This window comes from Pseudomonas putida (genome assembly GCF_001976065.1).
Lineage (GTDB): Bacteria > Pseudomonadota > Gammaproteobacteria > Pseudomonadales > Pseudomonadaceae > Aquipseudomonas > Aquipseudomonas serbica.
This window is the reverse complement of sequence record NZ_MNAH01000001.1, coordinates 400,999-457,088: the sequence shown is the minus strand read 5'-3', so window position 1 is coordinate 457,088 and position 56,090 is coordinate 400,999. Positions and strand designations below refer to the sequence as shown.

52 protein-coding genes and 1 pseudogene (2 of these 53 only partly in view) are annotated in these 56,090 nt (G+C 61.1%); 31 read left to right on the top strand and 22 right to left on the bottom strand.

Annotated features, from left to right (window positions below; genetic code table 11):
- The 3 genes in view from tssK to tssB are tightly spaced (at most 34 nt apart) and all read right to left on the bottom strand, a layout consistent with a single transcriptional unit that may run on beyond the window.
- Window positions 1-676: the 5' portion of a type VI secretion system baseplate subunit TssK gene (tssK, locus tag BKX96_RS02130; protein WP_046817244.1), read on the bottom strand. 680 nt of this gene lie to the left of the window's left edge; the window shows 676 of its 1,356 coding nt (coding positions 1-676); the start codon lies at window positions 674-676; its stop codon lies off the left edge, out of view.
- On the bottom strand, window positions 673-2,238 hold the full coding sequence (gene tssC / locus BKX96_RS02125; protein ID WP_077182538.1) for a type VI secretion system contractile sheath large subunit: 1,566 nt from the start codon (window positions 2,236-2,238) through the stop codon (window positions 673-675). Before tssC ends, tssK begins: the two co-directional genes overlap by 4 nt.
- A gap of 34 nt (window positions 2,239-2,272) precedes the next feature.
- Entirely contained in the window at window positions 2,273-2,776 is a 504-nt protein-coding gene (tssB, locus tag BKX96_RS02120) for a type VI secretion system contractile sheath small subunit (RefSeq protein WP_046817242.1), read from the bottom strand.
- A gap of 481 nt (window positions 2,777-3,257) precedes the next feature.
- Here tssB and BKX96_RS02115 point away from each other — a divergent pair, with 481 nt between their 5' ends.
- From BKX96_RS02115 to argE, 4 genes are read left to right on the top strand one after another with little or no spacing between them, the layout of a single operon-like run.
- Window positions 3,258-4,568: a flavin-containing monooxygenase gene (locus BKX96_RS02115; protein ID WP_077182537.1), complete on the top strand. Its 1,311-nt coding sequence runs from the start codon at window positions 3,258-3,260 to the stop codon at window positions 4,566-4,568.
- A gap of 51 nt (window positions 4,569-4,619) precedes the next feature.
- On the top strand, window positions 4,620-5,036 hold the full coding sequence (locus BKX96_RS02110) for a RidA family protein (protein ID WP_008058648.1): 417 nt from the start codon (window positions 4,620-4,622) through the stop codon (window positions 5,034-5,036).
- Between the two features lie 11 nt (window positions 5,037-5,047).
- Complete coding sequence (locus BKX96_RS02105; RefSeq protein ID WP_077182536.1) at window positions 5,048-5,725, top strand: DUF1028 domain-containing protein; 678 nt, start codon at window positions 5,048-5,050, stop codon at window positions 5,723-5,725.
- Entirely contained in the window at window positions 5,722-6,873 is a 1,152-nt protein-coding gene (argE, locus tag BKX96_RS02100; protein ID WP_077182535.1) for an acetylornithine deacetylase, read from the top strand. The genes BKX96_RS02105 and argE overlap by 4 nt, the downstream gene beginning before the upstream one ends.
- A gap of 13 nt (window positions 6,874-6,886) precedes the next feature.
- Here the strand turns inward: argE and BKX96_RS02095 are convergent, their stop codons facing one another.
- A complete protein-coding gene (locus BKX96_RS02095) occupies window positions 6,887-7,798 on the bottom strand; it encodes a LysR family transcriptional regulator (RefSeq protein ID WP_046817238.1) in 912 nt (303 codons plus the stop codon).
- 256 nt (window positions 7,799-8,054) lie between these two features.
- On the opposite strand from BKX96_RS02095, the gene BKX96_RS02090 reads away from it, so the two are divergent.
- Complete coding sequence (locus tag BKX96_RS02090; protein WP_046817237.1) at window positions 8,055-9,470, top strand: purine-cytosine permease family protein; 1,416 nt, start codon at window positions 8,055-8,057, stop codon at window positions 9,468-9,470.
- A gap of 237 nt (window positions 9,471-9,707) precedes the next feature.
- On the top strand, window positions 9,708-10,445 hold the full coding sequence (locus BKX96_RS02085) for a hypothetical protein (protein ID WP_046817236.1): 738 nt from the start codon (window positions 9,708-9,710) through the stop codon (window positions 10,443-10,445).
- A gap of 36 nt (window positions 10,446-10,481) precedes the next feature.
- Here the strand turns inward: BKX96_RS02085 and BKX96_RS02080 are convergent, their stop codons facing one another.
- Entirely contained in the window at window positions 10,482-11,285 is an 804-nt protein-coding gene (locus tag BKX96_RS02080) for a hypothetical protein (protein WP_077182534.1), read from the bottom strand.
- A 378-nt stretch (window positions 11,286-11,663) separates the two neighbouring features.
- Here BKX96_RS02080 and BKX96_RS02075 point away from each other — a divergent pair, with 378 nt between their 5' ends.
- Both BKX96_RS02075 and BKX96_RS02070 read left to right on the top strand, forming a co-directional pair.
- Window positions 11,664-11,882, top strand: coding sequence for a PLD nuclease N-terminal domain-containing protein (locus BKX96_RS02075; protein WP_046817234.1), 219 nt, complete (start codon window positions 11,664-11,666; stop codon window positions 11,880-11,882).
- Window positions 11,883-12,010: 128 nt separating this feature from the next.
- Window positions 12,011-12,436: a hypothetical protein gene (locus BKX96_RS02070; RefSeq protein ID WP_046817233.1), complete on the top strand. Its 426-nt coding sequence runs from the start codon at window positions 12,011-12,013 to the stop codon at window positions 12,434-12,436.
- Window positions 12,437-12,522: 86 nt separating this feature from the next.
- Here BKX96_RS02070 and BKX96_RS02065 read toward each other — a convergent pair whose 3' ends face one another.
- From BKX96_RS02065 to BKX96_RS02050, 4 genes are all read right to left on the bottom strand, one after another.
- Window positions 12,523-13,071, bottom strand: a complete 549-nt coding sequence (locus tag BKX96_RS02065) for a cupin domain-containing protein (protein WP_007946335.1) — start codon at window positions 13,069-13,071, stop codon at window positions 12,523-12,525.
- A 338-nt stretch (window positions 13,072-13,409) separates the two neighbouring features.
- Entirely contained in the window at window positions 13,410-14,693 is a 1,284-nt protein-coding gene (locus tag BKX96_RS02060) for an NAD(P)/FAD-dependent oxidoreductase (protein ID WP_046817232.1), read from the bottom strand.
- 52 nt (window positions 14,694-14,745) lie between these two features.
- Complete coding sequence (locus tag BKX96_RS02055; RefSeq protein WP_077182533.1) at window positions 14,746-16,236, bottom strand: aldehyde dehydrogenase; 1,491 nt, start codon at window positions 16,234-16,236, stop codon at window positions 14,746-14,748.
- A gap of 187 nt (window positions 16,237-16,423) precedes the next feature.
- A complete protein-coding gene (locus BKX96_RS02050; RefSeq protein WP_046817230.1) occupies window positions 16,424-17,800 on the bottom strand; it encodes a glutamine synthetase family protein in 1,377 nt (458 codons plus the stop codon).
- 283 nt (window positions 17,801-18,083) lie between these two features.
- Between BKX96_RS02050 and BKX96_RS02045 the strand changes: the two genes are divergently transcribed.
- From BKX96_RS02045 to BKX96_RS02025, 5 genes are all read left to right on the top strand, one after another.
- A complete protein-coding gene (locus BKX96_RS02045; protein WP_077182532.1) occupies window positions 18,084-18,845 on the top strand; it encodes a gamma-glutamyl-gamma-aminobutyrate hydrolase family protein in 762 nt (253 codons plus the stop codon).
- Between the two features lie 326 nt (window positions 18,846-19,171).
- Window positions 19,172-20,314 (top strand): polyamine ABC transporter ATP-binding protein, encoded by a 1,143-nt coding sequence (potA, locus tag BKX96_RS02040; RefSeq protein ID WP_046817228.1) that lies wholly within the window; start codon window positions 19,172-19,174, stop codon window positions 20,312-20,314.
- Window positions 20,315-20,343: 29 nt separating this feature from the next.
- Window positions 20,344-21,225: an ABC transporter permease subunit gene (locus BKX96_RS02035; protein ID WP_162837833.1), complete on the top strand. Its 882-nt coding sequence runs from the start codon at window positions 20,344-20,346 to the stop codon at window positions 21,223-21,225.
- Window positions 21,222-22,106 carry an ABC transporter permease subunit gene (locus BKX96_RS02030; protein WP_077182531.1) on the top strand — a complete coding sequence of 295 codons (885 nt, stop codon included), beginning with the start codon at window positions 21,222-21,224 and terminating at the stop codon, window positions 22,104-22,106. Before BKX96_RS02035 ends, BKX96_RS02030 begins: the two co-directional genes overlap by 4 nt.
- A 54-nt stretch (window positions 22,107-22,160) precedes the next feature.
- A complete protein-coding gene (locus BKX96_RS02025) occupies window positions 22,161-23,258 on the top strand; it encodes a polyamine ABC transporter substrate-binding protein (RefSeq protein WP_077182530.1) in 1,098 nt (365 codons plus the stop codon).
- A gap of 234 nt (window positions 23,259-23,492) precedes the next feature.
- Here BKX96_RS02025 and thpR read toward each other — a convergent pair whose 3' ends face one another.
- The gene (gene thpR, locus BKX96_RS02020; protein ID WP_077182529.1) at window positions 23,493-24,032 is read right to left on the bottom strand and encodes an RNA 2',3'-cyclic phosphodiesterase; all 540 of its coding nucleotides are present in this window, start codon (window positions 24,030-24,032) and stop codon (window positions 23,493-23,495) included.
- 74 nt (window positions 24,033-24,106) lie between these two features.
- On the opposite strand from thpR, the gene BKX96_RS02015 reads away from it, so the two are divergent.
- The gene (locus BKX96_RS02015) at window positions 24,107-24,301 is read left to right on the top strand and encodes a hypothetical protein (protein WP_046817223.1); all 195 of its coding nucleotides are present in this window, start codon (window positions 24,107-24,109) and stop codon (window positions 24,299-24,301) included.
- A 15-nt stretch (window positions 24,302-24,316) separates the two neighbouring features.
- On the opposite strand, the gene BKX96_RS02010 is transcribed toward BKX96_RS02015, so the two are convergent.
- Together BKX96_RS02010 and BKX96_RS02005 are read right to left on the bottom strand one after the other, a co-directional pair.
- On the bottom strand, window positions 24,317-24,670 hold the full coding sequence (locus tag BKX96_RS02010) for a DUF1428 domain-containing protein (RefSeq protein ID WP_046817222.1): 354 nt from the start codon (window positions 24,668-24,670) through the stop codon (window positions 24,317-24,319).
- Between the two features lie 16 nt (window positions 24,671-24,686).
- On the bottom strand, window positions 24,687-25,751 hold the full coding sequence (locus BKX96_RS02005) for a hypothetical protein (protein ID WP_046817221.1): 1,065 nt from the start codon (window positions 25,749-25,751) through the stop codon (window positions 24,687-24,689).
- Window positions 25,752-26,156: 405 nt separating this feature from the next.
- On the opposite strand from BKX96_RS02005, the gene BKX96_RS02000 reads away from it, so the two are divergent.
- Window positions 26,157-26,417 (top strand): hypothetical protein, encoded by a 261-nt coding sequence (locus tag BKX96_RS02000; protein ID WP_077182528.1) that lies wholly within the window; start codon window positions 26,157-26,159, stop codon window positions 26,415-26,417.
- Here BKX96_RS02000 and BKX96_RS01995 read toward each other — a convergent pair.
- The 5 genes from BKX96_RS01995 to BKX96_RS01975 are packed head-to-tail and all read right to left on the bottom strand — an operon-like array spanning window position 26,389 to window position 31,742.
- Complete coding sequence (locus BKX96_RS01995; protein ID WP_046817250.1) at window positions 26,389-27,336, bottom strand: NAD-dependent epimerase/dehydratase family protein; 948 nt, start codon at window positions 27,334-27,336, stop codon at window positions 26,389-26,391. The genes BKX96_RS02000 and BKX96_RS01995 overlap by 29 nt on opposite strands.
- Before the next feature lie 2 nt (window positions 27,337-27,338).
- Window positions 27,339-28,463 carry an HlyD family secretion protein gene (locus BKX96_RS01990; RefSeq protein WP_046817219.1) on the bottom strand — a complete coding sequence of 375 codons (1,125 nt, stop codon included), beginning with the start codon at window positions 28,461-28,463 and terminating at the stop codon, window positions 27,339-27,341.
- Window positions 28,464-28,469: 6 nt separating this feature from the next.
- Window positions 28,470-29,312, bottom strand: a complete 843-nt coding sequence (locus BKX96_RS01985; RefSeq protein WP_077182527.1) for a hypothetical protein — start codon at window positions 29,310-29,312, stop codon at window positions 28,470-28,472.
- 1 nt (window position 29,313) lies between these two features.
- Complete coding sequence (locus BKX96_RS01980; RefSeq protein ID WP_077182526.1) at window positions 29,314-30,642, bottom strand: glycosyltransferase family 2 protein; 1,329 nt, start codon at window positions 30,640-30,642, stop codon at window positions 29,314-29,316.
- The gene (locus tag BKX96_RS01975) at window positions 30,639-31,742 is read right to left on the bottom strand and encodes a TackOD1 domain-containing metal-binding protein (protein WP_316252125.1); all 1,104 of its coding nucleotides are present in this window, start codon (window positions 31,740-31,742) and stop codon (window positions 30,639-30,641) included. The genes BKX96_RS01980 and BKX96_RS01975 overlap by 4 nt, the downstream gene beginning before the upstream one ends.
- Between BKX96_RS01975 and BKX96_RS33395 the strand changes: the two genes are divergently transcribed.
- Window positions 31,710-32,027, top strand: coding sequence for a hypothetical protein (locus BKX96_RS33395; protein WP_316252124.1), 318 nt, complete (start codon window positions 31,710-31,712; stop codon window positions 32,025-32,027). The genes BKX96_RS01975 and BKX96_RS33395 overlap by 33 nt on opposite strands.
- A gap of 502 nt (window positions 32,028-32,529) precedes the next feature.
- On the opposite strand, the gene BKX96_RS01970 is transcribed toward BKX96_RS33395, so the two are convergent.
- Window positions 32,530-33,423 carry a LysR family transcriptional regulator gene (locus BKX96_RS01970; RefSeq protein WP_046817215.1) on the bottom strand — a complete coding sequence of 298 codons (894 nt, stop codon included), beginning with the start codon at window positions 33,421-33,423 and terminating at the stop codon, window positions 32,530-32,532.
- A gap of 133 nt (window positions 33,424-33,556) precedes the next feature.
- Between BKX96_RS01970 and BKX96_RS01965 the strand changes: the two genes are divergently transcribed.
- On the top strand, window positions 33,557-34,819 hold the full coding sequence (locus tag BKX96_RS01965; protein ID WP_077182525.1) for an MFS transporter: 1,263 nt from the start codon (window positions 33,557-33,559) through the stop codon (window positions 34,817-34,819).
- A 6-nt stretch (window positions 34,820-34,825) separates the two neighbouring features.
- On the opposite strand, the gene BKX96_RS01960 is transcribed toward BKX96_RS01965, so the two are convergent.
- Window positions 34,826-35,275 carry a cupin domain-containing protein gene (locus BKX96_RS01960; RefSeq protein WP_046817213.1) on the bottom strand — a complete coding sequence of 150 codons (450 nt, stop codon included), beginning with the start codon at window positions 35,273-35,275 and terminating at the stop codon, window positions 34,826-34,828.
- 377 nt (window positions 35,276-35,652) lie between these two features.
- On the opposite strand from BKX96_RS01960, the gene BKX96_RS01955 reads away from it, so the two are divergent.
- The 13 genes and pseudogenes from BKX96_RS01955 to BKX96_RS01895 all read left to right on the top strand — a co-directional run bounded on the left by BKX96_RS01955 (window position 35,653) and on the right by BKX96_RS01895 (window position 51,255).
- A complete protein-coding gene (locus tag BKX96_RS01955) occupies window positions 35,653-36,504 on the top strand; it encodes a putative selenate ABC transporter substrate-binding protein (RefSeq protein ID WP_046817212.1) in 852 nt (283 codons plus the stop codon).
- Window positions 36,501-37,298, top strand: coding sequence for a phosphonate ABC transporter ATP-binding protein (locus tag BKX96_RS01950; RefSeq protein WP_046817211.1), 798 nt, complete (start codon window positions 36,501-36,503; stop codon window positions 37,296-37,298). Before BKX96_RS01955 ends, BKX96_RS01950 begins: the two co-directional genes overlap by 4 nt.
- Entirely contained in the window at window positions 37,292-38,119 is an 828-nt protein-coding gene (gene phnE, locus BKX96_RS01945) for a phosphonate ABC transporter, permease protein PhnE (RefSeq protein ID WP_077182524.1), read from the top strand. The genes BKX96_RS01950 and phnE (BKX96_RS01945) overlap by 7 nt, the downstream gene beginning before the upstream one ends.
- Window positions 38,116-38,883, top strand: a complete 768-nt coding sequence (gene phnE / locus BKX96_RS01940; protein ID WP_046817209.1) for a phosphonate ABC transporter, permease protein PhnE — start codon at window positions 38,116-38,118, stop codon at window positions 38,881-38,883. The genes phnE (BKX96_RS01945) and phnE (BKX96_RS01940) overlap by 4 nt, the downstream gene beginning before the upstream one ends.
- Window positions 38,884-39,527: 644 nt before the next feature.
- Entirely contained in the window at window positions 39,528-40,658 is a 1,131-nt protein-coding gene (locus tag BKX96_RS01935) for a PAS domain-containing protein (protein WP_077182523.1), read from the top strand.
- Entirely contained in the window at window positions 40,655-42,082 is a 1,428-nt protein-coding gene (locus BKX96_RS01930) for a sigma-54 interaction domain-containing protein (RefSeq protein WP_046817207.1), read from the top strand. The genes BKX96_RS01935 and BKX96_RS01930 overlap by 4 nt, the downstream gene beginning before the upstream one ends.
- 229 nt (window positions 42,083-42,311) lie before the next feature.
- A pseudogene (locus BKX96_RS33045) lies at window positions 42,312-42,389 on the top strand (outer membrane lipoprotein carrier protein LolA); the annotation flags it as partial.
- 597 nt (window positions 42,390-42,986) lie between these two features.
- Complete coding sequence (locus BKX96_RS01920; protein ID WP_077182522.1) at window positions 42,987-43,589, top strand: dimethylamine monooxygenase subunit DmmA family protein; 603 nt, start codon at window positions 42,987-42,989, stop codon at window positions 43,587-43,589.
- A complete protein-coding gene (locus BKX96_RS01915; RefSeq protein ID WP_046817205.1) occupies window positions 43,586-44,554 on the top strand; it encodes a PDR/VanB family oxidoreductase in 969 nt (322 codons plus the stop codon). The genes BKX96_RS01920 and BKX96_RS01915 overlap by 4 nt, the downstream gene beginning before the upstream one ends.
- Before the next feature lie 18 nt (window positions 44,555-44,572).
- A complete protein-coding gene (locus tag BKX96_RS01910; protein ID WP_077182521.1) occupies window positions 44,573-45,595 on the top strand; it encodes a heme-dependent oxidative N-demethylase family protein in 1,023 nt (340 codons plus the stop codon).
- A gap of 121 nt (window positions 45,596-45,716) precedes the next feature.
- Complete coding sequence (locus BKX96_RS01905; protein ID WP_077182520.1) at window positions 45,717-47,252, top strand: APC family permease; 1,536 nt, start codon at window positions 45,717-45,719, stop codon at window positions 47,250-47,252.
- An 888-nt stretch (window positions 47,253-48,140) separates the two neighbouring features.
- Complete coding sequence (locus tag BKX96_RS01900; protein WP_077182519.1) at window positions 48,141-49,565, top strand: gamma-aminobutyraldehyde dehydrogenase; 1,425 nt, start codon at window positions 48,141-48,143, stop codon at window positions 49,563-49,565.
- A 205-nt stretch (window positions 49,566-49,770) separates the two neighbouring features.
- Window positions 49,771-51,255, top strand: coding sequence for an APC family permease (locus BKX96_RS01895; RefSeq protein ID WP_077182518.1), 1,485 nt, complete (start codon window positions 49,771-49,773; stop codon window positions 51,253-51,255).
- A 195-nt stretch (window positions 51,256-51,450) separates the two neighbouring features.
- On the opposite strand, the gene BKX96_RS01890 is transcribed toward BKX96_RS01895, so the two are convergent.
- On the bottom strand, window positions 51,451-51,636 hold the full coding sequence (locus BKX96_RS01890; protein WP_008057830.1) for a hypothetical protein: 186 nt from the start codon (window positions 51,634-51,636) through the stop codon (window positions 51,451-51,453).
- A 414-nt stretch (window positions 51,637-52,050) separates the two neighbouring features.
- On the opposite strand from BKX96_RS01890, the gene BKX96_RS01885 reads away from it, so the two are divergent.
- Complete coding sequence (locus BKX96_RS01885) at window positions 52,051-53,676, top strand: glucan biosynthesis protein D (RefSeq protein ID WP_046820348.1); 1,626 nt, start codon at window positions 52,051-52,053, stop codon at window positions 53,674-53,676.
- Window positions 53,677-53,727: 51 nt separating this feature from the next.
- On the opposite strand, the gene BKX96_RS01880 is transcribed toward BKX96_RS01885, so the two are convergent.
- Together BKX96_RS01880 and recJ are read right to left on the bottom strand one after the other, a co-directional pair.
- Window positions 53,728-54,834: an NADH:flavin oxidoreductase/NADH oxidase gene (locus BKX96_RS01880; protein WP_046820349.1), complete on the bottom strand. Its 1,107-nt coding sequence runs from the start codon at window positions 54,832-54,834 to the stop codon at window positions 53,728-53,730.
- 267 nt (window positions 54,835-55,101) lie between these two features.
- Window positions 55,102-56,090 carry the 3' portion of a single-stranded-DNA-specific exonuclease RecJ gene (recJ, locus tag BKX96_RS01875; RefSeq protein WP_077182517.1) on the bottom strand. Its footprint extends 721 nt past the window's final position, so the window shows 989 of its 1,710 coding nt (coding positions 722-1,710); its start codon lies beyond the right edge, outside the window; its stop codon occupies window positions 55,102-55,104.

The window sequence follows — 56,090 nt, the reverse complement described above, 5'->3', positions numbered from 1 at the left end:
TACTTTCACGACGCATGCCCATCAGCCGTTGACGCTTGGCGGCCAACTGGATCAGCAAATTATCCAGCTGCGCCAGCAACCCCGGGTGTGCCGCGAAGTCGAGCAGCGGTGGCACATAAGCGCCATCCAGCCCCCATGCACCCTGCCCGTCCCGTATCAGGCGCACGATCGGACAGGTCAGGTAATCGGCGTTATCGTCGTGGGCAAAACGCAGGCTCAGCACGTGTTCCAGCACGCCGATCTGCTGCACCTCGCTTTCGTACACGTCCTGCACTTTGCGCCAGTCCTGGCGATAGCGCGTGGGTCGCTCGACCTTGCCGTCATCGAGCAGGCAGTTGTTGCCATTGGCCTGCTCCAGCGGCAAGGCCAATACCACCGTGGCATCCTGCACGTCACTGGAAAGCAGCTCGGTCAATTCCAGGGCCGAGGGCAGACGATCCACCTCATCAGTATCGATCAAGGTGCCATCGGGCATGCGCAGGCACAACCTTGTGGCCTTGAGCTTGCCCAGGCGCAGGGTCTCCTGGTCAAACGCCACTGCCCCTACACCCCAGGGATGCACCAGTGACAAATGAGCCAGGCGTTCGTTGGTCCAGGCTTCCCATCGCGCCTGTTGCTGGAACTGCTGGGGGCACAGGAGTGCCCCCGCAGACCATACGGGACGGTCGATTTTCAAGACCTGGATTCCCCGCGAGCGCCATCGGCCTTGCGCTTGGGCATCTGCGACACCAGCGAAAGATTGACGTCCATGCCTTCGACCTGGAAGTGCGGCACGGCATACAGCTTGACGCGGAAGAAGCCCGGGTTGTCCTCTATGTCTTCCACGGTCACCTTGGCATCACGCAGCGGATGCGAGGCCTGCAGGTCGTCGCCCGGGTCGGTCATTTCGGTGACCAGTCCGCCGATCCACTTGTTCAGCTCAAGTTCCAGCAAGCGCCGGTCCTTGGTGGTGCCGATGTTTTCGCGCTGGATCAGCTTGAGGTAATGGGCAATGCGCGATAGCAGGAAAATGTAGGGCAGGCGCGAATTGATCCGGCTGTTGGCGGTCGCATCGGCAGTGTCATAGAGGGCCGCTTTCTGAGTCGAGTTGGCCGAAAAGAAGCATGCGTAGTCGCGGTTCTTGTAATACGACAGCGGGATGAAACCGAGGTCGGCGAACTCGAATTCGCGGGTTTCAGGGATCATGACTTCCGAAGGAATCTTCACCTGGTTGCCGGTGCCCAGGTCGTACAGGTGGATAGGTAATTCAGTGACTGCACCGCCCGACTGCGGCCCGCGGATCTGCACGCACCAGCCATTGGCAATGAAACTCTTGACCATGTTGGCGGCAAAGGCGAACGAGGCGCTGGTCCACAGGTACTTGTCGTGGTCGGGGCCCTTGACGCTCTCGATGTAGTTGAAGCTGCGCACCGGGACGGTGTCTGGGCCATAGGGCAGGCGTCCGAGGACACGGGGCATGACCAGGCCGATGTAACGGGCGTCGTCACTGTCGCGGAACGCCTTCCATTTCAGGTATTCGGCGCGGTCAAAATAGTTGCCGATGTCCTTGATCGCGGCCACTTCTTCCATCGACTGCTTGCCGAAGAAGGCCGGGCCGACGGTGCCGATAAATGGCATGTGCGCAGCTGCGGCGACTTTGGAAATGTTGCGCAACAGGGCGATGTCCTGAGGACTGCGACCGAACTCGTAGTTGGAGATAGCCGCGGCAATCGGCTCGCCGCCCGGCGTGTCATACTCCTGGGTATAGGTATGCACGTAGAGGCCGCTTTGAGCTATTTCCGGTGCATCGTCGAAATCCTGGACCAGATGATCCTTGCTGATATCCAGCAATTCGATGCGCACGTTCTGGCGGAAATCGGTCTGGTCGATCAGCGATTTGACCCCGCGCCAGGTTGACTCGACGCGCTGGAAATCCGGGTGGTGCATTACGGCATCAAGTTGCCGACTGATTTGCGCATCCAGTGAGGCAATGTGATCATCGAGCAGGACTTTATCCAGGCGCTCAACCTTCTGTGAAGACTGTCCGAGCAGTTTGAGAAAAACACTGACTGCCGCAGTCACTCGCTCATCAGCAGACACTTCGGACAGCGCCTCGGTATTCTGAAACACTTCGATACTACTTAGTATGGAGACCGGACTGAGATTGATCTTTCCGAACAGCGCGCCATATACACCTTTACTTTCTTCGGACAACACTGTAGCGCCGCGCGATTGCACGTTAGAACTTTCGATGGACATGAAGGTAACTTCCCTTTAAACGAACCGAAGTGGATTAACGATTTTCTGGCGGCGCCAATGCGGCCAACTCAGCGCGCAGTTCGTCACTCAGCGCATCGTCCTTGAGAATGCGTTCCAGTTCATGACGAAAGGTGGCATTGTCCAGCAGGTTAGACTTGAGGTCGCGCAACAGGTTGCGCATGGCCAATAGTGCACGCAGATGCGGGATTTGCCGTGCTACCTGCTCCGGCTCGAAGTCCTTCATGCGCTGGAAATTCAGCTCGACCGAGGTGTCGCCGCCATCATCGACCAAGGTATTTTCCACGGCCACTTTCAAGAGAGGAGAAAACTCCGCCAATACGCTATCGAAGTTGTTTTTGTTGATCGAGACTTTGCTTCGGGCTGATAAGGGACGCTGCTCCTGGCCATTGCTGTAGTCCCCCATCACCATCAGCTTCAGTGGTAGTTCGACTTTTTTCTGCGCACCGCCGGTATGCAGGTCGAGCTTGATATTGACCCGCGCCTTCGGCACTTCGTTTTGAAAACTGCTTGAAGACATAACACCTCCCGATTATTTTGCGACGGCCACTGCCATCGCTAAAACCTGTAGCGACAGGAACTCGAAACTCTAGCCAACAGAGTAGAAAGTTCCTCCACTACAGCCTGTGAATTCCATGTCTAAATAAGTACAACAATATACGCACGGGAACTATGTCTGTTCTCCTACAACAACAATGAAGTATCTCACTCTCACATTCCACCCCTGTCCTTAACTTTGGGAAATTTCGTACTTATTTACGGAAACGCCCTACAAGAAACCCGTGGAAATGGACATTTTGTCGGGCGCCAGTCTTCGTTTTTCTGCTCCGACCGGACTGCACCCTCCCCTCCGATCCACCCGGTCAAAACCCACTGCATCAATTATTTATACTCAAATGCCAGCTTAATAATATTTTACCGACATCAGGCTGATCCCTAGTCTTGAGCCCAGGAAATGGCAGGTCGACACCGACCGTTAACCAACTTCGAAGGGCAAGCAGATGACCATTGAAAAAACAATAATAGATACCTTGATTGTCGGCGCCGGCCAGGCCGGCGTAGCCATGAGTGAACACCTGAGCAAGCTCGGCGTGCCGCATCTGGTGCTGGAGCGCAATCGTATTGCCGAGCGCTGGCGCACCGGCCGCTGGGATTCGCTGGTGGCTAATGGTCCGGCCTGGCACGACCGTTTTCCCGGCCTGGAATTCGACGACATCAGCCCCGATGGTTTTGCCCCCAAGGAGCGCGTGGCCGATTACTTCGAAGCCTACGCCCGCAAGTTCAAGGCGCCGATCCGCACCGGGGTGGAAGTGAAGAAGGTCGAGCGCAACGTCGGTCGCCCAGGCTTCACCGTCGAGACCTCCCAGGGCGTGATCGAGGCCAGCCGAGTGGTGGCTGCCACGGGTCCGTTCCAGCGTCCGGTGATCCCGCCGATCGCCCCCAAGGATGCACAGTTGCTGCAGATCCATTCCGCCGACTACCGCAATCCCGGGCAATTGCCCGAGGGTGCCGTGCTGGTGGTGGGCGCAGGTTCCTCGGGCGTGCAGATCGCCGATGAATTGCAGCGCTCCGGCAAGCAGGTTTACCTGTCGGTGGGCGCCCACGATCGTCCGCCCCGCGCCTATCGCAACCGTGATTTCTGCTGGTGGCTGGGGGTGCTGGGCGAGTGGGACCAGGCCGCGATGAAACCCGGCCGCGAACACGTGACCATCGCCGTCAGTGGCGCCCAGGGTGGCCGCACCGTGGACTTCCGTGGCCTGGCCCATGCCGGCATGGTGCTGGTGGGCCTGACCCAGTCGTTCAACGGCAGCGTGGCGACTTTCCAGGCGAACCTGGCGGAGAACCTGGCCCGGGGCGATGAAAACTACCTGGCCCTGCTCGACGCCGCCGATGCCTACATCGAACGCAATGGCCTGGACCTGCCGGAAGAACCCGAAGCGCGCCATACCTTCCCGGAGCCGGACTGCGTCACCCATCCGATCCTTGAGCTCGACCTGGCCAAGGCCGGTGTGACGTCGATCATCTGGGCTACCGGCTTTGCCGTGGACTACAGCTGGCTGAAGGTTGACGCCTTCGACGACAACGGCAAGCCCCGGCATCAGCGCGGGGTGTCCAGCGAGGCTGGCGTGTATTTCCTCGGCCTGCCGTGGCAGTCCCGTCGTGGTTCGTCGTTCATCTGGGGCGTGTGGCACGACGCCAAGTACGTGGCCGATCACATTGCCATCCAGCGGACCTACCTTGAGTACCGCGACGCCGCCCAACGCGAGGCCGATAGCAACCCGGCCGATCACAAGACCACTGTCAGCGCTTGATAACCGCTCGGCGCGTGAACCGCGCCGCCCCCCATATTCCAGGAGTTTCAAATGACTACGCCTACCCACACTCGCATCCGCATGTTCAACACCAAGGAAACCTACCCGAACCAGAGCCTGGACAACGACCTGTGCCAGGCCGTCCGCGCCGGCAACACCGTGTATGTGCGCGGCCAGGTCGGCACCGATTTCGAGGGCAACCTGGTCGGCCTGGGCGATCCGCGGGCGCAGACCGAGCAGGCCATGCGCAACGTCAAGCAACTGTTGGAAGAAGCCGGCAGCGACCTGAGCCACATCGTCAAGACCACCACCTACCTGATCGACCCGCGTTACCGCGAACCGGTGTACCAGGAAGTGGGCAAGTGGCTCAAAGGCGTGTTCCCGATTTCCACCGGGCTGGTGGTGACGGCATTGGGTCAGCCGCAGTGGCTGATGGAGATTGATGTGATTGCGGTAATTCCCGAATAAGGAGCAGGCCCATGACCTTTTCCATCGCCGCCCGCTGCCCCGACACCGGTCAGTTCGGCATCGCCATCAGCTCCTCGAGCATTGCCGTGGGCGCCCGCTGCCCCTGGTTATTGCCCGGTGTGGGTGCCGTCTCGACGCAAAACATCACCCTGCCCTCCCTGGGCCCGGAAACCTTGGCCCTGATGGAGCAAGGCCTTACACCTGCCGAGGCCCTGGACAAGGTGCTGACCCGCAATGGCTACAGCCAGTACCGGCAGATCACCGCCATCGACCACCTCGGTCGCACCGCGCATTTCAGCGGTGCGCAAACCCTGGGCAACCATAACGCGGTGTCCGGCGAGCAATGCGTGGCGGCCGGCAACATGCTCGCAAGCCCTGTGGTGATCGAGACCATGGTCCGCGCCTTCGAACAGGCCGAAGGCCAACTGGCCGACCGTTTGCTGGCGGCGATGCAAGGTGGCGTGGCGGCCGGTGGCGAAGCCGGGCCGGTGCATTCGGCCGCAGTAATGGTGGTCGGCGAGTTGACCTGGCCGATCGTCAACCTGCGGGTCGACTGGGCCGATGAGGACCCGATTGGCCAGCTGCAAAAACTTTGGCAGGCCTACCGTCCGCAGGTCCAGGACTACATCGACCGCGCCCTGGCGCCCGACCGGTCCCCTGGCTACGGCGTCGCCGGAGACGATCGATGAGCGCCAGCCGCGATTTGCTCGCAACGCTGGTGGCGTTCGACACCACCAGCCGCGAATCCAACCTGCAACTGATCGAGTGTGTCCGCGACTACCTCGCAGGCTTCGATGTGCCGTGCCAGCTGGTCTACAACCCGGAGCGCAGCAAAGCCAACCTGTTCGCCACGATCGGCCCGGCGGACCGGCCGGGCATCGTGCTCTCGGGGCACACCGACGTGGTGCCTGTCGACGGTCAGGCGTGGACCGTCGTGCCGTTCCAGCTCACCGAGCGCGAAGGGAAGCTGTACGGTCGCGGCACGGCGGACATGAAGGGCTACATCGCCTGCGTGCTCGCCCTGGTGCCCGCGCTGGTGCAGGCGTCGTTGCGCCTGCCGGTGCATATCGCCCTGTCTTACGATGAGGAAGTCGGCTGCCTGGGCGTGCGCTCGCTGCTCAAGGCCCTTGAGCAACGACCGGTCAAACCGCTGCTGTGCATCATTGGCGAACCCACCGAACTCAAACCGGTGCTGGGCCACAAGGGCAAGCTGGCGATGCGCTGTGACATCCAGGGGCACGCCTGCCATTCGGCCTATGCTCCGCTCGGGGTCAATGCCATCGAATACGCGGCCGAGCTGATCGCTGAACTGGGGCGCATCGGCCAACGGCTCAAGGCACCGGAGCAGCATGACGCGCGTTTCGATCCGCCGTTCTCCACCGTGCAGACCGGGGTGATTGGCGGCGGCAAGGCTTTGAATATCGTCCCGGCCGACTGCCGCTTCGACTTCGAGGTTCGCGCCCTGCCCTCCCACGACCCGCAACGGGTTGCACAGGAACTGCAGGCCTATGCCGAACAGCATCTGTTGCCACGCATGCGCGCCGTGAGTGAGCACAGCGACATTCGTTTCAGTGAATTGTCGGCGTACCCCGGCCTGGCCACCGATGCCCGCAGCGAAGCGGCGGAGTTGATCGCTGCGTTTTCCGGCTCCCGGGACTTCGGCACGGTGGCGTTCGGTACCGAGGGCGGCCTGTTCGATGCAGCGGGAATTCCAACGGTGGTATGCGGCCCGGGCAGCATGGAGCAAGGCCATAAACCCGATGAGTTCGTCAGCCTGGAACAACTGCACGGTTGCGACGCCATGCTGCAACGGATGCTGCTGGCCATCAGCAACTGATCCCTGGCCCGACTCAGGTATAGAGTCGGGCCAGTTCTTCCTGGCAGTAATCGACGAACAGCTGCACCGGCTTGGTCAGCTGTGCCCTACGCAACCACGCCGCGGACAACCCGGAGCCGGTGACGTTTTCGGCCAGCGGCACGCACACGACTTTTTGCCCGTCATAGGTGTATTCGGAGAACGGTTTGGTCACCAGGATCGAAAAGCCGAAACCCCGCCCGACCATCCCGCGCACCATCTCGATCGAAGGCGAGCTGAACACGATGTTCGGCGTCAACCCGCGCTCTTCGAAAATGCTCACGAAGTAGGTCCGGCTGGGCACCACGTCGAGCAAAATCATCGGCTCCAGCACCAGGTCATGCAGCGAGACTTTCGCCTGCTGGGCGAAGCGATGGTCGGCGGGCAGCAAGGCGTAGGGTTGCTGGGCCGGCATCAGCGCCACGGTCTCGATGGTGCTGTCCAGGTCATGTTCGTAAACCATGGCCATGTCGATGCTGCCGGCGGTCAGCGCCTGCACCAGCTCCTGCTGCTCGCCATCGCGAATGCGGATTTCCACCCCGGGCCAGCGCAGCTTGAACCCGGCGATCAGGCGTGGCAGGTACAGCGGTGCCACGGTTTCAAAACAGCCGATGTCGATCTGTCCCGCCACCACGTCATTGTCCGCCAGGGCATTCTGCTCGAACTCATGGGCGACCCGCAGCAGCTCCTGGGCCTTGCGGTAGAACCGCGAACCGCTCGGCGTCAGCGACACCCCCTGGGCGTGATGGCGGATGAACAGTTGCACGCCAAAACTCTCTTCCAGGTGCTTGATTGCCGTCGACACCGAGGGCTGCGCGATGTAGAGCTTGCGCGAGGCCTCCGCCACGCTGCCGCAGTCGGCCGTGGTGACGAAATACCTGAGCTGGCGCAGGTTGTAGGCGGCCATGGGAACCTCCGGGAAACAGAACATCAGGGTCAAGGGATCGGCAGTGCACACAAGGGTTTGGTGCAGGCCTGCGGTCAAGGCTGAACATACCGGAGGCGACCGCCGGCGCGGCATATATTTTTTAAGGTTTGAAGCAACAAACTTACTAATTTATCTATCCCGATCCATTGCACATGATCGCTCCAACAAGAAAAGCGTCGTTCGCGCGACGCTCACCGAAGTACGTCCACGTACTCACTTTGCCTTGGAGTTCGTCATGGTAACCACTGCAACAACGAGCGCCCCGCTCATCGAGAAACACACGATCGGCTACGTGCCGCCGCAAGATCGTCATGGCAAGACCCGCGACCTGTTCACCCTGTGGTTCGGTGGCAACATCGCGCCCTTGCCCATCGTCACCGGCGCCCTCGGCGTGCAGATGTTTCACCTGAACCTGGTCTGGGGCATCGTCGCCATCCTCGTTGGCCATCTGGTCGGCGGCGTGCTGATGGCGCTGCACTCGGCCCAGGGCCCGCAGATGGGCATCCCCCAGATGATCCAGAGCCGAGCCCAGTTCGGCTCCCTCGGTGCACTGCTGGTGGTGCTGATCGCCGGCGTGATGTACATCGGTTTCTTCGCCTCCAACATCGTGCTGGCGGGCAAATCCCTGCACGGCGTGGTCGACAGCGTGCCGGTGCCCGTGGGCATCGTCATCGGTGCCCTGGGTTCGGGCATCATCGGCATCATCGGCTATCGCTTCATCCACGTGCTCAACCGTATTGGCACCTGGGTGCTGGGCATCGGCATCGTGCTGGGTTTCGCCTACATCCTGACCCACGTGCAGACCGGCGACTTCCTCACCCGCGGCAGCTTCAACATCTCCGGCTGGCTGGCGACAGTGTCCCTGGCCGCGCTCTGGCAAATCGCCTTCGCGCCCTACGTGTCCGACTATTCGCGCTACCTGCCGGCCGACGTGCCCGTGGCGGCGACCTTCTGGACCACCTACCTGGGCACCGTGCTCGGTTCCAGCCTGTCGTTCATCTTCGGCGCCGTCGCCGTACTGGCCACGCCTGTCGGCATGGACACCATGGAAGCGGTCAAGCTCGCCACCGGTTCCATTGGCCCGCTGATGCTGGTGCTGTTCCTGCTCAGCGTCATCAGCCACAACGCCCTCAACCTCTACGGCGCCGTGTTGTCGCTGATCACCCTGGTGCAGACCTTCGCCTACCGCTGGATCCCCACCGCCAAGAGCCGCGCCGTGCTCTCGGTGATCGTGCTCGGTGCCTGCTGCTTTGCCGCCGTCGGTGCCTCCGCTGACTTCATCGGCCACTTCGTCGACATGGTGCTGGTCCTGCTGGTGGTCCTGGTGCCGTGGACGGCGATCAACCTGATCGACTTCTACGCCATCCACAAGGGCAAGTACGACATCGACTCGATCTTCCACGTCGATGGCGGCATCTACGGGCGCTACAACCCGCAGGCGCTGCTGGCCTACGCGATCGGCATCGTGGTGCAGATTCCGTTCATGAACACACCGCTGTACGTCGGACCGATTTCCGAGCACATCAATGGCGCGGACCTGTCCTGGTTGGTGGGCCTGGTGATCACGTCACCGTTGTACTGGTGGCTGGCCAACCGCGACAGTGCCTACAAGCGTCGGTTGTCGGGTGGGAAACTCGCCGCCAGCCTGTAGTCACGATCCTGGACGTTTGCTCGCGACAAGGCCCTGACGTCGAACGTCAGGCCTTTCGCGAGCGACCCCCCCGCCTGAACCGAACCGCGCTTGATACCCCCCCGTTACCCGCCTGTAACGCCAAGACACTTAGCCAGTGCACCGCCTGAACCTAGAGTGAAGCTCTCGATGGATGGCCCCGGTTGACTGCCTGCCAGCCATCGATTGCCCAACACACCACCAAGGAAGAGGGACGCCATGAGCCAATCAAACGCTGTCAGCCAACAACGCCAGCAGCTGCACGATGAGGTGCAAGAAGCCGTCAAGTCGATCATGGGTGCAACGCAACTGAAGTCGGCGGATTACGGCAGGGTATTGAGGTCCGCCCTGGCGGCGGCGCAGAAAACCGTCACCATCGAAATCGCCCCCGGCGACCTGACCCTGCTCAAGAAGTCTGGCTACAAGCTGTGCTTTGCCAAGAAAGTCGGCACCGCCGACTACAACGTGGTCTGGCAGTCCTATGTCGCTTACCTGAGCAATAACGAATTCAGCTGGACGCCGTTGTACCAGATGTTCGCTTCCAACGTGTTCAAGGAAAACATCCAGGTCAAAGTCTCGACCAACATCGTCAATATCGGTCTTGGGCAAACCTCGACACTCGATGAACACGGCCTGCTGAGCCCGGCGATCACGGGCGGCCCGGACGTTTCCATGACCTTTGTGAACGAGTACGCGCCGATCCATCCGGGGATCAACCAGCTGTCCACCGGCATCGATGGCAATCAGGTCAGCACGCCGATCTATGTGGCGGTGGATCAGGTAGTCACCGGTAAAACCGTACTGACCCCCGTCGAAACCATCCTCGTATGGTTCGAACAGAATGTGCAGACCAGTACCATGTTCAGTACCTCACGCTCCAAGGCGATCGAAATCGACCTGACGTTCGAAAACACCGCCGGTCGCCTTTATGAAGGCGGTCAATGGAAAACCGTGTAACCCCTGCGCACCGGGGCAACCCCAGGGTTGCCCCTTTCATTCGTCAATGGTGCCTTTGGCAAAGTAGCCCGTCAGGGACAGGCAGATCGATTGCGCCAGGTCCTCCTGGGTGGCGATGCCATAAGGCTGGGTGCGATCGAACTGCGCCGACCAGCGAATCCGCCCCTGCGCCACATCCACCAGGCGCAACGACGCCCGCACCCGCGCAGGCTCGACCCGCACGCTGCCCTCCAGGCAATAGCTGTAGCGCCCGACGCGTCCGCCATCGGCTGTCTTGACGCTGCTGCGCGGCACCTTCATCAACACATGATTAGCCCCGGTCTGCGCCTGCTCGAACGACTCGAACAAGCGACAACTCAGCTCCTCGCACAAGCCCCGGGCGAAGTCATCGCCGTCACGGGTAATGCAGGTGAACGGCTGGATCTGCAAAACCGGATGGCGGGTGACGATGGCCTTGGGCTGCAATCGCTGATAAGCAAGGCGATAACAGCCGGCCGGTATGCTCAGGCGCACCGGGTCGTGCTGACCGTTGCTGGCGTAGTGCGCCGCAAGCTTGCGCCGTAGCCGCCCCACCTGCACCCGCACCACCGGGTCATCGCCGGTGCAGTACACCGCCGGATCACGCCGGAACACCGCGATGCCGATGGCGTGTTCGGTGAGGGGGGTATTGGAGGGTTGCAAGTCGTGCTCGGCCAGAAAGCGCAACAGACTGCCCATGCGCCGGGACTTGGCGAACAAGGGACTTGCCAGCAGCAATGCCAGTACTCGCTCCATCTCTTCAGGATCGAGCGGCACGGGAACCCGCGCCGCGCTCGAATCCACCATGCGCTTGAACACCATCGCCTGCCTCCGTGCAGATTGCCGACAGGAATAGAGGTGGAACTCCGTGGTTGCGAACGCAACGTGAGCCCAGGGCAGGCTCGGGTGCTGCAACGACGAAGCTTAGCAGCCGTGATGGAACGGGCAGGCAAAAGCGCTGATAGCCAGCTGACATCCGACGAACGTTAGATTCTGATCTGCAAAACCTGCAGGACATTTCCCTTTATGGTGAGGCCGCTAACCACCGACGCACTGCGAAGTGGCGGTAGTCCCGCCAGGCTCAGTCCTCCTGATCGACAAGTCGAGGGGGGGGTGAGGTGCCTGTTTCGTCAACCGCAAATTAAATGAACCCTGCGCACAACTGCCCACCTAACTGAAAGACTATCAGGAGGTGACTACATGCAGATCGAAACGACGTGGATTGTATTGGCAGCCGTTCTTCTGTTGATCGAGTTGTGGGCCATCAACCGGGTGCGCAAAAGCGCAGGCAAAGCGAGCAGCAAAGGCGTGTGGATGGTGGTGATCGTGTTTGTGCCGCTGATCGGATTGATCCTGTGGGCGCTGGCAGGGCCCAAGCACATCACCCACCACCCGGATCCAGCACAGGCCAGACAATAAGGCCGGGGCTACGCGTTAACGCTGCATAAACGAGCCAAATGCATGGAACCACGGGCCACATCGGGGTTTCGAAACTCTATCAGCGCTGATCCTGGTTCAAACAAGGCGCCATTGGAGAGGAAATCCCGATGAACAGTAGACTGCTGCTTTTGCTCGCTGGCCTCTGCCCTGCCCTGGCATTCGCCGAAGGTTGCGACGTGCTGACCCGATCCCAAAGCGCTTCCGTCCCCGTGGTCGAAAGTCATAGTTGTTATGAATACGAAGGCATGCCAGTCAATTCCATCGACTGGTCATGCAGCAACGAAAGCAAGGACATGCTGACCAGCACCAAGAAGAAAGTCGAACATTGTGCAGATCATTATCAAGCCACCTGCACCGCCACGCTGACCCAGGAATCCCTGGCCAATCCTCATTCCACCAGCAAGGACAAGAACAGTCAGTCGGTCAACATCCCCGACAATGCCCAGGTCACGACGTATTACTACGGCGCCGAGCACATCGCTCAGGCCAGGATTGATTGTGAGTCTGGCGGTGGGCACTGGAAGGCCAAATAAAAAAACCGATGCCTGTGCGGGCATCGGTTTTTTTCAAGCACCACGGTTGTTGCGCCGACGTAACGCCGGATCACGCCACGCTGTTATCAGAAGTTCGCCGGCGTGTTCGCGCTGATGATTTCCGCCTCATCCTGGCCGATATTGCGAAACTTGTGCGGTAAGGTCGTCGGAAAGTAATAGCCGTCCCCGGCATTGAGCACGCTGATCTGCCCATCCACCGTCAGCTCGACGGTGCCACGGGTGACCAGACCGCACTCCTCGCCTTCCGAATGCACGATCGGCTCCTCTCCGGAGCTGGCACCTGGCGCGTACTGTTCGCGCAACAGACGCATCTGCCGGCTTGGCACGGAGGCGCCGATCAGCAACAGGCGCAGGCCGTGGCGGCCGAGGTCGGGCTGCTCGTTGGCGCGGAAGACGTATTGATGCTCACGCGGCGGCTGGTCGAAGGTGAAGAAGTCGGCCAGGGACATGGGGATGCCTTCGAGCAGCTTTTTCAGCGAGCTGACGGAAGGACTGACGCGATTCTGTTCGATCAGGGAAATGGTGGCATTGGTGACGCCGCTACGCCGGGCCAGCTCGCGCTGGGACAGCTTGTAGCTTTCGCGTACTAATTTGAGTCGTGAGCCCGTGTCCATGACAGCCTTATGTGCTTGGTACGCAAGGGTAATGGGGGTGGAGAGCAGGCGTGGATCGCGCCGTTTTCCGGTCCCGGAAACGTGAAAGGCGGCTATTAAATCACGTTTGTGGGTGTTGCTCAGCAGGTTCGATAAACGGTGGAAAAAAACAGCCGTCTGCCATGACGCCGTACCCCCTGTGGGAGCGGGCTTGCTCGCGAAAGCGGTGAGTCAGGTAACATCATCGGTGACTGATACGCCGCTTTCGCGAGCAAGCCCGCTCCCACGGGGGACAGGGGTTTTTCTGAATACAAAAGGCCGGCAGCACCTGATCGGGATGGCTGCCGGTGAGGTAAATCTTAGATCCCGAAACGATCACGCAGCGAGTAGTACACCGCGCCCAAGGCAGTCAACGGCGCCGAGAAGGTGCGCCCGCCGATCATCGGCATGTGCGGCAGCGAGGCGAAGGCGTCGAAGCGCTCGGCATCGCCGCGGATCATTTCCGAGATCAGCTTGCCCGCCAGGTGCGAGCAGGTGACGCCGTGGCCGCTGTAGCCTTGCATGTAGTAGGCGTTCTTCTCGATACGGCCGAACTGCGGCATGCGCGACATGGTCAGCAGGAAGTTGCCGGTCCAGCGGTAGTCGATCTTCACGTCCTTCAACTGCGGGAAGGTCTTGAGGATTTTCGGGCGGATCAGTTGTTCGATGTCGTCCGGCTCGCGCGCGCCGTAGACCACGCCGCCACCGTAGAGCAGGCGGTTGTCGGCGGTCAGGCGGTAGTAGTCGAGCAGGTAGTTGCAGTCTTCGACGCAGTAGTTGTTCTTGATCAGGCTGCGCGCCTGCTTCTCCGACAACGGCTCGGTGACGACGATCTGCGAACCGCAGGGCATGCTCTTGCTGGTCACGCGGTTGTCCAGGCCCTGCGGCAGGTAGGCGTTACCGGCGATCAGCAGGTACTTGGCCTTGACCACGCCTTTGGCGGTGCGCACGGTGATCGGTTCGCCGTAGGTGATTTCCACCGCCGCCGATTGCTCGTAGATCTTGCCGCCCAGGCCGATGATCGCCGAAGCCTCGCCCAATGCCAGGTTCAGCGGGTGAATGTGCCCGCCTTGCATGTCCAGCAGGCCGCCAACGTAAGCCTCGGAACCGACTTCGCGCCTGATGTCATCCTTGCCGAGCATCGTCAGGTTCTTGTTGCCGTAGCGCTCCCAGCCCTTCTTCTGTTCGGCCAGGCCCTTGAGCTGCTTCTTGTTCATCGCGGCGAAGATGCCGCCCGGACGGTAGTCGCACTGGATATCGTAGTGCTGTATGCGCTGACGAATGATGTCGGCGCCTTCGAAGATCATGCTGCCAAGGACTTCGGCGGTCTTGTCGCCATAACGCTCTTCGATGACGTCGACGTCACGGCTGTAGGAATTGACCAGTTGGCCACCGTTGCGACCGCTGGCGCCGAAGCCGACTTTGGCCGCTTCGAGCACAGTGACGCTGTAGCCCGCTTCGGCGAGGAACAGTGCAGAGGACAGGCCGGTATAGCCGGCGCCGATCACGCAGACGTCGCAATCCACCGCGCCTTCCAGCACCGGGAAATCGCCGGTGAAGTTGCGGGTGGCCGCGTAGTAGCTGTTTACATGTGCTTGTTTCATAGACTTCTCCGATGGCCGCCGCACAACGCCGGCGACCGCCGCTTTATTGTTATTAGAGCTTGATCCAGGTCGCTTTGAGCTCGGTGTACTTGTCGAACGCGTGCAGCGATTTGTCCCGGCCATTGCCCGACTGCTTGAAGCCGCCAAACGGCGCGGTCATGTCGCCGCCGTCATACTGGTTGACCCAGATACTGCCGGCACGCAAGCCACGGGCGAAGGTGTGGGCCTTGCTCAGGTTGCTGGTCCACACGCCGGCGGCCAGGCCGTAGATGCTGTCGTTGGCAATCGCCAAGGCTTCTTCAGTGCTGTCAAAGGTGATCACCGACAGCACCGGGCCGAAGATTTCTTCCTGGGCGATGGTCATGGCGTTGGTTACGCCGTCGAAAATCGCCGGCTCCACATACAGGCCGCCGGTGTCCTCGAGAGTGCGGCTGCCGCCGGCGATCAACCGGGCGCCCTGCTCCTTGCCGATGTCGATGTAGCGCAGCACGTTGTCCAGTTGACGCAGGTCCACGACCGCGCCGACGGTGGTCGCCGGATCGAGCGCGTGCCCCGGCTTCCAGCCTTGCAGGGCCTCGACCAGCAGCGGGATGAACTGGTCGCGGATCGAACGTTCCACCAGCAAACGCGAGCCGGCGGTGCAGACTTCGCCCTGGTTGAAGGCAATGGCGCCGGCGGCGGCCTGTGCGGCGGCGCGCAAGTCCGGGGCATCAGCGAACACCACGTTGGCGCTCTTGCCACCGGCTTCAGCCCAGACGCGTTTCATGTTGCTTTGCCCGGCGTAGATCATCAGTTGCTTGGCAATCGCCGTGGAACCGGTGAAGGCCAGCACGTCGACGTCCATGTGCAGCGCCAGCGCCTTGCCCACGGTGTGGCCGAAGCCCGGCAGTACGTTGAACACGCCTTTGGGTATGCCCGCATCCAGCGCCAGTTGCGCGATACGAATAGCCGTCAGTGGCGACTTTTCCGAAGGCTTGAGGATGAACGAGTTGCCCATCGCCAGGGCCGGGGCGAATTTCCAGCTGGCCATGATCAGCGGGAAGTTCCACGGCACGATGGCCGCGACCACGCCGGCCGCTTCGCGGGTCACCAGACCCAGTTGATCGTGGGGCGTGGCGGCGACTTCATCGTAGATCTTGTCGATGGCTTCGGCGGTCCAGCGGATCGCGTTGGCGGTCGCCGGGATGTCGATGGCCAGGGAATCGCCGATCGGCTTGCCCATGTCGAGGGTTTCGAGCAGCGCCAGTTCTTCCTGGTTGGCCAGGATCAGGTCGGCGAAGCGGATCAGGATGCGCTTGCGCTCGGCCGGGGCCAGCCCGGACCAGACGCCGGATTCGAAGGCGCGTCGCGCCACCGCGACTGCTGCATTGGCATCGGCTTCGTCGGTGCTGGCGACGTTCGCCAGGAAACGACCGTCCACCGGGCTGATGCATTCGAACGTCGCACCGCTGGCGGCTGCGCAGTATTGGCCGTCAATGAATGCGCGACCTTCGAGGGTGAGGGACTGGAAGCGTTGCTCCCAGTCGCTGCGAGTAATTGTCATGGTTGTGACTCGACGCAGGAAATTGAGTGATCGTCGGACCGACGCCCGCCAATTCAAATTTGCAATACGATCCCTGTGGGAGCGGGCTTGCTCGCGAAAGCGCCGGCACATCCAATATTGATGTCACCTGACACTCCGCTTTCGCGAGCAAGCCCGCTCCCACATTTGATTGTGTTGAACCGACTAATCAGACGGTATGCAAGTACCAGTTGTATTCAAGGTCGGAGATGGAGTTCTCGAACTCGGCCAGCTCGCTTTCCTTGCACGCCACGAACACGTCGATGTACATCGGGTCGATGTAGCGCGCCATGACTTCGCTGTCGTCCAGCTCGCGCAGGGCATCGCGCAGGTTGTTCGGCAGGCTCTGCTCGTTCTGCTCGTAGCTGTTGCCTTCCACCGGGGCGCCTGGCTCGACCTGGTTGGTCAGGCCGTGGTGCACACCGGCCAATACCGAGGCCATCAACAGGTACGGGTTGGCATCGGCACCGGCCACGCGGTGTTCGATGCGCACGGCATCCGGTGAACCGGTTGGCACGCGGACCGCCACGGTACGGTTGTCGATGCCCCAGCTCGGCGAGTTCGGCACGTAGAACTGCGCGCCAAAACGACGGTAGGAGTTGACGTTCGGGCAGAGGAACGCCATCTGCGCCGGCAGGGTCTCGAGCACACCGCCGATCGCGTGTCGCAACGCGGCGTTCTGCTCGGGATCCTCGCTGGCAAAGATGTTGTTGCCTTCTTTGTCGAGAATCGAAATGTGCACGTGCAGACCGTTACCCGCCTGGCCCGGATACGGCTTGGCCATGAAGGTGGTGTCCATCTCGTGGTCGTAGGCGATGTTCTTCACCAGGCGCTTGAGCAGGACGGCGTAGTCGCAGGCCTTTATAGGGTCGGCCACGTGATGCAGGTTGACTTCGAATTGCGCCGGGGCGCTTTCCTTGACGATGGCGTCAGCCGGGATGCCCTGCTCTTTCGCGCCTTCGAGGATGTCCTGCAGGCAGTCAACGTACTCGTCGAGGTCGTCGATCAGGTACACCTGGGTCGACATCGGACGCTTGCCGGACACCGGCGAACGCGGCGACTGCGGACGACCGTTCACGTTGTCCTGGTCGATCAAGTAGAACTCCAGTTCGAACGCGGCGCAGATGGTCAGGCCCATGTCGTCGAACTTGCGCACCACATTGGCCAGCACTTCCCGCGGGTCGGCGAAGAACGGCTGGCCTTCGAGTTCGTGCATGGTCATCAGCAATTGCGCGGTTGGGCGCTTCTGCCAGGGCTCGATGCTCAGGGTGCCGGGGATCGGGTAGCAGATCCGGTCGGAGTCGCCGATGTCCAGACCCAGGCCGGTGCTTTCCACCGTGGAGCCATTGATGTCGAGGGCAAACAGGGACGCCGGCAGGTTGATGCCTTTCTCGTAAACCTTATGAAGACTGGTGCGTTCGATGCGCTTACCGCGCACCACACCGTTCATATCCGCAATCAGAAGGTCGACGTACAAAACCTCAGGATATTTCTTAAGGAATGCGTTTGCTTCGTTGAGTTGAACGGTACGCAGAGGGACCGACATGATGCACCTATTTTTTACTGTTAATTATTATGTTCACCGCCCTTTCACGTAGCCAGTCAATCCGAAAGGCAAAGTGAAGTCAATAGCGAACACTTGGCCTTTCAACGTTTATTTTCGGGCCTCTCAGAGGCACGAGAGTGCCAGATCATCCCGGGAACACGCATAAATCCTCAGCTTCAGACGTGTGGCGTTTAGAATTTTTTACATGAGAGTTGTTAATTAAAATCAACAAGGCTAAGCTCCGGAAAAGCTCGTTCAAGTGTGAAACTTCGAGGTGATAAAAATGGCATTCAAGCCATTGATCGGCGTTACTGCATGCGTCAAACAGATTGGCCTGCACCCCTACCATGTCAGCGGCGACAAGTATCTGCGTGCTGTCAGCGTTGCGGCATTGGGGCTACCTGTTGTCATTCCTTCCCTGGGCGAACTGACCGAAATCGAGGACCTGCTGCCGCAGCTCGATGGTCTGTTGCTGACCGGCTCGCCATCGAATGTGGAGCCCTTCCACTATCAAGGCCCCGACAGCGCTCCCGGCACGGAACACGATCCCCAGCGGGATCGCACCACCCTTCCCCTGATTCGCGCGGCCATCGCCGCGGGCGTTCCGGTGCTCGGCATCTGCCGCGGCTTCCAGGAGATGAACGTGGCGTTCGGTGGCAGCCTGCATCAGAAGGTCCATGAACTCCCCGGCTTCCTCGATCATCGCGAGGCCAACCATCCGGACCTGGCGGTGCAATACGCACCGGCACATGCCGTCGATGTGCAGCCAGGCGGTGTGTTCCAGGCGCTGGATCTGCCGCCGGTGTTCCAAGTCAATTCGATTCACAGCCAGGGCATCGACCGCCTCGCTCCCGGCCTGCGCGCCGAAGCGCTCGCGCCCGATGGCTTGATCGAAGCGGTCTCGGTGGAGAACAGCCAGGCGTTTGCCCTCGGCGTGCAATGGCACCCGGAATGGCAGGTGCTGGACAACCCGCCGTACCTGAAGATTTTCCAGGCGTTTGGCGATGCGTGCCGGCAACGGGCGGCGCTGCGTAATCCGCGCTGACGTCATGAACGATCAAACCATTTACTGCCCCCGTGGGTCTGGCGGGTGCGTTTGCGCGCATCCGTGACCCGCGACAACAACACACTGCAATAACAACAAGCACTACCAGGCAGCCAGGACGGCGGCGCCGAATAAGCCCGAGTGGAGTGCCCGTCAGGCACGCGCAATACCTTGTAGGAGCTGGCTTGCCAGCGAAGAGGCCCTTCGCTGGCAAGCCCGCTCCTACAGAGACCGCGTCCTGATTGGCGCCTTACTGCAAGGGTTTGCAATCAACTATTAAGTCAGGCCGCGTTGGCCCGACGACTGAAACCTGTTGGGAGTTTCACATGGCAAACGCCTCCAGCATCTACAGGAAGGCTCTTGAAGGTCACCAGGCACCGAAAAAGGTGTTGGTGAAAGTCGACCGCGTCACCAAGAAGTTCGACGAGACCACCGCAGTGGACGATGTGTCACTGGAGATCCACCAGGGCGAAATCTTTGCCCTGCTCGGTGGTTCCGGTTCCGGCAAATCGACGCTGCTGCGCATGCTCGCCGGCTTCGAACGCCCGACCGAAGGCCGGATTTTGCTCGACGGCGTCGACATCACCGACATGCCGCCCTACGAGCGGCCGATCAACATGATGTTCCAGTCCTACGCGCTGTTCCCGCACATGACGGTGGCGCAGAACATCGCCTTCGGCCTCAAGCAGGACCGTTTGCCCGCCGCGGAAATCGACGCCCGCGTGGAAGAGATGCTGCGCCTGGTGCACATGACCCAGTACGCCAAGCGCAAACCCCATCAGTTGTCCGGCGGCCAGCGCCAGCGTGTGGCGTTGGCCCGCTCCCTGGCCAAGCGCCCGAAGCTGCTGTTGCTCGACGAACCGATGGGTGCGCTGGATAAAAAGCTGCGCTCGCAAATGCAGCTGGAGCTGGTGGAAATCATCGAGCGCGTCGGCGTGACCTGCGTGATGGTGACCCACGACCAGGAAGAAGCCATGACCATGGCCCAGCGCATCGCGATCATGCACCTGGGCTGGATCGCCCAGATCGGCAGCCCGGTCGACATCTATGAAGCGCCGGTCAGCCGCATGGTCTGCGAGTTCATCGGCAACGTGAACGCCTTCGACGGCACCGTGGTGGAAGACCTGGAAGGCCACGCGATCATTCACAGCGCGGACCTGGAGCAGAAGATCTACGTTGGCCACGGCGTCAGTACGTCGGTGCAGGACAAGTCGATCACCTACGCCATCCGCCCGGAAAAACTGCTGGTCAGCACCACCAAGCCGGACACCCGCTACAACTGGTCCAGCGGCAAGGTGCATGACATCGCCTACCTTGGCGGACACTCGGTGTTCTACGTCAAGCTGCCGGGCGGCAAGGTCGTGCAATCGTTCATGGCCAACGCCGAACGCCGCGGTGCACGTCCGACCTGGGACGATCAGGTCTACGTGTGGTGGGAAGACGACAGCGGCGTGGTACTGCGCGCATGAGAACCTTCAATCAGCAATTGCTGCGCCTGGTGCCCAGCGGACGAAAACTGGTCATCGGCATTCCGTTCCTGTGGCTGTGCCTGTTCTTCCTGTTGCCGTTCTTCCTGGTGATGAAGATCAGCTTCTCGGAAGCGGCCCTGGCCATTCCGCCCTACTCGGAGATCTACACCTACGCCGAGCAGAAATTCAACCTGCTGCTCAACATCGGCAACTACACCTTGCTGGGCGAAGACGAGTTGTACCTGTCGGCTTACCTGGGTTCGTTGAAGGTCGCGCTGTTCAGCACAATGGCGTGCCTGGTGATCGGTTTCCCGATGGCCTATGCGATCACCAAGGCGAGCAAGGAAGCGCAAAACGTCCTGTTGCTGTTGATCATGATGCCGACCTGGACCGCGATCCTGATCCGCGTTTACGCCTGGATGGGCATCCTCAGCAACAATGGCTTGCTCAACGGCTTCCTGATGTGGACCGGCCTGACCTCGCACCCGATCGAGATCCTCAACACCAACACCGCCGTGTACATCGGCGTGGTGTATGCGTACCTGCCGTTCATGATCCTGCCGCTGTACGCCAACCTGGTGAAGCACGATCAAAGCTTGCTGGAAGCGGCGTCGGACCTGGGTTCGAGCGCCTTCAACAACTTCTGGAAAATCACCGTGCCGCTGGCCAAGAACGGCATCATTGCCGGCTGCATGCTGGTGTTCATTCCGGTGGTGGGTGAGTTCGTGATTCCTGAACTGCTCGGCGGTCCGGAGACCCTGATGATCGGCCGCGTGCTGTGGCAGGAGTTCTTCAACAACCGCGACTGGCCGGTGGCATCCGCCCTGGCGGTGGTGATGCTGTTGATCCTGATTGTGCCGATCCTGCTGTTCAACCGCAGTCAAGCCAAAGAGATGGAGGCACGGGGATGAAACGCTTCGGATTTTCAAAGTTCATGCTGATTTTCGGCCTGTCGTTTATCTACTTGCCGATGCTGATCCTGGTGATCTACTCGTTCAACGCCTCGAAGCTGGTGACGGTGTGGGGCGGCTGGTCGTTCAAGTGGTACGCCGGCCTGCTCGACAACTCGCAACTGATGGGCTCGGTGGTGCGCTCGCTGGAAATCGCCTGCTACACGGCGATTGCCGCCGTCGCATTGGGCACGCTGGCCGCGTTCGTGCTGACTCGCGTCACCCGCTTCAAGGGCCGCACGCTGTTCGGCGGCCTGGTGACCGCACCGCTGGTGATGCCGGAAGTGATCACCGGCCTGTCGCTGTTGTTGCTGTTCGTGGCCATGGCGCAGTTGATCGGCTGGCCGATGGAGCGTGGCATCGTGACGATCTGGATCGCCCACACCACGTTTTGTGCCGCCTACGTTGCAGTGGTAGTCTCCGCCCGCCTTCGCGAGCTGGACCTGTCCATCGAGGAAGCGGCCATGGACCTGGGTGCGAAGCCATTCAAGGTGTTTTTCCTGATCACCATCCCGATGATCGCGCCATCCCTGGCAGCCGGCGGGATGATGTCGTTCGCCCTGTCGCTGGATGACCTGGTACTGGCGAGCTTCGTCTCGGGCCCGGGTTCCACCACCCTGCCGATGGAAGTGTTCTCGGCGGTGCGCCTGGGCGTGAAACCGGAAATCAACGCCGTGGCCAGCCTGATCCTGTTGGCTGTATCGATCGTGACCTTCATGGTCTGGTACTTCAGCCGCCGTGCCGAAGCCAACCGTAAACGCGCGATCCAGGAAGCCATGGACCAGACGGCGAGCGAATCCTGGCAGCAACCGAAAAAGCAAATGGTAGAAGCGACGGCCTAGTGCCGTCGCGTTTCACAGTCTTTGCGTTTGAATAAAAAGAATGGAGTTGTACCGATGAAAATGTTTGGCAGGACTCTGCTGACACTGTCCTTATTGGGCGCAATCGCCTCGGGCGCCCAGGCCAATGACAAGGTTCTGCGCGTCTATAACTGGTCGGATTACATTGCCCCGGATACGGTCAAGAAGTTCGAAGACGAGACCGGCATCCGTGTGACCTACGATGTGTTCGACAGCAACGAAACCCTGGAAGCCCGCCTGCTGGCGGGCAAGTCCGGCTACGACCTGGTCGTGCCGTCCAACAGCTTCCTGGCCAAGCAGATCAAGGCCGGGGTCTACCAGGAACTGGACAAGTCGAAGCTGCCGAACTGGAAGAACCTCAATCCGGTGCTGCTGAAAAACGCCTCCGCCAGCGACCCGGGCAACGCCCACGCCTTCCCGTACATGTGGGGTTCGATCGGGATTGGCTTCAACCCGCAGAAGGTCAAGGAAGTGCTCGGCGCCAACGCCCCGACCAACTCCTGGGACCTGCTGTTCAAACCGGAAAACGCCGAAAAGCTCAAAGCCTGCGGCATCAGTTTCCTCGATTCGCCCACCGAGATGATCCCGGCCGCCCTGCACTACCTGGGCTACCCGGTGAACGATCAGGACAAGGCGCACATCGCCGAAGCCGAAGCGCTGTTCATGAAAATCCGCCCGTCGGTGGCGTATTTCCATTCCTCCAAGTACATCTCGGACCTGGCCAACGGCAACATCTGCGTCGCCGTCGGTTACTCCGGCGACGTGCTGCAGGCCAAGGCCCGCGCCGAGGAAGCCGGGGACAAGGTGAAGATCGACTACAGCATCCCGAAGGAAGGCGCCGGCAGTTTCTACGACATGGTCGCCATCCCGCGCGATGCCGCCAACGTCGACAACGCCTACCAGTTCATGAACTTCCTGATGCGCCCGGACATCATCGCCGAGATCACCAACAACATCGGCTACAGCAATGCGAACTCGGCGGCGACGCCGTTGGTGGACGAGGCAATTCGCAACGAACCGGGTTCGTACCCGCCCGAAGCGGTGATGGCGACCTTGTATGCCATACCTGACCAGCCGATTGCGGTGCAGCGGATCATGACCCGGGGTTGGACCAAGGTGAAGTTGGGTAAGTGATATTTATGCGCCACCACCGGGCAATGTGGGAGCGGGCTTGCTCGCGAAGACGTAGTGTCAGTCGACATCATTAGTGCCTGATACACCGCTTCGCGAGCAAGCCCGCTCCCACATTTGATCGGTGGCGCTCTTACTTTTTGCATTCATGCAGCGCCTTACCACCGCTGCATCCCTCACCTGGCTCCTCGGTTAAGGTGAAGTTTGGCGCCCTCGGGCGCCTTTTTTTGTTTTGGCTCAGGCACCGCCCAACGGCCATTCGGCCAACGCCCGATAGCGACCCTTATGCGACTCGAACAAGGTGAAGCGATCAGCCCGCAGGATGAATTCCGCCGGTGTGGCGGACTCCGGCACCGGCGCCCGATAGTCACGCGCCAGGGTCAAATGCGGGCGAAATTCCCGGGGCGCATCTTCCAGGCCGAACGGCAAAAGGGCTTGCTCCAGGTCATACACCAGCCGCAACAACGCCGGCGACGCCTGCTCGGGCGCCAGCACCAGGGCCCCTGCCCTGCGCCAGACATCCAGGCGATCCAGCTCCACCGTCAGGCGTTCCCCCGGCGTGCGCACCGACGCGGCAGCGCTGCAGAGGTCGGCAATCTGCGCGATCTCCACCGCCCCGAGAAACTTCAGGGTCAGGTGAAAATTCTCCACCGGCACCGGACGCCCGCTGCGCAGGTGCAAGGCGCCGCGCCATTGGCCGATGGCCTTACGCAGTGCGGGCGCGCAGTCCAAGGCGAAAAACAGCCGTTTGAACGGTTCATGGGTGTCGTCATTCATGCCTGGTCTCTCGTTTCTGGCGTCTGCCGGCATGCAAGTTATAGTTGATGCAAGCGAATCAACCGGAGGGGAGTATGCGCCAGATCCTCAGCAAGGAACCTTGGTGGGCCGCGCCGCCTCAGCCCGGCCAGGACGAAATGGAGCTGGAATGGGGCTGGCTGGTGCATTACAGCGAAGGCGAGCCGCGTTTCGAGTTCATCCGCGAGCGACCGAGCGATCTCGAAATCCGTAACCGCAAGAGTTGCCGGATCACCCCGACAGCGGAGTGATCCGACGATGTCGGCTCAAGCCTGCACGATCATTTCAAACCCGCCGAAAATCATCCTTTGACCATCGAACGGCATGGGATTGACGTCCGGTTGTACCCGCGGATCGGTCATCAGTTTCGCCATCCCGGCATCACGGGTGGCCTTGTCCGGCCAGACGATCCAGGAAAACACCACGGTTTCATCCTCCTTGAGTTTTACCGCCATGGGAAACGAGGTCACCTTGCCGTCCGGGACGTCGTCGCCCCAGCACTCGGCGAGGCTGAGCGCGCCGTTCTCGATGAAAATGGCGGCGGCCATTTGGGCGTGCTGCCTGAATTTTTCGCGGTTGGCGGTGGGTACGGCAATGACAAAGCCATCGACATAAGACATGAGCGTTCTCCTTGGGTCATGGGTTGAGCTGCTGGTTAGTCGACTGGGTCGGGCTCCAATCGACAGCCCCGCCGTCCGGACCGACCGACGGTTGGGCGCTCTGCGCCAGGCTCCCTTCGATCTGCGAGGCCATGTACAAGGTGCTCGCCATGACACCGGTCGTCGGGTTCTGCAGCAGCTTCGTCCAGGCCTTGTCGAACGTGTTGCCCAGGCTGCTGCGAATCAACGCTTCGCTGTCTGGCCGGTCGTTGGCCTGGATGATCGCCCGAACGCCCGCTACGCCGACGGAGATCAGCGCACCGGCAAGTTTCCCGGCTGCCGCCGCTACCGCACTGGCCGCCCCGCGCGGGGCCATCTCGGCCTCAATGCGTTGACTGGCGCGCTTGGCCACCGGCGCCATGGCGGTGTCAGTGGAGCCCACGCCCTTGTCGCCACCGGCCTTGTGGACCTTGTCGACCAGCGCGGCGTAGGCCGGCAACGTCGCCAACTGTTCAGTGTGCACAACCTGGAACAGCGAGGCGTCCCTGGCGGGTGGCGGTCCGAGGGCGATCGCGGGGATTTTCCGGACGCGGCCATTGAGCTGGGCCATTGGCACGCCATGGCGCTGGGAGATCTTCTGCAGTTCTTCCTTGACAATGTCCACGTAGAACGCCGCTGCCAGGGTGAGAATCGCATCCGGGTCGACCTCGAGCGCCGCCGGGGCCAGCACTTTTTCCTGGTACTTATCCAGCAGGTAGGCCGCCAGGCGTTTTGCCGTCGCATCCTGTTCGCCCTGGGAACTGATGGAGTACCAACTGACTTTCATCGACAGCCATTCCTGGGTCCAATAACTGCTGAACCAGGGTATGAAGTTTTCTTCGGTCAGCTGATAGACGCGGGTGCGCCAGTAATCCATGGCCCCGCGCGCGTAGATCTTTGCCTGATCGGTGGCCGATTGCGATGCTGCAATGATCTCTCGGTCCACTTGCTGCCAGGTGCTCGGGGAAATCATGACCTGGGGCACTTCCACCGGGGCAGGCGGGGCCGTGACGCATCCCGCCAACACCACCAGCACGGCGACGATCAGCGAACGCAGGTTCAAGATCGCGGTTTCCTGAAAAGTGCGCCGAACGGGAGGTCCGGCGTTCATTAGCCCCTGGTTTGAGTATAGGTGGCGGCCGTTGTCCGCTCAGAATCGATAGTGACCTTGAGGCCGCCTTCGCGAGCAAGCCCGCTCCCACAGACCCATACCCCTGTGGGAGCGGGCTTGCTCGCGAAGGGGCCATCGAGAACATCTACAGGATCCGACCATCACTCCCATCGATATTCACCATCGCCACGATTGCCTTCCGCCCACCGACCGTCAGCGTAGGATCAACGCCAACCCCACACCAAACCCTGTAGCGGAGGGTCCAACCATGCTGATCCATCTCCTGACCTGTCTGGCCCTGACGGCCTTCACGTTGAGCGCATTCGGCTGGTACCTTCTTTCCGAGGAGCGCACGTCATGATCTACCACGTCACCCTGGCCGTGAGCTTCCCGGTGTTCGGTAACAACTACTACTCGCAACCCTTCGAGTCTCGTAAAGTATTGACCCTGATGTTTGACGAAAAATTCGAAGCGCTGCTGATTCCGGCAGCCGGCCATCACTTCAGCAACGAAGTGGTCGGGCTCAACGATCAGTTCCGCTTTCTCAACGACGTGCTGGCCGAGCATTTGTCGGCGACCGAAGCCGCCTCTAGCGCCCGCCGGCATCGATACTTCTGAGAAGCTGACCCAGGCCCTCGGCAAAACAGGTCGGCTTGCCCAGGGCAAAATTCGCCAGCAAACGACTGTTTTCCGCACGCGAATGCCTGATGTCACCCGATCGCGGCACATCGTAGGTCAGCGCCAGCGGCCATCCCAGCAGTTCGCTCAGCATCGTCGCCAGATCGTTGACGCTGGTGGAGCGGTTAAACCCGACATTGACCGGTTCCATACGCGGCTTGGCTTCAGTGACCGCCTGCACCAGGATCTTGACCAGGTCATCGACATAGACGAAATCCCGTGTTTGCTCTCCATCACCGTAGACCGTGATGGGGAGTTTTTTTTGTGCCCGCTCGCTGAAAATACTGATGACACCTGAGTACGGCGACGAGGGATCCTGGCGCGGCCCATAAATATTGAAAAAGCGCAGGATGACCGGTTCCAGTCCGTGCTGGCGTCGGTAGAAATCCAGGAAATGTTCGCTGGCCAGCTTGTCGGCGGCATAAGGCGTCAGTGGATTTTTCGGCGTGTCTTCGCTGATCGCAGTGCCTTCGCCATTGTTGCCGTAGATCGCCGCACTGGAGGCGTAGACGACTCGCCTTACACCCGCCTGGCGCATGGCTTCACAAATATTCAGGGTACCGATGAAGTTGCTTTGGTGAGTGGCGATCGGGTCGTCGACCGAGGCCTGCACCGACGCCACCGCCGCCAGATGGACCACGGCGGTGCAGTCCTTCATCGCCCGGGCGACCGTCGACGCATCGGCGACGTCCCCCACTACCAGCGTCAGATGGCAGCGATCAATGGGCAGGTTGGACAATTTGCCAGTGGAAAGATCGTCCAGGACCCGAACGCTGTAACCGTGTTCGAGCAGGGCTTCGACAAGGTGCGAGCCGATGAAACCGGCGCCGCCGGTGACCAGGATTCGCTCAGCAGTCATCATTATTGAGCCTCCGATACGCGGGTGTTGGGGTTGGGATTGCGATCCATTGCGATCAGCTCCCCTAATTGATCGATGAACTCACGGCTGTCACTGAGCAATCCTTGCCAGTCCGTGGGAAAGCGAACATTCAACGGCAATTGATCGATGCGCCAGCGCGGCGGCAGCGGATGATCAAACCGGGCGGCGACCTGCAAGCCCATTTCGCTGGCAGCGAACGGCCCGCGCAACACTGTCGGCGTACGCCCGGCGCTGTCGACTGCCTGGACCACATGGGCGCTCAACCACTCACCATCCGGCATGCGCACCCGCAGCGGCTGGCCAATGGCGGCGTAGCTGATGTTCAGCGGTTCCAGGTAAATCCACAGCAGCGGGTCTTCCAGTCGCTCTATGCGCATCAGCAACGTACCGGCGCCGACGTTTTCGCCGGGGTTGACCAAGACCTCGGCAATCCGGCCGCTTTGCGCGGCGTTGATCGGCAGCGCAGCCAGGCGGGTTTTCAGCCACTGTTGTTCGGCCTGCTGTTGAATGACATCGCGCTCGACGCTTAGCGGCGCCTGGTTGGCCAGTTGTTCACGGCGCTCGAACGCCAGCAGATCCGCCCTGAAACTGTCGAGCTCGGACTTCGCCGACAGTACCTCGCCAGGCGACACCGCCCCTCTGGCAACCAGACTTTCAAGCACCCCCACCCGCTCCTGCGCCCTGCCGATGCGGGTCTTGAGCAACTGCCGTTCGCTGCCACCCAACCTGGTATCGCGCGCAGGTCGGGTTTGGGTCGGCATGGCCGACAGTTGCGATAACCGGGCGCGCCATTCCGGGTTGTCGAGATTGACCAAGGGCTGGTCGGTCCGGACCTGATCACCGGCTTTGACGAACAATTGCTCGACACGCCCGGTATCCCGGGCGCGCACCTCGAGAATCGGCAGGCGCAACTGAGCCGGCGCGTCGATCATCAACATGCCGTAGGCCAGCTTGGCCCCCAGCCAGATCAACGGGCTGGCGACCAACAACAGGATCAAATACCAGCGCACGCGGAAGGCCATGCGTTTGCCCGGCGCGTAGAGCACGGTCAAACCCTGTTCCTGAGTTGGACTCAACTCTTTACGACTATCGAAACGAATCTTCATGACGGCTCACCGTTTTGGAAAGTCTCGCCAGGCTTGCCAGTCAATGCCGGCAATCCCCAGGGGTTGCAGTTGTTCACGCCAGGCATTGCTCTGGTGTTGCAACTGCGCGGTCGACGCGCCGGCCCAGGACTCCGTGGCATCCAGTTGTGGCTCCGTGCTTTGGGCGAGGCGAAACTGCAGATCGGGCCAGCGCTGGGCGATCTGCTCTGCCATTCGTGCGCTGTTTTTCGGGTTACGGGTATAAATCATCAGGCTGACCTGACGCACACCCGCGTCGGGAAGCCCGCATGGCACACAGGTGTGTCCGGGCTTGGCGGCAGCGAACCAGCGATGATGGCTGGAAATCTCGACTGGCCATGGGCTCTCTCGGGAAGCCACGCGCAAGGTCTCGAGCAAATCCTGCAAACGCTGGTCAGGCACCGGCACGCCCAATTGCTCGACCTCCAGGTCGAGGTGCAGGCTGGTGAATGAAAGCCCTTTGAATTTGTCCAGCAGGTCAGTCAGTTGATGGCGTTCCTCTGGCTTCAACCACTCTGGATCGCCCAGCAACAGGCTCACTTGTATGCCTTCGCCAGGCGCGTCCTGCAGCAATTGCGCCAGGCGTTGGCGCGTGGTGGCGAAGTCCTTGATCTGTGCGCCCGTAAGGCCAAGGTAGATCTTGTCCATCCCGGCCTTGCGCAGTGCCGTCAGTTCAACCGCCCGCTGCCCGGGATCGAGCAACGCCTCGCTGTCCCACACATAGCTGGCCTGGGACCACTTTTGCGCTTGCGCCGCTTGAAGCGTCATGGGGTGTACCGTCAGCAAAACAGGGGGCATCCACAGCGTCACGACCAGCAATAGCGAGCGCATATCAGAACCTCGTGGCGCGCTTGAGCACCCACCAGGGTGCCATTGAGCTTTCTTCATGGCCGCGACGGAAGATCTCATTAAGCATGGCCACGACGCTCCAGCACCGCAGCAGGAGCATGAACAGCGGGAAGAAAGGCACCAGCAACCCCAGCACCATGTCCTGTCGTGGCCGGTCGGACACCATCACCAACATGGCGATGAACATCAGCAGGGTGATCGTCAGGTACAGCACATAGATCAGCGCAAACAGAAACAACAGCGTCTTGCCCGGCAGGATGAACAAGGCCAGCAAGGTGTAGATGAAGATGACGAACGGCAGCACCAACTGAAAGAAGAAGCCTGTGAGCAGGATCATCAGGAACGTGCGCCAGCCCAATAAATGGGGGCTGATGTTGCGGTTGTGCTTTCTGATGTAGAGAAAAAACAGGTCGCCGTCCCAACGCAAGCGCTGCATCAGGAACTGGCTGAGCGTCGCCGGTGCATCGGTGTGTCCTACCGCTTCGGGCTCGAATGGAATCCTCAGGTCATGCCGCTTGAAGTAGCTCTTGATGCGCAACGTCAGGTCCAGGTCTTCAGCGGTGTGAGTGTTCCAGCCACCGATTTTCACCAGGAAACTGCGGCGGAACGCGCCAAAGGCGCCGGAGACGTTATTGACCAGGTTCCATTCGGCCAGGCCGATCTTCGACATGTGGATCGACAGCAGATACTCCAGCGCCTGCATGGCTGTCACCCACGAGCCCCAGACATTGCGCACCCGCAGGCTACCGGCGACCGCAGGTACAGCGGGGTCCTCGAAATGCCGCACGATGGAGGCAACCATGTTGTTGTCGAAGGAGGTATCGCCATCGAGCGCCATCACGATTTCACCGCCGGCCAGCGACAAGCCGGCGTTCAGGGACGACACCCTGCCGCCCCTCTGCCATTTGGCGATCGGTCGTAAATGTCGCTTGGGGTATAACTGCGGGTCCACGTTGAAACTGCGAACGGCGCTGAGCGTCGCCTGGTTTACCGTGGCGCCGTCCACCACCGGAATCATCTCGATGTGGCCGTCATAGGTCTGTTCGCACAGGCTCAACAGCGTGGTCTGAACGTCCATGCCTTCGCTGTAGCAGGTAATGATGCAAGAGACCTTCGGCCGATAGACGCTGATCTTCGGCACACTGGTACGTCGACGGGTGAACCAGCGCAATACGCCCAGCATCACCATGATCATCATCGGTAATTCAAACATCAGGAACGCCGGAAAAAGCATGTAGAACAGTCGGCTCATTCCATCCGGCCCGGCGAGCGCACTGAGTGCGTCCAAGAGTTGCTCGAGGAAAGGGCTCATGGCGTATCACCCAGCTCACCGGCCATGCGCGCCAGTAACAGTTCGCCATCTTCCTGATCAAGTAGATCCTGGGGTGCGGTGATGCTGATGACGCGCAAGGTAATGTCGCTGACCTCCGGCGCCGAGAACAGTTCGGCGATTCGGCCCAGGCGCTGCTTGACGATATCCAGCCCCTTCTCGTCGGTATGGGGCAGCATGATCCAGAAGAACTCTTCGGTACTGCGAGAGCAGCGATCCGTTTCCCTGACGGACTCCTTCAAGCGATCGGCGACGCTATCGATGAAGGCATGCCCGCGTTGTTCACCCAGGTGCGACAACGTACCGGCCAGGTTGACGAAGCGCAGACCGATCAGGGAAAACTCAGGCACCGGATGGCGGCGCACAATCTGCATTTGCCAAGTCAGCAGATCATAGAAATCCTTGCCACCCAGCAGATTGAGCTTGCCGAAATGCTGTGCCGACTTTTCACTGAATTCCTGGCGGCAACGGAAACGCCCGGCCTCGGACAGGCGGAAATCCCTGACTTCGCGTATGCGCAACTTGTCCGGCGTGTGTGACAGGCCGCAATCCAGGCAGCGCGCCTGCACCTCGGCGTCGACGAAAAACGCCTGGCATGAGCGACAGCGATAGTTCTCCATCGGACGGTCGTAATCACTGCCAATGTGACGCAGCCGATTCAGGCAGTTGGGGCACAGCAACACCCCGTCCTTGAGAAATGACTCCTGCGCTCCGACATGCCCACAGGTAAAGCAGTGCAAGGACGGTTGCCGAGCAATGTCCATCGACTGGCATTCGGTGCACACATCAATGTAATTGAGCCGCCCCGAACCACAATCGGAACACAGGCGGACGCGGTCGATCAGGACCCCCTCTTCCAGCCAGTCCTGTTGCACCATCAGGCTGAGCCAGACAAACGCGTTGACCTGCTCGCTATCTGCCAGGGCGTCCAGCAGTGGATAGCGATAGTGCTGAGGCACCTCCGGATCGCGCAGGGCGACCACCTGGGCACCGTCGCGCAACCACAGCCAGGACAGCACCCGACTTTCGAAGCGTTCCGGTGCGGAGCCATGACTGAACAGTCCGAAGCGTTCCTGCCACACGCCCCAGAGCCTTTTTATTTCGCCGGTTTCCACAGGACACGCGCCATCGCCCAAGGCTTCGCACCAGCCATCCTGATCCCGGCAGCAGTAAATGAGCGTGTAGCGGTAAGGGGGAAGCGAGCGCAATTTTCGAAGGACTTTCCCGGCGTACGCGGCTGGCATGTCCAGAAGCACCACATCAAATGCATCGGCAGCCAGCAAGCTGCCCAGATCGGTAAAGTGTTCAAGCTCTGGAAGGTTCAGGCTCGGAACTCTATTACCGAATATCGCAACCCGAGGATTTAAAGTTGGCATGACGCACGTCCTCTACAAACAGACAAGTGCGGGTTAATTGGAGGTGGAACACTAGCATCACATTTGTGAAACGTGTGGATTATTATGAAGTTATTTTTTGACAAGCCCAGCGTCAAAAATTCTTCACCACTCGTCGCCAAATCCTGCTGTTACTTTCACGCACAGGAAATCACGGAAGAGTATTAATAATTATTTATTATTCATAGAGTTACACCGCTCTTATAATAACAAGACTTATTAATTCCCAGTAAATAACTAAGCGCTAAAATTGATAGCCCTTGGCCATCCGCGAGCAACTGAGAGCCCTTATCAAATACTTGATTAAATGAACTGGATCCATATTGCTACGCCGTACAGCATACGAAACTATAAATTCAATTTTTTTATATCAGTCCGACCAGCGCTTACAATCAAACAAACGCCGACGCAGAATAGTTTCAATAATGAGACGGCCACTATTTTAACATCAACTAAATAAATAATCGGGTTAATATTAAAAAGGAACGCAAATATCCCTTAAGCAACTACGCAACCATCGATGCACTGGATCGGCATCCAGTCGAGGATGCCAGATCATCGCCAGGGTAAATTCCGGGAGCGAAAATGGCAGCACGAAGCTGTGCATGCCGGACCTAAGATTGGCGGTATGCCGCTCGGGCACGGTGGCGATCAGGTCGCTCGCCCTGGCCAGCGCCAGTGCGGTCGAGAAACCGCCGACCTCGGTTGCAATATTCCGCTGCAAACCGAGCGCCCCCAGGGCTTCGTCAATCGGCCCCTTGTCCATCCCCCTCCGTGAAACGCTGATGTGAGCGTGCGCGACAAAGCGCTCGGGCGATAGCTTGCCGTCGCACAGCGGATGCTCCGCGCGCACCACACCGACCCATCGATCGCGGAACAAGCCTTGGGTACGCAGTTCCGGGCTCGCGGTATTGGCTACCACGCCGGTTTCCAGATCGACCGAGCCGTCGCGCAATGCCGTGCTGTCCTTGTCGATTTTGGGCAAGAAGCGCAGGCGTATTCCCGGCGCCTGCTCGGCGACGCGGGCGATCAGTGCGGCACCGAAGTTTTCGACAAAACCTTCGCTGCTACGCAAGGTGAAAGTGCGCGACACCCGCAGGAGGTTGGGTTGCTCGGCCGGGCGTAGCACCGCTTCAGCGTCCTGCACCAGCTGCGCGACCCGCTCACGCAACTCCAGCGCCCGCGGCGTAGGCACCAGGCCCCGGCCGGCCCTGACCAGCAGCGGATCGCCCGTGGTCTCGCGCAACCGCGCCAGCGCCCTGCTCATCGCCGAGGGGCTCAGGCGCAGGCGTTTGGCGGCGCGGGCAACACTGCCTTCCGCCAGCAGCACATCGAGGGTGATCAACAGATTGAGATCGGGAGTGGACATGCGTGGCCCCAGGGTCGGTTGATATGGCGTTGTATGCACGTAATAAGTGCAAACCGTGCGCCTTCCGCCATGTTAGGCCCCAGCGTAGATTTCGGGTAGCTCCGATCGGGAGTGGCCAGAACAGGGGAATACCATGAATAACGGACCCGCAGTCGCGGCAATAGCTCAACCCACACGCTCGGTGAAAGGCGCGCTGGCCAGCCTGTCGTTGGCGATGTTGTTGTCGTCCCTCGGTACCAGCATCGCCAATGTCGGCCTGCCTTCTTTGGCTCAGGCATTCAGCGCATCCTTTCAACAGGTGCAGTGGGTGGTCATCGCCTACCTGCTGGCCATCACCCTCTCGATTGTCAGCGTCGGTCGCCTCGGTGACCTTGTCGGTCGGCGCCGCCTGCTGCTGTCCGGCATTGGCTTGTTCACCCTGGCGTCAGCGTTGTGCGGCCTGGCGCCCAATCTTGACCTGCTGATCGCGGCCAGAGCGCTACAAGGCCTGGGCGCAGCGGTAATGATGGCGCTGACCCTGGCGTTCGTCGGCGATACGGTAGCCAAGGACAAATCCGGTGGCGCCATGGGGCTGCTGGGGAGCATGTCCGCCATGGGCACCGCGACAGGCCCGGCGCTCGGCGGTGTGCTGATCGGCGGGTTCGGCTGGCGCTGGATTTTCTTTATCAGCGTGCCCCTGGGCGTACTGACCTGGCTGTTCGCGCAACGCTACCTGCCCGAGGATCGCCCGCGGCAAACCGGGCGTACGGGTTTCGATTCGCTGGGCACGGTGTTACTGGCCCTGTTGCGCAATAGCCGACTCAGCGGCAGCCTGGCCATGAGCCTGCTGGTGACCACCGTGATGATGGCGACGTTGCTGGTCGGGCCGTTCTACTTGGCGCAGACGCTGCGGTTGACGGCGGTGGCGATTGGCCTGGCGCTGTCGGTCGGGCCGCTGGTCGCCGCGCTGACCGGTGTGCCCGCCGGGCGCCTGGTCGATCGTTGCGGGGCCCCTGGCATGACCCTCGCCGGGCTCCTGGGCATGGCGCTTGGCTGCTGCCTGTTGTCAGTGCTGCCCGAAACGCTGGGCGTCGGCGGCTACCTCGCGTCCATGGTCGTTATCACCTTGGGGTATGCGCTGTTCCAGACTGCCAACAACACCGCCGTGATGCTCGGCGTGCTGCCCGAACAACGCGGTGTGGTGTCCGGCCTGCTCAACCTGTCGCGTAACCTGGGCCTGGTCACCGGGGCCTCGGCGATGGGCGCCGTGTTTGCCCTGGCCTCCAAGGCGGTCGATATCGGCACCGCGCAGCCGCAGGCCATTGCCAGCGGCATGCGCACGACCTTCCTGGTCGCGCTGGGGCTGATCGTCGTCGCCTGCCTGATCGCGTGGCGCAGGCAGGCAGAGTCGCAGTAAGGGCGCTTACTGCTCCAGCACCACCAGCGGCGTGTCTTTCTTGACGATGTAGGTCGCCAGTTCCGACCCCTTGCCCTGGCCGATGTTTTTGGCCACATGGGCGGTGCCTGCCGGAATGTACAGGGAGTCACCGGCCTTGAGCGTCACGGCCGGTTGCCCTTCGAGTTGATATTCGAACGTACCCTCGATGACGTAGGCCACCTCTACGCCGGGGTGCGAATGTTTCGGCGACACCACGCCCGCATCGAAGTCCACGCGCACCTGAATGACTTCGCGCCCGGCGACATCGAGGTCGCGGCGCACCAGGTCGGTACGCGAAAGGCCGGCCTGCCAGTTTTTCGCCGGCGGCTGGCCTGACTCCTGAGCCTGGGCAAGGCCGGTGAAAGCGCCGAGAGTCGCGGTGATCAGGGCAACGCCGAGCAGGCCTGCCGCATGGCGGGTAGGGATTCGGGACATGGTGATTCTCCAGTGAGCGCAAGGTAAAAGCCGTTGTGCGGCCGTTGCATTACGCGCTCGCCATGTATCGCCTGCGTGTCCCGCCACCCCGGCTTTTGTATGCCAACGTAGCTGGATGAAGGGTGGATACGTTGCGATACGCATTCACCCCGAGCTCCTTGCGGATGATCGGGCGAACCCGACTCTTCGTATCCACCGAACGGTGACGTAACGTCGCCCCCCCGCCGAATAATGAATCAACGGCAGGACATGAGCGCGACAAAGCCTCGGCAACGCTTATAATCGCCGCACGTCGTCTACCCTCAAAAAGCGCCTGACCGTTATCCATGCGGGTCCGGCGCTGGCAAATACTTGCGCTAATGAACCGGAGAACTTTCATGCTCAAACGCACCCTGGCATTGGCTGTCGGCTTGTCCCTGTGTTTTACCACCCTGCTGGCACAGGCCGCCGACGTCCTCAAGGTCAGCGCCATTCCCGATGAAGCCCCCACCGAACTGCTGCGCAAGTTCCAGCCCCTGGGCACTTATCTGGAACAGCAGTTGGGCATGAAGGTCGAGTTCGTGCCGGTGAGTGACTACCCGGCCGTGGTCGAGGCGCTGGCCACCGATCGGATCGACATGGCCTGGCTCGGCGGGTTCACCTTCGTCCAGGCGCGGCTGAAAACCGGAAACGCCATACCGTTGGTGCAGCGCGAGCAGGATGCGCAGTTCACCAGCAAGTTCATCACCGCCGACCCGAACGTCAAATCCCTCGCCGACCTCAAGGGCAAGACCTTTGCCTTCGGCTCGGTGTCTTCGACCTCCGGCAGCCTGATGCCGCGTTATTTCATGCTGCAGGACGGCATCAAGCCGGAAACTTTCTTCAGTCGCGTGGGCTACTCCGGCGCCCATGACGCCACCGTGGCCTGGGTCCAGGCGGGCAAGGTCGACGCCGGTGTCCTGAATGCCAGCGTCTGGGAAAAACTGGTCAAGGCCGGCAAGGTCGACACCGACAAGGTCAAGGTCTTCGCCACCACGCCGGCTTACTACGACTACAACTGGACCGTGCGCGGCACCCTCGACCCGGCGCTGGCGGCGAAGATCAAGGCCGCGTTCCTCGCGCTCGATCCGGCGAACCCCGAGCAGAAAGCCATCCTCGACTTGCAGGCCGCCAGTCGTTTCATCGAGACCAAGCCTGAGAACTACAAGGGCATCGAGGAAGCCGCACGCGCCGCCGACCTGCTCAAATGACATTGCACCTGACCCGGGTCAGCCTCAGCCACGCCAATGGCGTACAGGCGCTGCGTAGCCTGGACCTGCACATCGAAGCCGGTGAACAGGTCGCCATCATCGGCCCGTCCGGCGCGGGCAAGTCGAGCCTGCTCCACGTACTTGCCACCGGCCTGAAACCGAGTAGCGGCGAGCTGCAATTGCTTGGCGAAAATGCCTGGCAGTTGTCTGCCCGCCAGCGTCAGCACCTGCGTGCACGCATCGGCCTGGTTCATCAGTCGCCTCCCTTGCCACCGCGTCAGCGGGTGGTCACGGCGGTGCTGGCCGGAAAGCTCGGCCAGTGGGGATTGGGCAAAAGCTTGCTGAACCTGCTGCATCCACTGGATATTGCGGGAGCACGCGCGGCATTGGCCCGGCTGGACCTGGGCGATAAACTATTTGCCCAGTGCCAACAGCTGTCCGGCGGACAACTGCAGCGGGTCGGCATTGCCCGGGTGTTGTACCAGGCGCCCGAGGTATTGCTGGCCGACGAGCCCGTATCGGCGATGGACCCGGTCCTGGCTGCGCACACACTTTGCGTCCTGTGCCGCCATGCACGCAAGCACGACGTCACCCTGGTCGCCAGCCTGCACGCGGTGGAGCTGGCCCTGGCGCATTTTTCGCGGATCATCGGCTTGCGTGACGGGCAGATCCTGTTCGACCTTGCGCCCGATGCAGTCGATCGCGAGTTGCTCGACAGACTCTACGCCAACGAACAGCTGCAATCGCCAGCGATTGCCGTGACGCCCTTGGCTGTGCAGATCCCCCGATGCTGAGGCGCGATACCCGAGACCCGGCCACCCACCCTCGCCTGTTGCTCAGCCTGCTGGCGATCGCCCTGTTGTGGCCTGGCATTCATTTCAGTGAACTGGACCTGGGCGTGCTCCTGGCCAGTGACAGCCAGAGTGAAATAGGCCGCTTCGTCTCCGCTTTCTGGCCCCCTGCCCATGACCGGACGTTCCTCGAACTGCTGTGGCAAGCCACCTTGCAGACCCTGGCCATCGCCACGGCCGGAATGGCACTCGCGTTGCTGCTGGCTGTCCCTGCCAGCCTGCTCGCCAGCCGCGCACTCTCGCTGTCCGCCGCTTACCGGGCCGGGCAACCGGGTTACTGGGGCCAGTTGCTGCGCTGGCCAGTGCGCAGTGTGCTGATCTTCCTGCGCAGCGTTCCGGAAATCGTATGGGCCTTGCTGTTCGTGCGCGCCGTCGGGTTAGGCCCGACGGCAGGAGTGCTGGCGATTGCCATCACTTACAGCGGCATGCTGGGCAAGGTCTACGCGGAAATATTCGAGTCGGTTGACCAGCGCCCCGCCCACGCCTTGCTGCAAACCGGCAGCGGTCGGCTGGCGGCGTTCAGTTATGGAATATTGCCCAACGTCGCACCGGAGCTGATTTCGTACACGGTGTACCGCTGGGAATGCGCGATTCGCGCCTCGGTGGTGATGGGCTTCGTCGGCGCCGGTGGGCTCGGCCAGCAGATGGATTTGTCACTGCGCATGTTCGCCGGCGGTGAAGTGGCCAGCCTGCTGCTGACGTTTCTTGTTCTGGTGTTGTTCGCCGACCAGCTCAGTCGCCTGCTGCGTGGGAGGCTGGCATGAATCGCCTGATCAACCTGCTGCTGGTTGGCGGTATCGGCGCGGCGGTGATCGCTTCGTTCATCTACCTGGGTATTGATCTGGGCGAACTGGGTGACAGCGGCAACTTGGCACAGATGGGCGCCTACGCACAGCGTTTCCTGAGCCCGGACCTGAGCGCCGCGCATCTGCAAGCCATTGGTCATGGCGCTGTGGAAACCCTTGCCATGTCGGCCCTCGGCACCTTGCTTGCCGCCGTGCTCGGTTTGCTGCTGGCATTGCCCGCAGCCGGACGCTTCGGCTGGACGCTGCAAAATATTTCCCGCCTGGTGCTCAATGCCCTGCGCGCGATTCCGGAACTGGTGTGGGCCGCGCTGATGGTGCTGGCCGCCGGGCTCGGCCCGAACGCCGGCACCCTGGCACTGGCACTGCATACCACCGGCGTGCTTGGTCGGTTGTTCGCCGAAGCACTGGAAAACACCCCGCCGGAACCGGCCGACGCCATCCGGCTGCAAGGCGGTAACGCCGTGTGGGCGTTCTGCTACGGCACCCTGCCCAATCTCGTGCCGCAACTGTTGGCCTACATCCTGTACCGCTGGGAGAACAACATCCGCATGGCCAGCGTGCTGGGTTTCGTCGGTGCCGGCGGCCTGGGTCAAATGCTCTATGTCAGCCTCAGCCTGTTTCAGGAAGCGCAAGCCAGCACGGTCATTCTGGCGATGCTGGTGTTGGTGTTTGCCGTCGATACGCTGAGCAGCTGGAGTCGCCAGCGTTGGGTGAAGGCCTGAGATCGCGCCAATGGCAATCAGGCAGACAAACAAATGCCCCGAAGTCGGGGCATTTGATCTTGGCTAGCTGCATATGTTCAGCTGCACAAGGCAGGCTTCAAAGAGCCAAGTAGGTGGCCAGCGCTGGTCTCTGGCTTACGAGGTTTATCAGGACTCTCACAGCAACAGCAATAAGCGCTGTCCTGCTTCACACGGCATAAGGGCTGGATCTCAGCGCGGAGATCTTTCTAACCGTGTACCCTTCGGAACGCGCCCCACGCGTCCTCGCTATCCGCTTGCGCATCAGTCTGCGTTTTCACCTACAACTTCAGATTAGCAAAACGCCCAGGGCGTGGCCTGGAATTTTTAGATCGATTTGGTCCTGTAGGTGCTGGCTTGATGGCGATGGTGATCTGACGGACGCCTTCGCTGCGCTGCGGCGACCCGACAAGCCAGCTCCTTACAAGGTTCTGCGCAAGACCATCGATCTCATCCAACGAGCTGTGTATTTGCCGATTATGCTGCAATAACGCAGCACTTGTTCAAAACGGCCTTGGGCAAGGCCACTGTTCACTGGCGTTTGAGTTGGCATGCGATATGCCCCTACCAAACTGCCCTGGCCCTGTGTGCCCAGGTCCCATTAGCCGAATCGAGCCGATCCACGCATGGATATCCTGAATTTGCTGGTCAACAAAGCCCAGCCCCTGACCAGTACCGTCGGCGCCGACGGACAACTGCTCAGCTTGTCGTCCAGCCTGAGCGACCAATTGGGCTATGCGCCCGAAGAACTGCTCAATCAACGGATCGAACGGGTATTGAGCGTCGAGTCGCTACGCACGGTGCAGGCACTGTTTGCCAACCCGCCCGCCGATGAACTGATCCACAGCCTCGAACTGACCCTGATTCGCCACAACGGTGGGCTGCTGCATGTGATTGCCAACGGTGTGCTGGAGTGGCGAAACGTACAGCCGGCACGCCTGCACCTGTTGAAAATTCCCCTCGGTACGCTGGGGCACCGGCTGCGCGAAATGCACAACGCCAATGAAGTGATGAGCCAGATGCTGCAGAGCGCCAAGGTCGCCTACTGGTGCATCGAATTCGCCGAGGCAGTGGACATCAACCATGCCCCGGATGAGATCGTGCGCCAGGTGTTCGAAAACGACTCCCACTGGCGCCTGTGCAATCGTGCCATGGCCGAGGTGTATGAGATGCCGTCGGATGTCGACTTCAACCAGCAACCGGTGCGCCTGTACTGGCCGCGTAGCCCGGCCAACGAAGAGTTTGTGCGGCGCCTGATCGAATCCGGGTTTCACGTCGACGGCGCACTGTCGGTGGATCGTCGCCACGATGGCTCGCCGGCCTACGTGGAAAACGACGTCAGGGCCACCATCGTCAATGGCCAACTGTTGCGCATGTGGGGCAGCATTCGTGATGTCAGCCAGGAGTTGCGCATGCAGCACGATGCCGAGCAACGCATCGATGCCTTGCGCCGAGTCTTCGACGCCGTGCCCGACGCGGTGCTGGTGATTGATGAACACCAGCAACCGCAATGGCGCAACGCAGCCTTCGAAGACACCTTCGGCATCACCCATGGCGCCGGCATCGCCCGTTTGCTGTTGGACACTGCCTTGCCCGAACGTACCTGGCACAACCTGCCCCTGCCGGACCTGAACGGGCGCGACCTGAACTTCAACGTGCATTGCTCGCGCATCCTGATTCGTGAAGGCGTGGCCTGGCGCGTGGCGGTGTTTCGTGAAAGCCAGGGCATTCGTACCCCCCAAGAGTTGCACCCATGAAAGACTCCAACCTGCCACCCACCTTGCAGATGGGCATGCGCTCTTCGGTCAATGTCAGCAGCGAAGTGCTGGGCGCCTTGCTGGAAACGCCCGCCTTGCATGCCTTGCTCGACAGCTTCAGCGAAGCGCTGATCATCACCGACGGTGAAGGCCGGCTGCGTTTCATCAACCTGGCCGCCGAGCGCGTCAACCGGCTGTCGAAACAGCAGGCCGTGGGCTTGTCGGAGAGTGATTTTTTCCAGCGGTCGGCGTTGAACTACGACGACTTCCTGGCGGCGCTGAACCGCGGTGGCAACAGTGCGTTGACCCGTTCCCGGGAAGGCCGGGTGCTACTCAGCAGCACCCACGCGATCCCCACCGGCGCCTACGAAAAACCGTTCAGGATGCTCACCCAGAAAGACTTCGACGCCAGCCAGCCGCAGCGCCGCGCATCGCTCAACACCCGGCCGCTGGAGCCACAAGGCCTGCGCGATCCCCAAGACAATGCCCTGCACCTTTCGCCGCAGCTGTCGAGCATCGCCGACACCGGTGTGCGTGCTTTCCGCCGGCGTGCGCGCCTGTTGTTGCTGGGTGAGCCGGGGGTCGGCAAGACCGCCATCGCCCGGCACATCCATCGGGCGGCCGGTTGGGGCGATCGGCCGTTCATCCACGTCAATTGCGGGAGCATCCCGGAAAGCCTGTTCGAGTCCGAGATGTTCGGCTACGAGCGCGGCGCCTTTACCGGTGCGCTGCAGGGCGGCAAGCAAGGCTATATCGAAGCGGCGTCGGGCGGCACCTTGTTCCTCGACGAGATCGGTGAGATCCCGCTGCATGTACAAGCCAAGCTGCTGAAATTTCTCGAAGACAGCACCATCCAGTCGGTAGGCTCGCCCCTGAGCAAAACCGTGCAGGTCCAGGTCATCGCCGCCACCAACAAGGACTTGCGTCACCTGGTGGACATGGGTGAGTTTCGCGCCGACCTTTACTACCGTCTCGCTGTGCTGCCGGTGGAGATACCGCCGCTGCGCCAGCACCGCGATGACTTGCCGTTCCTCATCGACATCCTGCTCAGCCGTATCAATGGCGATCGCGTACCGTCCCTGAGCCTGTCCGCCGGCGTTCGCAAGCGCCTGATGAGCTATGACTTCCCCGGCAACATTCGCGAGCTGGTGAACATTTTCGAACGTTTGGCCGTGCTCGCCGACGATGAAGCGCAGGAGCATCATTTGCCGGCTGAACTGCTTGAACCGGTGCGCGCCCGGGCCACCTCGGTCGTGCAGGATCAAGCACCGCAAGAATCGGAGCAGAACCTCAAGCTGCAGGTTCAGCATTTCGAACGCCAGGTCATCCTCCGCGCCGTGCACCTGTGCGGGAGCAAGCGCAAGGCTGCGCAGCATCTGGGCATTGATATCGGCACGCTGATTCGCAAGTTGCAGCGCGATTGATTGCAGGGTGCGGGCGTGGCGACCCTGTTTTTTTGGCGTACATATCCATTCCTGCGGTAACGGCCACTTATGGTTTCGCTTTTACAGCGAGTCACTTGGAAAAGCCCCAAGTAACCAACCGCTCCTGCCCCTGGCGTTCGGTGCCTCGCGCCGGCCTCTCGAGGTGGCAAGAAAATCAAAAGCCAAAGCGAGGCGGCCGGAATAATTAGGCCAGTTCAGCTTGCCGGCGATGATCGTCAACAATGACGCTGGGAGCCCGACACCCCGCGGTGCTCTCAGGTTTTTCGCGAGCAGGCTCGCTCCCACAGGTATTAGCTTGGCTCTGGTTCTGGCTCTGGCTTTGCTTTGCTTTGGCTTTGGCTTTGGCTTTGGCTTTGGCTTTAGCTTTTGATCTACCCGCCCCATTTCCAGAGGCCGAACGCAGGCGTTGCGCAGTGGGCATCCCGGCATGGATGCCGGGATAGCCGCCCTCGGCCATGGATGGCCGATGGCGGCGGGCCCACGGAGCAATGCCGGAGTGAGGGCATGCCGAGCCTTAGCGAGGCACCGAATGGTGGGGCAAGACCTTTTGGTTCCTTTTGTGGCGTTTGACAAAAGGGACTCGCCGGAAGGGCGAAACCATAGGCGGCCGTTACCGCAGGAATGGATATGTACTCCATCAACAAATACTAGGTCGGCTATAAGGCCGCCTTCGCTGGCAAGCCAGCTCCTACAGGTTTCCCCCAGAGCCCTCCAAAAAACGCTGCAAAAACGCCTACATCATTGTTATTTCTGCTTACACTTTTTCCATCTAAAAACATTTAAACCAATAAAAACAGCAACTTAAACAATTGGCACGCCCTGTGCTCCTGCTATCTGCAACCCACCATCGTCGGGCTCCGATAGTCAGGAGGAATAACAAGAAATGTTGATCACCGGGATCAAAAGTCGGCCGGTCTACGACCGGTTGCAACCTCTGCCGGGAGGTATCCGGCACATCATTGCCGGGCAAGGCAGTGGCGGGCGCGCCATGTTGCGTTTGCTGGACGAGATGGAAGGGCTGGATCGCCCCGTGACCTTGCTGTACGCCCAGGAGTCATTTTCCGGCCAGGACTACCTCGCCCAATTGCAGCAGCACCCAGGTCACCCACTGCGGGTGTACGCCAGCAACCAGGCATTGATCGACGACCTCAATGACCTGCTCGGCGACGCCACGATGGGCACCCGCCTCTACCTCGCCGGTTCCGAAAGCTTCCTCGGCAGCGCCATGCAGGTGGCCACCCGTTTCGACCTCAATCGCGACGAAGTGCTTCGCGAGCACTCCGGCACGCTGGTGCGACGGGTCTGGTGCGTGCACTGCGACACCTACACCGAGAACGTGACCCAACGCATCTACGACTGCCCCGGTTGCAACCTGACGCTGGTGGTGCGCGACCACTATTCCCGGCGCCTGGCGGCCTTCCAGGCGGTCAAGGCCGATGCCGAAGTACCGGGCGAACTGCCCCCAGCCGAGGAACTCGACACATGAGCCAGAACAACGGGACCTTGAACCTGCGGGTGGCCCGCATCGAAGCGGTGACCCCGGAAATCAAGCGCTTCACCCTGGTATCGCCGACCGGCGCGCACCTGCCGGCGTTCTCCGGTGGCAGCCACGTGGTGGTGCTCATCGCCAACCCGAACAACACGCTGCGCAACCCCTACTCGCTGCTGAGTTCACCCTATGACACCAGCAGCTATCAGATCGCCGTGCGCCGGGTGGAAAGCGGTCGCGGTGGCTCGATCGCCTTGCACGACAGTGTCCGTGAAGGCGACATGATCGAGGTCACGCCACCGGTCAATCTGTTTGCGCTGATCAAGCAGGCCCGCCTGCACCTGTTCATTGCCGGTGGCGTCGGTATCACCCCGGTGATCTCCCAGCTGGAGGAATTGCGCCTGAGCAAGGTGCCCTTCGAACTGCATTACGCGGTTCGCGGCGATGAACACGCTCAGCTCGGCAAAGAGTTGCAGGCCACCTACGGCGCGCAGGTCCACTTGTATCGCAAAGGCATCGAGGCGCGCATGGACATCGGCCGGATCCTCGCCAATCGCCCGCTGGGCAGTCACGTGTATGCCTGCGGCCCGGACAGCATGATCGACGCCACCCTGGCCTGTGCCCGCGACCTGGGCTGGACCGACAGTCACGTGCATTTCGAGCGATTCCTCGAGCAAAGCAGCGGCGGCGAAGCCTTCAGCTTCACCCTCGGGCGCAGTGGCGCAACCATCGAAGTTTCGCCTGACCAGACCATGCTCGAAGCGGTCGAGGCCGCGGGCTACAGCATGCCTTACCTGTGTCGTGGGGGTGCCTGTGGCCATTGCGAAACCGAGGTCCTGGAACTCGACGGCGAACTGCTGCACAGCGATGACTGGCTGTCGGACGAAGACAAGACCAGCCGCAAGAAAATCATGCCCTGCGTATCCCGTGCCAAATGCAATCGCCTGGTCATCGACCTCTGATCGACGGAAACCAAAACAATGAATATCAAGTTCAACGCCGACGAAACCTACCGCGACGACTACACCTTCGCCAACAGCCCGCAGACCATCGCCCGCGCACCCTTCCCGTTCCCCGATGACGACTACATGTACTCGATGAACCTCGAGCCCCATGTCCCCGTCGGCGATGGCGCCTTCCGCGCCGCGTTCGATATCGACGAGCACTACATCAGCGAATGCCGGGACCGAGCGATCACTCTGGAGAAGGACCCGGGCATGCACTACGTCTCGGCGCCGCACATGATGGAAGCCCAGTGGGACCTGCTGGAACTGATCATGGAGTCCTACGCCCGCGACTACCCGCAGTATTTCACCCTGTCCCGTGAAGGCCGCCAGTGGCACTGGATCAACCGCCTGCTGGACATCGACGATCACTTCACCTTCGGCGACCCGGCGACCCTGCCTTATGAGCCGATGGAATACGTGACCCGCCAGGCCCAGGGCGACTGGGTCTTGCAGGAAGAACGCGACGGTACGCTGTATTGGGGAGCAGGGATCGCCACCCAGCGCGCCGACTACTCGCTGCGTTTCAACCTCGGCATGAGCTGGGAAGAATTCCACGGTCCGGTGCCGCTGGTGAAGGAAATCGGCATGCTCGACCGCGCCCTCAAGTTCCTCCTGCGCCTGCGCACCGGCCACCCGGTGCGACGCCTGAACTGGTCGCTGACCGTCAACCCGCGCCTTGAGGTCTCGGCCGAAAGCCTGCCCGAATGGGCGCCCGACCGGACCATCGTGACGGCTGAAAACGCCGGCAAACTGGTGTACCTGCGCATTGAGCTGCAACCGCTGCACCGCCTGCCGCGCAGCAACGCCATTGTCTTTCCGATCCGCACCTACCTGCTCAGCCTCGAAGACATCGCCACCAACCCGGACTGGGCGCGGCGCATGCACCGGGTACTGCGCGACCTGAATCAGCAACTGGTCGATTACAAAGGCTTCAGCCGCTACCGCGATGCGGCAGTCGAGTGGCTGTCGCAGTACGACGACGGAACCAAAGCCTGACGTCCCCCCCTGCAGGAACCGGCTTGCTGGCGATGGTGGCTTGGGGGCCCCATCGCCAGCAGGCTGGCTCCCACAGGTTTGAGCACCCGCAATCCACTGCCATTGATAATGAGGAAATAACATGAGTGGCTTATCCAACACGCGTGCAAGCAGCGCCGATCAGGACGCCGAACAACTTCGCGCCCTCGGCTACAGTTCGGATTTCAATCGCAGCATGAGCCTGTGGGAGAACTTTTCCCTGGGCTTTACCTACCTGTCGCCGGTCGTCGGGGTCTATACCCTGTTCGGCCTGTGCCTGGCCGCCGGCGGCCCGCCGATGTTCTGGTCCTACCTGCTGATCGGCGCCGGGCAACTGCTGGTTTGCCTGATTTTTGGCGAAGTGGTGTCGCAGTTCCCGATTTCCGGTGGAGTCTACCCGTGGGCCCGTCGCCTCGTGGGCAAGCGCTGGGCGTGGATGGTCGGCTGGGTCTATGCCTGGGCGTTGTGCGCAACCATCGCCGGGGTCGCGGTGGGTGCCGGACCGTACCTGGCGATCATGCTGGGCTTCAATCCCGGACCGGACGCCAACATCGTCATCGCCCTGGCGATCATCCTGCTGTCCACCGCGCTGAATCTGGTGGGCACCAAGCTGCTGGCACGGGTGGCAATGTTCGGCTTTCTCTGCGAGCTGGTCGGGGCGATCCTGGTCGGTGGCTACCTGCTGATCTTCGAGCGTCATCAACCGATCAGCGTGCTGTTCGACACCTTCAACCTTGAGGTCAATGGCTCTTACCTGCCGGCCTTCCTCGCGGCCTCCCTGGCGGGTCTGTTCCAATACTACGGGTTCGAGGCCTGCGGCGATGTCGCGGAAGAAACCCCGAACCCGGGCAAGCGCATTCCCAAGGCCATGCGCATGACCATCTACATCGGCGGCGCGGCAGCGATGTTCGCGTGCCTGGCGTTGATTCTCTCGGTGCCGGACATGGCCAAGGTGCTCGCCGGTGAAGACACCGACCCGGTCGCCACGATCCTGGCCAATGCCTTCGGCCCGGTCGGCTCGCGCCTGGTCATGGCAGTGGTCATGGTGTCGTTCATCTCCTGCGTGTTGAGCTTGCAAGCGGCGGCCAGCCGCCTGTTGTTCGCCTATGCCCGGGACGAGATGATCGTCGGCAGTTCACTGTTCAAGCGCCTGTCGGCCAACCAGGTGCCGTCGTTCGCGCTGCTGGTCAGCGGCCTGGTGCCGGCGGCGATTGTCTGCCTTGGGATGTTCATGGCAGATGCCGTGGCCACGATCGTCGGTTTTGCGGCGATCGGCATCTACGTGGCGTTCCAGTTGATCGTGATCGCCGCGCTGATCGCCCGCGCCAAGGGCTGGCGCCCCAACGGCCAATTCACCCTCGGCGCCTGGGGCCTGTGGGTGAACCTCGCGGCGCTGATCTATGGCGTGTGCGCCATCGTCAACATGGTCTGGCCGCGCTCGCCGGATGCGGCCTGGTACATCAACTATTCGATGATCCTCACCACGTTGGTCGTGATGGGCGCAGGCCTGGTCTACATGCTGCTGGGCAAGCCCTATGACAAAGGCACGGCGCCAGCGGGGGATGCGTGGAAGTTTTCCAAGCCGCTGGCCAAGGATGCTGATCTTTCCGCTGCTGCGGTAAACAAACCAGCCATCTGACAACCCGATACCCACCGTGGGAACCGAATCAATGTGGGAGCGGGCTTGCTCGCGAAGGCGGCGGTTCAGCCAACATCGACGTTGCCTGTGATGACGTCTTCGCTGGCAAGCCAGCTCCTACAAAAACCGAATCCTGTAGGAGCCGGCTTGCCGGCGAAAGCGCTGGGTCAGCCAACATCGACGTTGCCTGTGATGACGTCTTCGCTGGCAAGCCAGCTCCTACAAAAACCGAATCCTGTAGGAGCCGGCTTGCCGGCGAAGGCGGCGTGTCAGCCAACATCGACGTTGCCTGTGATGACGTCTTCGCTGGCAAGCCAGCTCCTACAAAAAACCGAATCCTGTAGGAGCCGGCTTGCCGGCGAAGGCGGCGGGTCAGCCAACATCGACGTTGCCTGTGATGACGTCTTCGCTGGCAAGCCAGCGTCTACAAAAACCGAATCCTGTAGGAGCCGGCTTGCCGGCGAAGGCGGCGGGTCAGCCAACATCGACGTTGCCTGTGATGACGTCTTCGCTGGCAAGCCAGCTCCTACAAAAACCGAATCCTGTGGGAGCGGGCTTGCCGGCGAAGGCGGCGTGTCAGCCAACATCGACGTTGCCTGTGATGACGTCTTCGCTGGCAAGCCAGCTCCTGCAAAAACCGAATCCTGTAGGAGCCGGCTTGCCGGCGAAAGCGCTGGGTCAGCCAACATCGACGTTGCCTGTGATGACGTCTTCGCTGGCAAGCCAGCTCCTACAAAAACCGAATCCTGTAGGAGCCGGCTTGCCGGCGAAGGCGGCGTGTCAGCCAACATCGATGTTGCCTGTGATGACGTCTTCGCTGGCAAGCCAGCGCCTGCAAGGGGACCGTTTTCCACAGAGAACAACAATAGCTTCGAAGAGGACAATGCCATGCAAACTCAACTCTTGATCAACGGCCAACTGCAAAACGGCGAAGGCCCCGCCCAACCGGTGTTCAACCCGGCGCTAGGAAGCGTGCTGGTGGAAATCAACGAAGCCAGCGAAGCCCAGGTCGATGCCGCCGTGCGCGCCGCCGATGCCGCGTTCGACAGCTGGTCGCAGACCCCGCCGAAAGAACGTTCGTTGCTGCTGCTCAAGCTCGCCGACGCCATCGAGGCCCATGGTGAAGAGCTGGCCAAGCTGGAATCGGACAACTGCGGCAAGCCCTACAGCGCCGCGCTCAACGACGAGATCCCGGCGATTGCCGACGTGTTCCGCTTCTTCGCCGGCGCCAGCCGCTGCATGAGCGGTTCGGCCGGTGGCGAGTACCTGCCCGGCCACACCTCGATGATCCGCCGCGACCCGGTGGGGGTGATCGCCTCCATCGCGCCGTGGAACTACCCGCTGATGATGGTCGCCTGGAAAATCGCCCCGGCCCTGGCCGCCGGYAACACCGTGGTGCTCAAGCCGTCKGAGCAGACGCCACTGACCGCCCTGCGCCTGGCGCAACTGGCGGCGGAGATTTTCCCGGCCGGCGTGCTCAACCTGGTGTTCGGCCGTGGTCCTACGGTCGGCAGCCCGCTGGTCACCCACCCGAAAGTGCGCATGGTGTCGCTGACCGGTTCCATCGCCACCGGCTCGAACATCATTTCCAGCACCGCCGACAGCGTCAAGCGCATGCACATGGAACTGGGCGGCAAGGCCCCGGTGATCATCTTCGACGACGCCGACATCGACGCCGCCGTSGARGGCATCCGCACCTTCGGTTTCTACAACGCCGGCCAGGACTGCACCGCCGCCTGCCGCATCTATGCCCAGGAAGGTATCTACGACAAGTTCGTGGAAAAACTCGGCGCGGCGGTCAGCAGCATCAAGTACGGCCTGCAGGACGATCCGGCCACCGAGCTCGGCCCGCTGATCACCGCGCAACACCGTGACCGCGTGGCCGGGTTTGTCGAGCGCGCCGTGGCGCAGCCGCACATTCGCCTGATCACGGGCGGYAAGGCAGTCGAGGGCAATGGCTTCTTCTTCGAGCCGACGGTATTGGCCGATGCGCAGCAGGACGACGAGATCGTGCGCCGCGAAGTGTTCGGGCCGGTGGTCTCGGTGACCCAATTTACTGATGAAGCGCAGGTGCTGGGCTGGGCCAACGACTCGGACTACGGCCTGGCGTCATCGGTGTGGACCGCCGACGTCGGCCGCGCCCATCGCCTGTCGGCGCGCTTGCAGTACGGCTGCACCTGGGTCAATACGCACTTCATGCTGGTCAGCGAAATGCCCCATGGCGGGCAGAAGCTGTCCGGGTATGGCAAGGACATGTCGATGTATGGGCTGGAGGATTACACCGTCGTGCGGCATGTGATGTTCAAGCATTGAAAAACATCGCCAGCAGGCTGGCTCCTGTAGGAGCTGGCTTGCCAGCGATGGTGTCACCTCGGTTTCAAGGCAGGAACCGGCATTAGGCACCACCGGGCTCCAACCCAAATAAGTCATAACAATAACTACCGATCCGGGCGGCGTCTCCAAGCGCCGCCACGGTCCCGGACACCCGAAATCTGCCGATTTCACGGAGCAAACACACATGAGTGCATCACCCGATCTCTCTTCGGTCATCGCCGACAGCGATGCCGAGCAGCTGCGTAAACTGGGCTACACCTCCAACTTCAACCGCAGCATGAGCCTGTGGGAAAACTTCGCCCTGGGCTTCACCTATCTCTCTCCGGTCGTAGGGGTTTATACCCTCTTCGGCCTGTGCCTCGCCGCTGGCGGGCCGCCGATGTTCTGGGCCTACCTGCTGGTCGGTTGCGGCCAGTTGCTGGTGTGCCTGATCTTCGGTGAGGTGGTTTCGCAGTTCCCGATTTCCGGTGGCGTGTACCCATGGGCCCGTCGCCTGGTGGGCAAGCGCTGGGCGTGGATGGTCGGCTGGATCTACTCCATCGCCCTGTGCGTGACCATAGCCGCCGTTGCGGTCGGCGCCGGCCCATACCTGGCCGCCATGCTTGGTTTTGAACCGAACAACAACACCAACATCGTCATTGCCCTGGTACTGACCCTGTTTGCCACCCTGGTCAACCTCAGCGGCACCAAGGTGTTGGCGCGCATTGCCATGTTCGGCTTCCTCTGCGAACTGGTGGGGGCGGTGATCGTCGGTGTCTACCTGCTGGTCTTCGAACGCCATCAGTCGATCAGCGTGCTGTTCAACACCTTCGACATCAGCGTCGACGGCTCGTACCTGCCGGCCTTTCTCACCGCCTCGCTGGCGGGGATGTTCCTGTACTACGGCTTCGAGGCCTGCGGCGACGTGGCCGAAGAAACCCCGAACCCGAGCAAGCAGATCCCGGTGGCCATGCGCATGACCATCTACATCGGCGGCATCGCGGCGATGTTCGCCTGCCTGGCGCTGATCCTCGCCGTGCCGGATATGCAGGCGGTGATCGATGGCACCGACAAGGACCCGGTCGGCACCATCCTCAACAACGCCTTCGGCCCGGTCGGTTCGAAAATGGTGATGGGTGTGGTGATGATTTCCTTCATCTCCTGCGTCATCAGCCTGCAAGCGGCGGCGAGTCGCCTGCTGTACTCCTACGCCCGGGACGAAATGGTCATCGGCAGCCGACTGCTGAAGAAGATTTCTCCGACAACCCAGGTTCCGGTTGCAGCGCTGTTCGTGTCCGGCGTCCTGCCGGCGCTGATCATCATCCTCGGTTTCTTCCTGCAGGATGCAGTCGCCACCATCGTCAGCTTCGCCGCCATCGGCATCTACCTGGCCTTCCAGATGATCGTACTCGCGGCGCTGTACGCCCGCCTCAAAGGCTGGAAACCCAGCGGCAAATTCACCCTCGGCGCCTGGGGCTGGCCGGTGAACATCGGCGCGCTGGTCTATGGCGTCGGCGCAATCGTCAACATGGCCTGGCCACGGACCCCGGACGCCGCGTGGTACATCAACTACGCCATGGTCCTGAGTACCGCCATCGTCATCGGCCTGGGGTTGCTCTACATGTGGGTCGCCAAGCCGTATGACCACGGCAAGGCGCCAGCCGGGGATGCGTGGAAGGTTAGTCGATAACGGAAGTTGCCCCGGTGCCAACGGGTACCGGGGGTACCTCGAGTCTGCAACAGGCAAGCATTTCGAAACAGTTCCTGGCGTCCCGCGGATGTACAGGTGTTGAGAGTGCTGCTTCAGCGTTCCGAACGCTCTGAGGATTGGTAAGGGAGAACATCCAGCCGCGGCAGATTTGCCGCGACTGAACGTTCCATTTCTTCAAAACCGCGAAACACTGCGCATCGCATCCACCAGATAACGCATTGCAATACGGTCACTCTCCGACAACTCCCGATAGCGCTCCACCAACTTCATCTCCTCGCTATTGAGCCGACGTCTTCGCCGGCCAGTAGACAGGCACGCAAAAATTCCCAGGATTTCGGTGATGCCTTGTACTTTCGACATGGACGATGTCCTTCTCTACGTCAAAGAAAACTTCAGAAACCGCATCGCCCTACCCTTTTTTCAGCAGCCACCCTGCGGCCGCTGAAGCCCACCGGCCCGAAGGGCAGAAACCGGTCATGCCCATAGAATAGAAACTATCCGGGCGCTGAAAAGCAGTTTTTAGAGTAATTAGTCGAAAAAAGCAGAAATGCCCTCTAAATCAGAATCTGCTGTCGGAAACGTTAACCGACATCTCTTGTTTCATTGCCGCGCCACCATCACGCCATCAATCATTTTTTCTGCGTAACCGAACGGTTTAAGCTATTGGTTATCTGTTTAAAGTCAGTTGCGTTTGGCCGAAGGCATGTCCGAACCGATATTTTTGATCCAGCAGTGCCAGGAACGGCGCGGGATCGTTCACGACAGGTTGTACTTATGCATCGCAGGAATTTGCTCAAAGCCTCCATGGCCATTGCGGCCTACACCGGTTTGTCGGCCACCGGCCTGCTCGCTGCACGTGCCTGGGCAAGCAACGGCACGGCGGATGGCGAGGCTCAGGCGTTCGACTTCGAAGCGCTGAAGGTCCAGGCCAAGCAACTGGCCAGCAATCGCTACCAGGACACCAAGCAGGTGCTGCCGCCCACCCTGGCGACCATGACCCCGCAGAACTTCAATGCCATTCGCTATGACGGCAAACATTCGTTGTGGAATGACCTGAATGGTCAGCTGGATGTGCAGTTTTTCCATGTGGGCATGGGTTTCCGCCAGCCGGTACGCATGTACAGCGTCGATCCGAATACCCACATGGCCCGCGAAGTGCACTTCCGCCCTTCGCTGTTCAACTATGAAAATACGTCGGTCGATACCCAGCAGCTCAAGGGCGACCTGGGCTTTTCCGGCTTCAAGCTGTTCAAGGCGCCGGAACTGGACAAACACGACGTGGTGTCTTTCCTCGGCGCCAGCTATTTCCGTGCGGTAGACGCCACCGGCCAGTACGGCTTGTCGGCCCGCGGCCTGGCGATCGACACCTATGCGAAGAAACGCGAAGAATTCCCCGACTTCACCAAGTTCTGGTTCGAGACGCCAGGCAAGGACAGCACGCGTTTCGTGGTCTACGCCCTGCTCGACTCGCCGAGCGCCACCGGCGCCTACCGTTTTGACATCGATTGCCAGGCCGAGCGCGTGGTGATGGAGGTCGACGCCCACGTCAACGCGCGCACCGCCATCGAACAACTGGGCATCGCGCCGATGACCAGCATGTTCAGCTGCGGCACCCACGAGCGCCGCATGTGCGACACCATTCACCCGCAGATCCACGACTCCGATCGCCTGGCGATGTGGCGTGGCAACGGCGAGTGGATCTGCCGCCCGCTGAACAACCCGGCGACCCTGCAATTCAACGCCTTCACCGACAAGGACCCGAAAGGTTTCGGCCTGGTGCAGACCGACCACGAGTTCGCCAGCTACCAGGACACTGTCGACTGGTACAGCCGACGCCCGAGCCTGTGGGTCGAACCGACGACTGCGTGGGGCGAAGGCTCTATCGATCTGCTGGAAATTCCTACCACCGGCGAGACCCTCGATAACATCGTTGCCTTCTGGACTCCGAAAAAACCGGTCGCCGCTGGCGATTCGCTGAACTACGGCTACAAACTCTACTGGAGCGCCCTGCCGCCCGTCGGCACACCGCTGGCACGGGTCAATGCGACCCGGTCGGGCATGGGCGGTTTCACCGAAGGCTGGGCGCCGGGCGAGCATTATCCGGAGGTCTGGGCCCGTCGTTTTGCCGTGGACTTCAACGGCGGCGGCCTGGATCGCCTACCCCCAGGCACCGGCATCGAGCCGGTGGTCACCTGTTCGAACGGCCAGGTGAAGGACTTCAACGTGCTGGTGCTCGATGACATCAAGGGCTACCGCATCACCTTTGACTGGTACCCGACCAACGACAGTGTCGCGCCGGTGGAGCTGCGGCTGTTCATCCGCAGCAATGACCGCACGCTGAGTGAAACCTGGTTGTACCAGTACTTCCCGCCAGCGCCGGACAAGCGCAAATACAGCTGACGAAAACAAAGCCCCGGCCAAATCGACCGGGGCTTTTGTTTGCAGCCTCACTCAATCACGCAAATCCGACTCGTGAATCGGTTGGTCTCGATGGGTCGCGCGGTGGTACTGCGCTGGCCATATGGCCTTGCGCCCGCCCAGGTCATCGTCGGCATGCAGCGCCCAATAGGGGTCACGCAACAGCTCACGAGCGAGGAAGATGATGTCGGCCTGACAGGTGCGCAGGATATGCTCGGCCTGTGCCGGCTCGGTGATCATGCCTACAGTGCCGGTGGCGATGCCTGACTCCTTGCGTACACGTTCTGCGAACCGGGTCTGATAACCCGGGCCTGTGGGGATTTCCGCGTTGACCGCCGTGCCGCCTGACGACACATCGATCAGGTCCACGCCGAGGCTTTTCAAGCGTCGCGCCAGCTCGACGGTTTCATCAGGATTCCAGCCATCCTCCACCCAGTCGGTGGCGGACACCCGCACAAACAACGGCAATTCTTCCGGCCACACCGCCCGCACCGCTTCGGTCACCTGCAACACCAGGCGAATACGATTTTCGAACGAGCCGCCGTACTGGTCACGCCGCTGATTACTCAGGGGCGACAGAAACTGATGCAACAGGTAGCCATGGGCCGCATGCACTTCGACCACCTTGAAACCAGCGGTCAACGCGCGTTTCGCCGCCTCGACAAAGGCCTGAATGACCTCGGCGATCTGGCCTTCGTCGAGCTGTATGGGTTGTGTGTGCTGGGGGTCGAAGGCGATCGGTGACGGGCCGACCGGCTGCCAGCCACCCTCGTCGACTTTTACGCTGCCATGCTTGCCGAGCCAGGGTCTATAGGTACTGGCCTTGCGTCCGGCATGGGCCAGCTGGATGCCGGCGACGGCGCCCTGGGCGGCAATGAAGCGAGTGATGCGTTGCAGCGGTTCGATCTGTTCATCATTCCACAGGCCAAGGTCCTGGTCTGTGATACGCCCGTCGGCCGTGACCGCCGTGGCTTCGGTAAATACCAGTCCGGCGCCCCCGACAGCGCGGCTGCCGAGGTGGACCAGGTGCCAGTCATTGGCCAGGCCATCGACGCTCGAATACTGGCACATCGGCGACACCGCGATGCGGTTGAGCAGGGTCAATTGACGAAGGGTGTAGGGTTCAAGCAGCAGACTCATGGGGCACCTCTCAAATCAGTGGTCAGGCTCCAGGGTTCTGTTTGAATAGTCGACGAGTGACAGGAAAAGGATGCAGCACCCGCCCCCGCGGGCAAAAAATTGACGAGACGTCACAAGGATAATCAAGCAGTGCTTAGAGCCTAGTCGACATCGGGGGATGAGGGAGGGTTCATCGAGATTCGGTGTCGGAAAGATCGCTTTTGCGAGCAGGCTCGTCCCCACAGGGTTCGCGCAAATCCTGTGGGAGCGAGCCTGCTCGCGAAAGGGTCAACGCGGTTCGATGTGGGCAATCATCAGTTGCACCGTCTCATTGCCGCGAAACTCGTTAACGTCGAGTTTATAGGCCAACTCAACCCACTTGATGGTCGGGTTCGGCCAGACCTCACGGTCGATGCCGAAGGCAATGCCGTCGAGCTTGACCGAGCCGCACTCGCTGCGCAGCACCACCTTGAGGTGCCGCTCGCCGACCACACGCTGCTCGACCAATTGAAACACTCCATGAAACAGCGGTTCCGGGAAGTGTTGCCCCCAAGGGCCGGCATGGCGCAAGGCACGGGCCAGTTCCAGGTGGAACTCCTCGACCGCCAGGGTGCCGTCCGACAACAGGCGCCCGGTCAGGTCTTCGTCGCGTAATTGACGACGAACCTCGGCATCGAAGGCTTCGGCGAACAACGGAAAATTCGCCTCCGGCAGCGTCAGGCCGGCGGCCATGGCATGGCCACCGTATTTGGTGATCAGGTTCGGATGCTGCGCCGCCACCACGCTCAGGGCGTCGCGAATATGAAAGCCCTGGACCGAACGGCCCGACCCCTTGAGCAAGCCGTCGCCGGCATCGGCAAAGGCAATGGTCGGCCGGAAATAACGCTCTTTCATGCGCGAGGCGAGGATGCCGATGACCCCCTGGTGCCATTCTGGATCGAACAGGCACAAGCCAAATGGCATCGATTCCACCGGCAAATCCTTGAGCTGGGCCAGCGCTTCACGCTGCATGCCCTGCTCGATGGATTTACGGTCCTGGTTCATCCCGTCCAGCTGCGCCGCCATCTCACGGGCCAGCGCCGCGTCGTCGGTCAGCAGGCATTCGATGCCCAGGCTCATGTCATCCAGTCGCCCGGCGGCATTGAGGCGCGGTCCGACGATAAACCCCAGGTCGGTGGAAGTGATGCGCGCATGATCACGCTTGGCCACTTCAAGAATCGCCTTGATTCCCGGCCGCGCGCGTCCGGCGCGAATCCGCTCCAGGCCCTGATGCACCA

Excerpts from the sequence above, each read along its gene's own strand:
- BKX96_RS02070 (WP_046817233.1), top strand. The coding sequence starts at position 12,011 with ATGAACAGTAGACTGCTGCTTTTGCTCGCTGGCCTCTGCCCTGCCCTG.
- BKX96_RS01930 (WP_046817207.1), top strand. The coding sequence starts at position 40,655 with ATGAAAGACTCCAACCTGCCACCCACCTTGCAGATGGGCATGCGCTCT.
- BKX96_RS02115 (WP_077182537.1), top strand. The coding sequence starts at position 3,258 with ATGACCATTGAAAAAACAATAATAGATACCTTGATTGTCGGCGCCGGC.
- BKX96_RS02095 (WP_046817238.1), bottom strand. The coding sequence starts at position 7,798 with ATGGCCGCCTACAACCTGCGCCAGCTCAGGTATTTCGTCACCACGGCC.
- BKX96_RS02030 (WP_077182531.1), top strand. The coding sequence starts at position 21,222 with ATGAAACGCTTCGGATTTTCAAAGTTCATGCTGATTTTCGGCCTGTCG.
- BKX96_RS02055 (WP_077182533.1), bottom strand. The coding sequence starts at position 16,236 with ATGACAATTACTCGCAGCGACTGGGAGCAACGCTTCCAGTCCCTCACC.
- BKX96_RS02000 (WP_077182528.1), top strand. The coding sequence starts at position 26,157 with ATGATCTACCACGTCACCCTGGCCGTGAGCTTCCCGGTGTTCGGTAAC.
- tssB (WP_046817242.1), bottom strand. The coding sequence starts at position 2,776 with ATGTCTTCAAGCAGTTTTCAAAACGAAGTGCCGAAGGCGCGGGTCAAT.
- BKX96_RS01970 (WP_046817215.1), bottom strand. The coding sequence starts at position 33,423 with ATGTCCACTCCCGATCTCAATCTGTTGATCACCCTCGATGTGCTGCTG.
- BKX96_RS01880 (WP_046820349.1), bottom strand. The coding sequence starts at position 54,834 with ATGAGTCTGCTGCTTGAACCCTACACCCTTCGTCAATTGACCCTGCTC.
- BKX96_RS02090 (WP_046817237.1), top strand. The coding sequence starts at position 8,055 with ATGGTAACCACTGCAACAACGAGCGCCCCGCTCATCGAGAAACACACG.
- BKX96_RS02110 (WP_008058648.1), top strand. The coding sequence starts at position 4,620 with ATGACTACGCCTACCCACACTCGCATCCGCATGTTCAACACCAAGGAA.
- BKX96_RS01885 (WP_046820348.1), top strand. The coding sequence starts at position 52,051 with ATGCATCGCAGGAATTTGCTCAAAGCCTCCATGGCCATTGCGGCCTAC.
- BKX96_RS01895 (WP_077182518.1), top strand. The coding sequence starts at position 49,771 with ATGAGTGCATCACCCGATCTCTCTTCGGTCATCGCCGACAGCGATGCC.
- BKX96_RS01905 (WP_077182520.1), top strand. The coding sequence starts at position 45,717 with ATGAGTGGCTTATCCAACACGCGTGCAAGCAGCGCCGATCAGGACGCC.
- BKX96_RS01960 (WP_046817213.1), bottom strand. The coding sequence starts at position 35,275 with ATGTCCCGAATCCCTACCCGCCATGCGGCAGGCCTGCTCGGCGTTGCC.
- BKX96_RS33395 (WP_316252124.1), top strand. The coding sequence starts at position 31,710 with ATGACTGAACAGTCCGAAGCGTTCCTGCCACACGCCCCAGAGCCTTTT.
- BKX96_RS01985 (WP_077182527.1), bottom strand. The coding sequence starts at position 29,312 with ATGCGCTCGCTATTGCTGGTCGTGACGCTGTGGATGCCCCCTGTTTTG.
- BKX96_RS02065 (WP_007946335.1), bottom strand. The coding sequence starts at position 13,071 with ATGGACACGGGCTCACGACTCAAATTAGTACGCGAAAGCTACAAGCTG.
- argE (WP_077182535.1), top strand. The coding sequence starts at position 5,722 with ATGAGCGCCAGCCGCGATTTGCTCGCAACGCTGGTGGCGTTCGACACC.
- phnE (WP_046817209.1), top strand. The coding sequence starts at position 38,116 with ATGAATCGCCTGATCAACCTGCTGCTGGTTGGCGGTATCGGCGCGGCG.
- BKX96_RS01965 (WP_077182525.1), top strand. The coding sequence starts at position 33,557 with ATGAATAACGGACCCGCAGTCGCGGCAATAGCTCAACCCACACGCTCG.
- BKX96_RS02075 (WP_046817234.1), top strand. The coding sequence starts at position 11,664 with ATGCAGATCGAAACGACGTGGATTGTATTGGCAGCCGTTCTTCTGTTG.
- BKX96_RS02050 (WP_046817230.1), bottom strand. The coding sequence starts at position 17,800 with ATGTCGGTCCCTCTGCGTACCGTTCAACTCAACGAAGCAAACGCATTC.
- BKX96_RS01995 (WP_046817250.1), bottom strand. The coding sequence starts at position 27,336 with ATGACTGCTGAGCGAATCCTGGTCACCGGCGGCGCCGGTTTCATCGGC.
- BKX96_RS01910 (WP_077182521.1), top strand. The coding sequence starts at position 44,573 with ATGAATATCAAGTTCAACGCCGACGAAACCTACCGCGACGACTACACC.
- BKX96_RS02045 (WP_077182532.1), top strand. The coding sequence starts at position 18,084 with ATGGCATTCAAGCCATTGATCGGCGTTACTGCATGCGTCAAACAGATT.
- BKX96_RS01920 (WP_077182522.1), top strand. The coding sequence starts at position 42,987 with ATGTTGATCACCGGGATCAAAAGTCGGCCGGTCTACGACCGGTTGCAA.
- BKX96_RS02010 (WP_046817222.1), bottom strand. The coding sequence starts at position 24,670 with ATGTCTTATGTCGATGGCTTTGTCATTGCCGTACCCACCGCCAACCGC.
- BKX96_RS02025 (WP_077182530.1), top strand. The coding sequence starts at position 22,161 with ATGAAAATGTTTGGCAGGACTCTGCTGACACTGTCCTTATTGGGCGCA.
- BKX96_RS01935 (WP_077182523.1), top strand. The coding sequence starts at position 39,528 with ATGGATATCCTGAATTTGCTGGTCAACAAAGCCCAGCCCCTGACCAGT.
- BKX96_RS01980 (WP_077182526.1), bottom strand. The coding sequence starts at position 30,642 with ATGAGCCCTTTCCTCGAGCAACTCTTGGACGCACTCAGTGCGCTCGCC.
- BKX96_RS01990 (WP_046817219.1), bottom strand. The coding sequence starts at position 28,463 with ATGAAGATTCGTTTCGATAGTCGTAAAGAGTTGAGTCCAACTCAGGAA.
- BKX96_RS01915 (WP_046817205.1), top strand. The coding sequence starts at position 43,586 with ATGAGCCAGAACAACGGGACCTTGAACCTGCGGGTGGCCCGCATCGAA.
- BKX96_RS02080 (WP_077182534.1), bottom strand. The coding sequence starts at position 11,285 with ATGGTGTTCAAGCGCATGGTGGATTCGAGCGCGGCGCGGGTTCCCGTG.
- BKX96_RS01890 (WP_008057830.1), bottom strand. The coding sequence starts at position 51,636 with ATGTCGAAAGTACAAGGCATCACCGAAATCCTGGGAATTTTTGCGTGC.
- BKX96_RS02105 (WP_077182536.1), top strand. The coding sequence starts at position 5,048 with ATGACCTTTTCCATCGCCGCCCGCTGCCCCGACACCGGTCAGTTCGGC.
- BKX96_RS02060 (WP_046817232.1), bottom strand. The coding sequence starts at position 14,693 with ATGAAACAAGCACATGTAAACAGCTACTACGCGGCCACCCGCAACTTC.
- phnE (WP_077182524.1), top strand. The coding sequence starts at position 37,292 with ATGCTGAGGCGCGATACCCGAGACCCGGCCACCCACCCTCGCCTGTTG.
- potA (WP_046817228.1), top strand. The coding sequence starts at position 19,172 with ATGGCAAACGCCTCCAGCATCTACAGGAAGGCTCTTGAAGGTCACCAG.
- BKX96_RS02085 (WP_046817236.1), top strand. The coding sequence starts at position 9,708 with ATGAGCCAATCAAACGCTGTCAGCCAACAACGCCAGCAGCTGCACGAT.
- BKX96_RS01950 (WP_046817211.1), top strand. The coding sequence starts at position 36,501 with ATGACATTGCACCTGACCCGGGTCAGCCTCAGCCACGCCAATGGCGTA.
- BKX96_RS02015 (WP_046817223.1), top strand. The coding sequence starts at position 24,107 with ATGCGCCAGATCCTCAGCAAGGAACCTTGGTGGGCCGCGCCGCCTCAG.
- thpR (WP_077182529.1), bottom strand. The coding sequence starts at position 24,032 with ATGAATGACGACACCCATGAACCGTTCAAACGGCTGTTTTTCGCCTTG.
- tssC (WP_077182538.1), bottom strand. The coding sequence starts at position 2,238 with ATGTCCATCGAAAGTTCTAACGTGCAATCGCGCGGCGCTACAGTGTTG.
- BKX96_RS01955 (WP_046817212.1), top strand. The coding sequence starts at position 35,653 with ATGCTCAAACGCACCCTGGCATTGGCTGTCGGCTTGTCCCTGTGTTTT.